This window comes from Corynebacterium jamesii (assembly GCF_046097395.1).
In the GTDB taxonomy this organism is placed as follows: domain Bacteria; phylum Actinomycetota; class Actinomycetes; order Mycobacteriales; family Mycobacteriaceae; genus Corynebacterium.
Window position 1 is genome coordinate 399,796 of record NZ_CP175789.1, and the last position, 57,671, is coordinate 457,466.

Below are 57,671 nucleotides of genomic sequence, written 5' to 3' on the forward strand. Positions count from 1 at the left end.
CGTCGTGAGAGTTTTCGGGAACCCAGCCGCGACCTTTGCAGGTTGGGCAGGCACGTAGTTCCACAACCCAGCCGGTCTCAGGATCCCACGCGTTTACCGCCCCGTTGCGTCCCCACCCTGAGCAGTCCTCGCACAGCATGGGGTAGGCGGTGTCGGTCCTGAAGATGTCTGGGGTTGCTGCGTCACGGACACGCGGGTGTTTCCAAGTCGTTTCGAGGTACGTCTGAACAATGTGTTCGTGGTCGTCGGTACTAAGAGCTTCATCTGGGTACTCGTAGGTAAAGTCAGGTTCGATACCAGCTGTGAAGTGCGCTGAGGTCACGGCGGGCTGCGGCTCAGTGGGAACAGCGAGCTCTGTGGGTTGGACGGCAACAGGTTCGAGACTCTCCACAGCTGATAGCTTTGATGAGCTGCTGTTCTCGTGGAAGAGTCCGCGCACCGACCATATATCCGCTGTGGTTGTCACTCCGCCGATGAGCCGTTCAAAGGTGCGGTTATCCGACATTCCTGCAACTGCCTGTATCAGCTTGAGCGGGACTCCGTCCTCAACATGCAGATTGATCCAGGTGATCCGCAAACGTGCCAAGGTTGGAGTCAGTCCCTCATCGGCTCCACGAGCAATCACGCTCGACGCAACACTTGACCGTTTCTTGCGAGCGGGATAAAGGACATTCTCGTCAAGCTCCGCCTCGGTCTCTGGACGTAGGTCAATGAGAGCTTGGTCAAAGCGGCGCAGGATGGGGACATCTCGGTCTGGTAAATGGATCACACAGCCGAGCTCGTCAACTGAGAGCTGCGTCCAGGTCAGCTCGTCCATCTCAGTGCCGCGCAGGCCCGCCCCGAAGCCCAACGCCACGACGATAGCCTTGTAGCGCGGCAACGGGGCTTTCTGCTTGTAGTTAGCCCGGTCGAGGACTGCTTGAATCTATTTCTCGGTGTAGGGCTTCTCGGCTGGAGACCTGGTAATGCTCGGAGTAACTTGGTGGGCATAGGGGTCGAGGACATGGTGCACGGCTACAACGGTTCGCCGTTCGGCGGCACGCAGACCCACCTGCCCAACGAGTTCTGCCATGCGGGTGTCGGCAAAGATAGAGTCCAACGGCTCATCTTGGTCAGCAGCGGGAACTACTTTGGTCACGGTATTGATGAACACGTACGGCTCACCGATCTTGGAGGGCTCCTGCTCGTGGACCGCTAACACAGCCTGTAAGACTCGGTCGCGGACGGAATCCCACGCCTTGTCAGAAAACTGTCTTAGGCTTGCGGACCTCGCCTCGTTCAAACCATGCCGGCCACTTAGACACTGTGGAGTCCTCCGTGAGAGCCGTGGAACCATGCGCGGATCGTCTCAGCTGAGTAGTCGCGTTCGGGACGAAAATGTTCGTAACGGCGCAGTGTGGAGGTGTCAGCCGCAAGACAGATGAGTTCGTCAGCAATGTCGGCGTTCATGAAGTGCTGAATCCACGTGACGCGCAGGCGGGCGGGTTTCGGGGCTAGACCTTTCGAGTGGTACATCGATGAGATGTTGGACGCGACGTTGCTTCGGTCTGCCTTGGCGCTGTCGGGGGCTAGGACATACTGCTCGGGGCGGAACTGATCTTTGCCGTGGACCAACGGCGTGTCGTAGCGTTGGCGCACCGGCAGGTCGCGACCTGTCACATCGAGCAGCATTACACCTGTCTCATCGACATAGACCTGTTCCCACGTCAGGTAAGAAGCTTCCTTGGCCCTCAGACTCGCACCGAGACACAGAAAGACCACCAGCTGCTTGTTCATTACGTTGGTCGCAGCATTCGCCGCGTAGTTCATCCATACCTCGATCTGCTCGATCTCTGCTGGTGTGTAAAGCTGCGGGGTGGAGTCAGGTTCGACAGGGTCGAGTGCGTGCGGTTCGACGTAGCTGGGATTGACGATGCGGGTCATGGTTCGCAGTCTAGAGCGGCGGCGTTGCGCGGTTCCCGGCGCGTAGGCGGAGATGAGGGAATCTGCGTAGGCGTTGATGATGTCCCAGTCGAGTACGTACTCCGTCTCCAACTCGTAGCCTTGCTCCTCCACAGCCCACGTCACGAGACAGGTAAGCACGAGGTTGTCCTGTGAGTCAGGGGACAAGTCGGGGTGGTAGAGCAGCTGGGCTACGAAGTTGGGGATAGGGGTGGTGGGCATTAAGAGTTACTTCTTCTTGCGACCAGTGACTTTGATCGGGTGAGCTTCGAGATACTTGTTGAATAGGAACAACTGCAACTCAGAATCATCAAGGTCATTGGACGTTCCGTATGCGGTGGCGACTGCCTTATCTAGCGTGGTGTGTGCCTCGAAGAGATCGGGATAGTAGCGCGAGTCACCAGGCTTGTACATAGCTTCGAGTGTCTTTCCACGCTGAGCCAACTTGGCTCGCTCATCAAGAACTCGCTGCGCTAGAGATGCGATCTCGTCTCGGGTCGTCTTGTCTGCGACGGGCAGCGGCATCGTGTTGTACACCGTGTCTGAACCAAACCTGTAATCCTGACGAATACGTCCGCCCGCAATGTCCAACCACAAGGTGCACATCCGCGATATAAGTAGTCCCAAAACATATCGATCGTCAGAGGGGATGAAGCTGACCGCGTCTCCGGGGATCATGCTGGAGTTCTTAATTAGATCGATCGGAATGTATCTCCTTAAATGTGACGTATGACGTGGGATGAGGATGTAGTCGGAGCTATCCACAAACGCACTTGCTTCACGTGGACGGTGCGCCGAGTCCTTGAGCTTAAATGCATCTCCCGACTCACTTTGTTTGCTGCGCCATTCTTCATTCTTTTCAATACGCTCACGCAAGAAGCGATGCGCTGCGACATCTGGAAGATCATTGTCATGAACCCAGATGATGTACGCGCGGGTGCCATTAATGAATTGCTTAGCCTGCGTAAATCTACGGATGAAAGGTTCAAGTCCGGGGTCACGAGCTAGCTCCGCGCCATAAGTCCCAGCATTAATTAGGAGGTTTCCATTGTCCGTAGGTTGGAAGCCTTTCGACATGCGCGGCATATCCTTAGGGGACTTTCTTGTGGCCTGAATGAATACATCGGGCGCGTCAAGCAGATAAGGATTGATATTCGATACGGTCTTGATTTCTGTCTCTTCGTCGTTTCGGTCGTGAATGTACAAGACTCGCTCGGTGCGTTGCTTATGCGCAAAGCCGATGATAACTACGTGCACCGATGCTACATTTCGTGTTTCATTTGCCCAGGTAAAAGCGCGGTGAGCGAAGTTGATTTTGATGCCTGAGTTGTACATTGGTTGCCACAATGCAGGTGCTTGTTGACCTTGGCAGATGGAGCTCGTAGACACGAAAGCGACTTCACACTTAGTCCCCTTGGTGTATTGAGCGGCTAGCAGGAACCAACACGCCACGTAATCGAGTTTGCTGCCATTTTTGCCGAAAATCCGGGTGCGTTCTTTCTTTTGTGCACTGGTGAGCGAGTCTCCAATAATGAACGGCGGATTGCCGATGATATAGCTGCAATCTTCTGCAGGGATGACAGACTCCCACGGAATCTCAAGAGCACTGCCTAGGTGAATGTCAGCGGAGTCTCTCAGCGGAAGATCATCAATGTTTCGCTTGACGATGATCGAGGTCTCTTGATTGGTTTGTAGCTCGGCAATCCACAACGCGGTCTGTGCAACCGCCACGGCGAAATCGTTGATCTCGATTCCGTGGAACTGACGGAGGCTGACCTTGACCGGAGACGCGTTAACGTCCTCGAAGCCGATGACATACTGGTTGTGATAGAGATGCGTCAACACAATGTTTTCAAGGCGGCGGAGACACAGATAGGTCTCGGTAAGGAAGTTGCCTGAACCACAGGCCGGATCGAAAAACGTCAGAGACGCGAGCTTGTCTTGGAAGCGCTCGAATGCATTTTTCTGGGCTCGTGCTCCTTTGCCGGCGTACTGACCCTGCATGTTCACGATGTCCTCAAGCTCCTGCTCTAAAACATCGAAGAAGAGCGGGTCAATGACGCGGTGAATATTCTCGGGGCTTGTGTAGTGCATGCCGCCGGACTTGCGTGTATCCGGGTTCAAAGTTGACTCGAAGACACCTCCGAAGATTGTGGGGCTAATTTTCGACCAATCTGTTTGACCCGAGGAGTCCACGATGAGGACCTCAAGGATTTCCTCCGTCAGTTGCGGGATAATGACCTCCTCGCGGAACAAGCCGCCGTTGACATACGGGAAACCAGAAAGCTCAGTGTCGTACTCGTCGCGTTCTGCAACGGGGGTGTCCAAGGTTTTGAATAGACGCATGAGGCCAAAGCGGGCATCAGCGGGTGACTTGTCTTTGAGGAACGAGTAGAAGGAATTCTTGTGGAACACCAGGGCATCTTCTGCAAACAAACAGAACACCAGACGCACCAGCAAGACATTGAGCTCATGCTGTGACTCAGGGGAGTCAGGGTTTGAGTATTGCTTGCGGAGTAGTGAGTACAGCTTGGCAATCGTCTCGCCGGCTGTCCATGAGACTTGAGTCTCGTAGCGTGTGAGCTCGGCGGTATCAGCGTCCAGGAACATGAGAGCCGAGAGATTATCGGCTAGGTCATCGACTTTGAACTCCTGGTAATTCTCAGCCGCGCGTGGTTCGTCCAGATCATAGATACGCATGACTTCAAAATTGGACGTGATGATGTAGCGGGGCCGCTTGTGCCCTGGAACCTCAGAGACATATGTGTATGCCTGCTCAAACGGGGTGACCTCTGAGCCTCGGTGGTTTTGCTTTGCGTCGAGAGATTTCCCTCGGCTCTTCATTTCCACAAACGTTCGTGCAGAGGGGATCACTGCGTCAATCCAGCCGCCGTACTCAGTGCCTTGTTCAAAGAGAGCTGCGGTCTCGGGGTTGTCGTGGTGGAACACACTGCGAAGTAGGTCAGTCCAGAATGACTGTGAATCGGACTTTTCCTGCCCTCGCTCTTTCCACCTTTCGGCGAACTTCTCGGCTTGAGACCGGCGTAGGGTCATGGAATCAGAGGACACAGATACTCCTTGAGTTATGGGGCTTGAATTAGCTTAACAGCGCCGGAATAGGTATTGATGTAAATCAAACCGGTGAACCAGTCGCCCTGGTGCTTCTCGCACCTACGATCAGTCACAGCTGCTGTTGCCGAACAAAAGAGGCCGTATGCCCGCTTAGAAGCGCCTCGTGGACTGGCCTAACACCGATCCTGCAGATGCGCGCAACGAGGTTCATCGCCACCTGCCCTTGTTGGCGAAGGATGTGTACATGGAGGCTGGTAAACAAGGCTCTGTTCGCTATGTGGCGGAGAGTTCGCAGGTCTCGCACGCGATGATTACCCGCTTCGTTCGCGGCGAGTCGATCCCCAGAGTCGATAAGATCATGGCGATTGAGCAATTCGTTGAGACGAGTGTGTGGCCGGTACGTGAGACCACAGCTACCCCCGTCGTGATTGCCTAGGGGATCCTGGACCCGGTAGTCCGGTAGGTCATCCCTACGGCCTCGAATCTGTCGAGAGAAAGGGTTGGCGAACGTGGCCCTCGAAACCTACCAACCGTTCACCATCTGCCATGAGCGCTGGGAAACGATTCGCGACTTCACAGTGAACCTAGGGCAGCAATACCGCGACCTCCACCCTGAGATTGCCTACAACCGCTACTTGCCCGTCCTAGCGCGGCTGGTTGATGTGATGTGCAACAGGGACGGCTATAAGCAAGACGTCGAGGTCGTGCTTTACGCTGAGATGATCGAGATGATGATCCGCGATGAGCTAGACGATCTTTCCGTTCATTCGTGGGGCGTGTACAAGACCACGCTGTGCAGGCTCGGCGAAGCGCTAAACTCGAGGCGGATGGGGCAGATGATTCACAAGAAGCACGTCCGCACGACCCCACAGCCGCCGTACACCCCCGCTGAGATCACCGACGTGCTCGACTGGTGTGTGGACACGGACGAGTTCATCAGCCGTGGGCGGCGCAAGATTGTGGGGCTTGGCCTAGGTGCAGGGCTGACGAGCAGGCAGATGAGTGGGCTGAAGTGGCCAAGTGCCGAGGTTGACGGGCGGGGCCTGCTCATCCACTTGCCCGACCCCACGATCCCCGTCACGGTTCGCTGGGTCCACCTACTCGACCTGGACAAGGCGGATCTGGATGAGTACGTCCTGCGCCCCAATGTGACGAGTCGAGAGGCTGATGATGTGACAGGCAGGACCGCACGCAACAAGGTTGAGTCAGGAATGCGGCCTGATATTCGCCGGCTCCAAGCGACATGGATCGTGGACTTGATGAACCGATATGTGCCCGATGCGTTTATCTGTCACGCGGCGGGGATTAAGTCGTTGAAGCGCTACGAGCCGTTCCGCCCAGATTTAGGGGATAACGATCTTGTGGCGGTGCGGGGGCTGTTTCATGGAGACGGACGTGGCGAGGGGCTGCGGGTGGTTTAGGGGGCGGGAGCGACGTTGTTCTCGGTCATCCAAGCTACGAACTCGTCATGGACTGCTTTGCGTATGCCTAGCAATATGTCGAGGTTAGAGTACGCAGAAGCAGTCTTTGTCGTATCTCGATAGTTGACGAAGGAGCGTGCAGCGTAGTCAGCTGCTGCTAACGCGTCTATGACGAAGCGAATCGTTCGGAGCTCTAACGGCAAAGGGTTTTGCATGACGTAATTGCTGTGCTTGTAGGCGGTCCAAGCATGCTGGTGCGTATATGCGCTTGTCTCCTTGTACATCCGGTAGCCGCCCAAGACTTTAAACGTTTCACGTACTAGCGCGGTATTGCCAGGGAAATTAAATTTCGTCCCACGGTGCCGGTCCGTGTGGACCATTGTTGCTTCTTTGAGTCGGGGGAATACACCTGGAACGAGGTCACGCTCCTTTTCATAATCAATTTTGTCTGTGACCGCTCGCATGGCCCAGAAGCATCGCTCGATCGGTTCAAACGCGTTGAGGTATGCGATCTGCGCACTGGTCTCGATTGCTGCACGAGTAATGGGGGCGATGGTCACGGGGCTGACGAAAGGACCATCGAGAAGGTTGTTGATCGTGTAGAGCCACCCGCCAACGAGGTCTGCAGACCCTCCGGTTATCTCTTCGGCGATGAGAGCGACGTTGTAATCCTCGGCTTGGAAATACTCGTTGATGTCTTGCTTTTCTTCCGCTGTGAGACTGAGGTTGGCCTGGCCTATCGTCTGCATATTCTGAGCTGTTTCTCGACACAGCCTCGCTAGTGTTGGAAACCAATGGTCAGGGAAGGGGCGAGAATAATTGGCGTGGGTTTGCATCATGTCGAATAGGATAGTTGGAGGGGCCGACTCCGAACTTGGGGGTTTATGGCTCAGAACCTCAACATTCCTGGTCTGACCTTCTAATCTCAGCCGTTGACACAGACCCCATCCCGCCAACTCGACGGAGCGGGGGTTCGCTGATCCTGCTCCCATCCAGCATACTCGTTCCTGTCCCTACGACGCAGGAGCTTGTATGTCCGCACCCTTATTTACTTCCGATGGGTTCTGGATCATCGGGGCCGAGACCAAAGCCGCAATCCCACAATCAGAGTTCCCGCCCAACATCGTGGCGATGATTGATCTGCTCACGGCTCGACGATACTGGCCTTACCTCCCTCACGTGGAGCTTGATGTGATGGAGCAACACCACCCAGGAGCCAAGGTACTTATCACTGACCTGAATCGCGCTTTGCATAACGAGTGGGACATGCTCGGCGGCTGGACGGGACTGTATGAATCTGGTCAAGCTCAGCGAATCGTAGCGCGGGTGACAGCCGAGGTCGAGGATCGAGAGCTGGCTCCTTTTTGCGGCGGCATCATCGAGGATCTGTTCCTGTGGGCCATGAATAATGAGCGCTCAGCGATGGAGGGGCGTGAAGTGCTCAAGGAATACCGGGTGCAGTCCCCAGAAGTCCTGTTGACGTTCCCGTATGACCCAGCTGGGCTTGCTGGCGGCGAACTGGAGTTGTGGCACTCGGAGCTTCGGCGGAACTATCTACACTGGCTGATTCAGAATGCTGCGGCAGTGGAACAGGAGGTGGATAGGTTGTTGGGGTGGCATGTGACGGGGTTCGCGGCGGTGAGGGAGGGGCTGAGATTCGTAAGCTCGACATGGTGCTGCAAAAATCAATCTCCATTTTCGTCGCTGTAGGATGGTACCTTAGACTCAAAGTTAAATTCGTCAAATGGAAAGGGGAGAAGCGCAATGTCTGAAATTTCAGCGTTTCAAGTCGCACGAGAAATCGTTCGACGGACTGACGGGCAAGAAGTGAACTCAGTGGCTTTGCAGAAACTCTGCTTCTTTTCTTTCAGTTGGTATGCATATCTTACCGGTCGCCGTTTGTATCCAGAGGCGACTTGGGCAATGCAAAGAGGCCCCGTCATCGGAGAACTCCTTACTGCTCACAGTGGGAAACTGGAAGTTTCCGTTGATTTGCTAGAAAAGTCGATTGATACATGGATGCTTCCCCGAGAGATTGAAGATTCATATGCCATTGAAGTGATAGGCAGTGTCTTTGACGCGTACTACAAGCACTTTGATCCTTGGACTTTAGAGAAGATTTCCCATCTAGAACCAACTTGGAAATCTGCTTGGGATCGAAGGAAAGGTAAACGCGCTGCCATGCCTGGAGATGCATTGCAGGACTACTATCTGACCCATGCACCTGCAACGGATGGTGTATTGGAAGACGGTACTTCTTTTGACCTTGAAATTGATTTGCCGCCGCGTCTTGTGACTGTCGCTGACTCAGAACTTTTAGACCCGTTGTTAGACGCTCCCGGAAAGGCCCACGAACCTTTCGTAGAAAGGCTGCTTGCGCTCAGATGAGCAATAGACTCGGTGATTTTAGCTGTGAACTCTTGGAAGACCAGTTTTCCTATGACCTGGAGAGATTTGCGAGTCGGGATCTGGGGATGAATGCCTGGTTAGCAGATCATGCTTTAGATTACGTGAATCACGGATATGCACGCGTTTGGGTATTAACGCCTACGAAGGGGGATATTGGTGTCGTGGCGGGATTCTTCGCGCTGAGTAACTTTGAGATTCTTCGCGGTGATGTCCCCAGAGGTCTCTTGCAAGAGGGCGGCGGGAAGACCCTGTCCCAGCGTATTCCGGCAACTTTATTGGGTAAGTTTGCTGTCGCAAGGGAGTTTGAAGGTTCTCGCGTTTCGGACATACTGATGCACTGGGTCAACACCAAAGTATTGGAGGCATCTAGGATTGCTGCCAGCAAGTTTCTGGTCGTAGAACTTCGTGGTAGTGACCAGACTCGCAGTTTCTTAGATAATTATTATCAAACACGCTTCGGGTTCAGTACGCTTGCAAGAGCCGAGGACGGTATATCGGATTCCTTAGCCCGATCGGTAGACGATATTGCTGCGGATCTTGAAAAAATTAGCGGCTCCTAGCGGTCACCTACGAGTTGGATCCACGAGAGTGGTGCAAGCTCCGAAATTCCGTGGTGCAGGCGTATTAGCAGGTCAGAGGTTCGGGCTGGTGGAGGGAGATTCGTGAAACTGCCAAAATTTTTTCAGCACGGCTTTCGAGTCGTGCTTTTTCTTTTTGCGGGTCGGTGGGCGGTAAAACTGTTTTCGCGCGGCAATCTTCTCCAAATTTTTGCCGATGGCTTCGTTAATCCGCAGTGGGTGTGATGGAATTAACGAATGACTTCTCAATCGAGTACGGAGGATTCTCCCACACCAGACGGAGCCTCCGCAGCAACCGCGCATTCTTCTAGCGCGCACCAGAACGAACGGACTTTCTTCGGCCACCCCTTCGGCCTAGCCAACCTCTCGGGCGTGGAGATGTGGGAGCGCTTCAGCTTCTACGGCCTTCAGGCTCTGCTGGCGTACTACCTGTACTACACGGTCGCTGACGGTGGCCTGGGGATGGAACAGTCCACCGCTCTTTCCATCGTCGGTGCCTACGGTGGCCTGGTGTACCTGACCGGCGTGGCGGGCGCCTGGGTGGCCGACCGCATCCTCTCCGCGGAGCGCACTCTGTTCTACTCCGCAGTGCTAGTGATGTTGGGCCACATCAGTTTGGCACTACTGCCGGGCTATGTCGGTGTGACCCTCGGCCTGGTGTTCATCGCCGTTGGCTCCGGTGCTCTCAAGACGACCTCCCAGGTGGTCCTCGGTTCTCTGTACTCGCACGATGATCCCCGTCGCGACGGCGGTTTCTCTATCTACTACATGGGCGTGAACATCGGTGGCCTGCTCGGCCCGCTGATCACCAACGCGCTGTGGGGCTGGAAGGGCTTCCACTGGGGCTTCGGTGTCGCCGCCGTGATGATGGCCATCGGCTTGATCCAGTACACCGCTCTGCGAAAGCAGACCATCCGCGATGCGGGCCACGATGTAGTGAACCCGCTGCCGCACAAGAAGTACCTCCCGGTCTTCCTCGGTGCTGTTGTAGCGGTGGCTACTTTCGTTCTGCTGTTCGTCACGGGCGTGCTGAAGGTAGCGCAGCTGTCCAACATTGCGGCTCTGCTCGCCGCGGTTATCGCCATTGTCCTGTGGATTCAGATGTACCGTTCCCCTCTGACCACGGATATTGAACGTTCCCGCCTCGTTGGTTTTGTCCCTATGTTCGTGGCATCCGTCGCGTTCTGGTCGCTGTTCCAGCAGCAGTTCACCGTGATTGCGCTGTACTCCGACGAGCGCCTGAACCGCAACCTGTTCGGCATCGAGGTTCCTCCGGGCATGGTGCAGTCCATCAACCCGCTGTTCATTATTTTGTTCGCCGCTGTGTTCGGCGCTTTGTGGACGAAGCTGGGGGACAAGCAGCCTTCCTACGCAGTGAAGTTCTCCATGGCCCTTGGCCTGATTGGCGTGGCGCTGCTGCTGTTCATCCCGTTTGCCGGTGGTGGCGCGAACTCCACGCCGATGTGGGTGATGGTGCTGATTCTGTTCCTGTTCACTATGGGCGAGCTGATGTTGAGCCCCGTGGGTAACTCCATGGCCACCCGTTTGGCGCCGAAGGCGTTCCCCACCCGTATGTTCGGCCTGTGGCAGCTATCTATCAGCCTGGGTACTGCTCTTTCGGGCAGCCTGGCGGGCTTCTACAACCCGGACGACGCCTCCGCGGAGCGCACCTACTTCCTGGCGATGTTCGCGGTCATGATTGCCCTCGGCGCGCTCATCTTCCTGGCACGGAAGTGGATCGTTAAGAAGTTCGTGGACGTCCACTAACTTCCAACTAGGTTTTCCCCCTCTCACCCCACGCGCACTAGCTCGTGGGGTGTTTTGTTGATGGGCTCTACGTTTTTGGACGCCACAATCACAATGTCTTCGATGCGTGCGCCCCACTTACCGGGGATGTAGATGCCGGGTTCGATGGAGAAGGCCATGCCCTCCTCAATCACAAAGTCGTTGCCAGCGATGATGAAGGGCTCCTCGTGGCAAGACAGTCCGATGCCGTGGCCCGTGCGGTGAATGTAGTACTCGCCGTAGCCGGCCTCGTCGATAATGTCGCGGACGACCTTGTCCACCTCGCCGGCGGTGACGCCCGGCTTGGCGAACTCCAGCCCGGCTTCCTGGGCGCGCTGCAGGACGTCATAAATCTGCTGCTGCTCGTCCGTGGGGTCGCCGACGACATAGGTGCGGGTGCAGTCGGAGTGGTAGCCGCTGGCCAGGGTGCCGCCGATGTCGACAACCACCACGTCGCCATCTTCGATGACGCGATCGGAATGGTCGTGGTGCGGGTCGGCGCCGTGTGGGCCGGAGCCGACGATGATGAAGTCCACTACCTCGTGCTCTTCGAGGATGAGGCTCTCCAGCTGCTTCGCAACGTCGTTCTCAGTCACGCCTGCGCGTAGCAGGTTCGGTACCTGGCGGTGGACTTCGTCGATGGCAGCACTGGCGCGGCGCAGCTCGGAAAGCTCTTCATCGTCCTTGCGGATGAACGCCTGGGCGAGCACCTGGGTGGCATTGACAGTGGAGATTCCGCGGGACTGCAGCTCCAGCAGGTGGTCGGCGGTCATAGCTGCACTGACTGCGTAGGAACCTTCAGAGATATGGCCGTAGGGGTCTTCGCCATCGTTCCACCCGATGATCTCGATGCCGAGCTTGCCGGCGACGGACTTCTTCAAGTCAGCGACATCCACGCCGGGGACGATGATGCGGGTGGCGTCATTAGTAAGAACCAGAGCCGTGAACCGCTCGTGGGTGCTGATCTTCGACGAGATCAGGTACTCCATGTCGGGGCCGGGTGTGGCGATGACGCCGTCCAGGCCGGCTTGCGCGGCGATATCGCGGACGGTGGCGAGGCGCTTGCTAAACGTTTCGACTGGGAAGAATTCACTCATGGCACCCAGGGTACGCGCCTGGGGTGAGTCTCTGAGCCTTCAACAGGGCTTCGCGAAGCTCGTCGTCGCAGGCGTAGACAAAGAGGCCATGAACACCTCGAGTCATCAGCACATATAACTGATTCCATAGGAGTGTATCTGAGAAAATTCCTTTGCCGGAGCCATCGCTCAACGTTCGCCTATTCGTTGCTGCTCGGAAGTAACTCTCATCTGGAGAAATTACAATCTGTCCATCTCGTAGCTTCACCGAGGGGCCAATGATCACTCCTACGTAATTCAGGTCGAAGCCCTGAATGGTGTATACCGAGCCAACTTCGTTAATCGTTTGAGGCTGTTCTGCCCAAGAAAGATTCTTTTTCTTCACCTTGGCATCAACCGTGATTTCTCTATTCCAAGGCATAGAGAAGTCACCTATGGTTACGCTCCATAAACCAGTACCATCGGGCTTCTTTTTAGAATGGTATGGCCAGTCGTAAGTTGCGACCATTCTGCTTAAGCCGCGATCGGTCTTGGATGCTTTTCTGACGATTGCATATCGCATATCCTTCACATCTGTGAAAAAGCGAACATGGTAACCCTCACGATCTCGATAATTGGTGTCTAGCGAGAGGTTAGAAATCGTACGGTTCTCGAAAAAGGATTTGAACCAGTTGAGAGTTTCCTGGGAGGCAGACATACGCATTTGATTCTTCAGAAGAATCTTTGAGTACCTATCTTCCGGGACAAGTTCGTGAGGTTCTTTCTCCCACCATTGATTAGCCTGCAGAACCTGACGTGCATCATAGACTGCGATGGTTACCTTTGCGCGTTCGATGATATCTAGTAGTTGGTGATCGCCTCGGTAGCTTTGCTTACCTTGAGTCCACAACAGGTGTGCTTCGTCGATCAGTGCCAGGTCAATCTTTTCGTCAGGAGAGTGTTGCTCGATAAACCTCGTCGGTTTTAAAACGGTTTCGTTGGCTTTCGAGTGGAGTCCTAGCTTTTCAGCAATTTGAGTGTAGACATTCACCTGTTCGTCGTGGTTAACAATCAGATAGCAATTTAGTTGGCGTTCCTCACCAGATTTGGTGATGACCGGGTTTTGCATAATGTCGTAGAAAAGACTACTAAGCAGCACGGTTTTTCCGGCTCCTGCCTCACCTTCGACCATGACAAGATTGCCACGAGAGCCTGTGTGAATCTTGTCGTAGAGAACCTCCATGATTTCACGCTTGGCCTTGATCTGTTCTTCGGTCAAGCTGTGGAAAGGAGAGGCCTTGTAAAGAGCGGAGTCGTAAATCTTCTCCAGTTCCGGAAACAAATTTTGATCAACAGTCTGTAGCTGTCCCCAAATTTCATGGAATACCTCGTCAAAGCGCTCTTTAGTGTAATAGTCCAGCTGGTCATTACTTCGCCGGTTCTCGAGCTTTTTTACAGATTCGACGCTCGAGAGCATCAGCATTAGACGATTCTCCACGTCGAGTGTCAATGATTTATTGAAAAGTTCATGCCCGAGAATGATGAGGCTACTATTTTTAGAATCCTTGAGCTTTGTCCAGTCAGCATCATCCTTGCGTGTATTTTTAAGATGCGACGTGGTGCGTTGGATAATATCTGTGGTTTCACCTACATATGCGGTATAAGGTTTCGCATGTGTCTTTTCTTCATTCTTGATGACATATACGACCGGAAAATTGTAAAGAAGGTCATCGTCGGTTTTGATCTTTTGATCTCGATAAGCTGCTAAATGGTCATTTTCTTCACGATAGGCCTTTAGCTGCTGAACGCCTGCCTCGCTGAAACGGATTTCTTGGTAGGTTGCTCCTGTTCCGGGCTGCTTTCGCATATTTTGCTCCTAACCCCGCACAACCTTCACGGTCACACCGCCGAAGACCGAAAGTCCACGGATCTTTAGCAGGGGAGCGTTCGCAGGCAGACTGCCGGGGTGGATCGCGCCGCTTTCCACGATCAGCTCTGAACCGCCGAAAATGCCCAGGTTGCCCATATCCACGCGCACGCCCTCCGGCACCACAACGTCCACACCACCAAAGGTGGAGTTCAGCCACAGCGTGGTTACGGGATCGCTAAATCTGCAGTGGCGGAGGTCGAAATCAGTCCCGCCGAACACAGTGAAGTTCCAGTGGTTCTTCGGCAACACCCCTGCAGACTTTTCTGTTCCACCGAAAATAGTCAGGCTGAAGCCTGTCTCGGTCCCCTCGCCAGTCACCATGTTCTGCGCCCGCGCAAGCACAAGCTCACGGTGGCGTTGAGCGTCCGAACTCTCGCCAGCTTCGGCGACGTCACCGGTCGCGCGGCGCTCAACCGCACCCGCCCCAAAGAGCAACGCTGCAGGCTCGTCCACCAAGTCATCCAGAAGATCCACCAACTCGCTACGCTGGATCGCAGCATGCGCCTGGCCGGAACGCTCGTCGAACTCCGAGATGCTCAGCTGCCCATTGGCCATCGCGTCGGACAGCGCCCCCACAGTGGCAGAACGTTCCTGGTCAGTGCAGCGCTTGTCCTTATAATCGCTCATAGATTCACCCTACGTCAGGAGGCTCCCATTCTCTCCCCATATCGCGTAAACCTGGACTGGCTCTGGGGCACCCCGCCCGGCAACGACGGCACGCCCGCCACGGTTCGCGCCGTTCTTTTTGGTGTGGACGCCCACACGTCAGCCGAAGCCTGGCTCCGTACCCTATCGGCGGACGAGGACGGTCGGCGTGGGGAGGGCGGCTGGGGCGCCGAGCTCGCCAACGCTGGCGCGGCGGATGAATCGGCGATGGTGGACATCACCTCCGCGGGCGAGGATGTCGCCGATGGCATCGAGGACGGCACGGAAAGCCTGTACAACTTCCTGGCCGCCCGTGCCGACGAGCTGGATTCCGAGCTGACGGTGGAGTGGCGGGAGCTGCCGCGTACCTAGCGCACGGCTAGTTGTCGTCTCTCTCTAGCGGGCCGAGCTCTGCTACCAGCACCTCCTGGGCAACTTTCATTGCCGACAGTGCCGCGGGTGCGCCGCAGTAGCCCGAGGCATGGATGATCGCCTCCGTGATCTCCGTGCGAGTCAGGCCGTTTTCCAACGCACCGCGGACGTGCCCGCGCAGCTCCTCAGTGGCACGTAATGCCACCAGCATGCCGATGTTCAGCAAGCTGCGGTCGCGGCGGGCCAGGCCGTCGCGCGTCCACACGGAACCCCAGACGGTTTCGGTGACATGCTTCTGCAGCGCCTCGCCATCAGAGCCCGCGTTACGTTCCAGGGCGGCATCGACGAAGGCATCACCCATGACCTCCCGGCGGACTTGAATGCCTGCGTCGTAGCGCTTGTCGTTTGTGGCCGGGTTTGTTCTTGCGGAATCGTCGCTGGTCATGGCGTCAGTTTCTCCTTTAATGTGCGGGCGAGCGTGTTGTACAAAAATTTTTTGCTGGCAGCCGATGGCTACTTTCGCAGTAGGTCCTCCAGCAGTCGGGCGGCTTCCTTGAGATCCGCGCCGAATTTCTCAGCCGGGTGTTCGCCCATGCGGGCGACGGGGCCAGAAATGGAAAGGGAGGCAATGACAGTGCGATTGTGTGCATCCGCTCCAAAGATGGGGACGGAGGCGGAAGCGAGGGAGGGATCGCGCTCGGCGGAGGATTCCGCAATGCCATCGGCAGCGATCTGCTCTAGGTCCTTGCGGGTGTAGGCGGCATGGGGGAGTACTTGGTTCTGGAATGCCTCCGGCGCATAGGCAACCAACAGCTTGGCTGCGGAGCCCGCGTTCAATGTCATGCGGTGACCAATCGGCACGGTATCGCGCAGACCGGTGGCGGGTTCGGCGTTGGCGATGCACACGCGTTCCATTCCGGAAAGGCGATATAGCTGCACGGACTCGCCAGTCTTTGCCATGAGGTCGGGGAGGATGAACTCTGCGGCGTCCTCCAAACGAGAAGAGGTAGACGGTGCCATCTCGGCCAAGGCTGGACCAGTGACCCACGCACCGTCCACCCCGCGCTCGATCAATCTGTGTTTCTCTAACGCGACGGCGATGCGATGCGCCGTGGCGCGCGGCAGGCCGGTGATGGCGCACAGGTCGGAAAGATTGCGAGGTTCTGCTGCGATGACCGATAGGATGAAGATCGCCCGGTCCAAAACTTGAATACCGCTAGTTGCGGGAATTTCCGTATTGTGTCCCATGATTTGATACTATACATTCCATCCAGTGGAACTGTATAGCGGACACAGAGGAGAGACCGTGACGAACCAACCCTTAACCCTCGCGGAAAAAGTCTGGCGCGACCACGTCGTCGAAGCCGGAGAAAATGGCGGCCCCGACCTGCTGTACATCGACCTGCACCTGGTACACGAGGTTACCTCCCCTCAGGCATTCGACGGCCTGCGACAGGCCGGGCGCAAAGTCCGCCGACCAGATCTGACCATCGCCACGGAGGACCACAACGTTCCCACCGTTGGCGTGAAGACAGGTCAACTGACCGAGATTCAGGAACCCACCAGCCGCCTGCAGGTCTCCACCCTGCGCGACAATGCCGAAGAGTTTGGCATCCGTCTGCACTCCATGGGCGACATTGAACAGGGCATCGTCCACACCGTCGGTCCGCAGCTGGGCCTGACCCAGCCCGGCATGACGGTGGTCTGCGGCGACTCGCACACCTCCACCCACGGCGCCTTCGGCTCCATCGCCATGGGCATCGGCACCAGCGAGGTCGAGCACGTGCTGGCCACCCAAACCCTGCCGCTGAAGCCTTTCAAGACCATGGCCATCGAGGTCTCCGGCGAACTGCAGCCAGGCGTGACCTCCAAGGACCTGATCCTGGCCATCATCGCCAAGATCGGCACCGGTGGCGGCCAGGGTCACATCATCGAATACCGCGGCGAGGCTATCGAAAAGCTGTCCATGGAAGCCCGCATGACCATGTGCAACATGTCCATCGAGGCCGGCGCCCGCGCCGGCATGATCGCCCCCGATCAGACCACCTTCGACTACCTCGAAGGCCGCCCGCACGCGCCGAAGGGCGAGGACTGGGACGCAGCCGTGGAGTACTGGAAGTCTCTGCGTACCGACGACGACGCGCAGTTCGATACCGTCGTCCACATCGACGGCTCCGCGCTGACTCCCTTTGTCACCTGGGGCACCAACCCCGGTCAGGGCTTGCCACTGGCGGAATCCATCCCACAGCTGGAGGACTTCACCAACGACAACGACCGCCTCGCCGCCGAGCGTGCCATGGAGTACATGGATCTCAAGCCCGGCACCCCGCTGCGCGACATCAAGATCGACACGGTCTTCCTGGGCTCCTGCACCAACTCCCGCATCGAAGACCTGCGCGCCGCCGCGGAAGTCATCAAAGGCCGCACAGTTGCCGACGGCACGCGCATGATCGTTGTGCCTTCCTCCACGCGAGTGAAGATGCAAGCAGAAGATGAAGGCCTCGACCAGATCTTTATCGACGCCGGGGCGGAATGGCGCACCGCAGGTTGTTCCATGTGCCTTGGAATGAACCCCGACCAACTCGCTCCCGGCGAGCGCTCGGCCTCCACGTCCAACCGAAACTTCGAAGGCCGCCAGGGTAAGGGCGGGCGCACGCACTTGGTCTCCCCACCAGTTGCTGCCGCCACCGCCGTGACGGGCCACCTCGCAGGCCCAGCGGATCTGTAAACCGACCACGACAACGCAGAGGAACACAAACACCATGGAAAAGTTCAACACTCACACTGGCGTGGCGGCCCCCCTGAACCGCTCGAACGTCGACACCGACCAGATCATCCCCGCCGTCTACCTGAAGCGCGTGACCCGCACCGGCTTCGAGGACGGCCTGTTCGCCGGCTGGCGCAAGGATCCAGAGTTTATTCTGAACCAGGAGCCCTACAAGAACGCCTCCATCCTGGTGGCAGGCCCCGACTTCGGCACTGGCTCCTCCCGCGAGCACGCCGTCTGGGCGCTGATGGATTACGGTTTCCGCGTGGTTCTTTCCTCCCGCTTCGCCGATATCTTCCGCGGTAACTCGGGCAAGGCGGGTCTGTTGGCCGCACAGATGGAGCAGTCCGACATTGAACTGATTTGGAAACTGCTGGAACAGCAGCCAGGGGCGGAAATTACCGTGAACTTGGAAGACCGCACCGTCACCCTCGGCACCCACACCTTCGGTTTCGACGTGGACGATTACACCCGCTGGCGCCTGATGGAAGGCCTGGACGACATCGGCCTGACCTTGCGCAACGAAGAGGCCATCGAGGCCTTCGAATCCCAGCGCGCCAGCTTCAAGCCGCGCACCCTGCCCGCCAGCTAGCGCTTACTTCACAGCCAACGGGCTGGCCAAGTAGTCCAGCCCCAGCAGCTTGTCCCCGGCGAAGTGCAGCACCCACGTGCTGGACTTCTTCACCCGCATATCCTCAATCTCCACGCCGTGCTCGCCTGCCACGCGGGCCAGCACACCCGGGATCACCGTCCCCTGACCAACAACCATCGACACAGGCGCGGTCGTGGCGGCGTGGAACGCATCCACCGCCGCATCTGAATCGGCAGCCCAACCGGCATCGCCCAGGTTGGCGTCCGAAATAACATCCAGCCCCAAATCCTCCGCAATAGGCGCAGCCGTGTGCTCACAACGCACCGGCACAGCAGAGGAAATCGCCTCCGGGCGGTAACCCGACAACCCGGAAACCAGCAGCTCCGCTTGACGGCGCCCCTTCTTGCCCAGGGGACGCAGATCATCGTCACCAGCCCACCCCTCACGCGCATGCGCCTTCGCATGGCGGACATACAGCACTCGACGATCGCAGCCCAACTGCAACAGACCCAAAGCCGCATCCACGACCTTCAGGTCCGCCTCATAGCTCAGCAGCTCCTTCGCCTCGGCGGGGGAAACCCAACGCAGCTCATCGGATTCATCATTGGCCTCGAACTCACCGGAAAGATGCTGGGCAGTCCAGTAATAAACTACCTTCGTGCGGGAACCCACAGGGTAGTGGACATAGCCCAACAGCCAGCCCAGGCGCACGCTAAAGCCGGTCTCCTCCCAGATCTCGCGCATGGCGGTACCCGGCAGATTCTCACCCGGATCAACCTTGCCCTTCGGCAGAGACCAGTCGTCGTAGCGGGGACGGTGAATGATTGCGATCTCCACGTCCGTGGACTCGGGGGCGGAAGGGGTGGAGTCTGCGGCGTCGCCAGAAAAGCGCCAAATAACCGCGCCGGCGGCGAAAGTAGGGCGAGCGAACTCTTCGCTGGGGCGGGATCCGATGCGGGTCACATGCCCCTGATCGTGCCGCGACATGGCCAGGGACGTAGAAAGATCGCCGGTTCCTGTGTGAGTGATCACTTTTAAAGGGATCCCTTTCGATAGACTATTGCCGACAATCGTATAACGAACCCAAAAATTATTTCGAACTGAAGCCACAGCAGACGGGAAGGCAACAAAGCGACATGGTGCAAGTAGCGGTGATGGGTGCGGGATCCTGGGGCACGACTGTTGCCAAGGTTTTTGCCGACGCCGGTAACGAGGTCCGTCTCTGGGCACGTCGCGACGAAGTCGCAGACGACGTGCGCAACAACCACCGCAACAGTGCCTACCTGGGGGACATTGCGCTGCCTGACTCGCTGACCGGCACGAGTGACCCCGCCGAGGCGCTCGACGGCGCGGAGATCGTGGTGCTGGGCGTGCCTTCACAGTCCCTGCGCGGGAACCTGCAGAAATGGAAAGAGCAGGATCTGATCGGCGCGGATGCCTCCCTGGTGAGCCTGGCCAAGGGCATCGAACACTCCAGCGGCCTGCGCATGAGCCAGCTGATCTCCGAGGTGGCGGACGTGCCCAGCGAACGCGTGGCCGTGCTGACAGGGCCGAACCTGGCACGCGAAGTGGCAGAGTGCCAGCCTGCGGCAACCGTAGTGGCGTGTTCCGACATGGATCGTGCGAAGCTGATCCAGGCCGCCGTGGCCGCCCCGTACTTCCGTCCGTACACCAACGCGGACGTCATCGGCTGCGAAATCGCCGGTACGTGCAAAAACGTCATCGCCCTGGCGGCGGGCATTGCCGCTGGCATGGGATTCGGCGATAACACCGCCGCCACCGTGATCACCCGCGGCCTGGCGGAGACCACCCGTTTAGCGCTGGAAGTCGGCGCCGACGCGCGCACGCTCAGCGGCCTGGCGGGCATGGGCGACTTGGTGGCCACGTGTACGTCTAAGCTCTCGCGCAACCGCAGCTTCGGCGAGCGCCTCGGCAAGGGCGAAAGCCTGGAAGAGGCCGCCAAGGCCACCAAGGGACAAGTTGCTGAAGGCGTGGTCAGCAGTCAGTCCGTGTTCGAGCTGGCGGGGAAAGTCGGCGTGGAAATGCCGATCACCGAAGCCGTGGTGGGAGTGTGCCACGAAGGCGCAGACGTGCAGCAGGTGATGATGGGGTTGCTCGGCCGCAGCCGGAAGGCCGAGTAAGCCACAGGTAGACTGGCAGTCGGGTCGAAGTGGCGGGGCGGTGGGAATGCGGCGTCAGAAAAACGGCTAAGGTAAAACACCGTGAGTAACCAAGCCAAGAAGCACGCACGTACCACTGTCGCCGTACTGTACGGAGGGCAATCGACTGAGCACTCCGTCTCCTGCATTAGCGCAGGCGCGGTGATCGACCACCTGGATCCGGAGATTTACGAGGTCGTGCCGGTGGGGATCACTGAGGCGGGCGCGTGGGTGCCGGGGACGACGGATACTACGCAGCTGCGCGCGGATGGGCGGGACATGCCGCGCGTGAAGGACGACGGTGTGCACGTGCAGCTGACTTTTGGTGGCTCGGCTGGCTCGGCTGCGGCGGGGGAGATGCGCTACGTGACCGGCCCGCAGGCTGGCGAGGTATTTGCGAACGTAGATGTGGTGTTCCCGGTACTGCACGGCCAGAATGGCGAAGACGGAACCGTGCAGGGCGTGCTGGATCTGGCGGGCGTGCGGTACGTCGGCAATGGCGTGCTAGCTTCCGCTGCGGGCATGGATAAGGACTTCACCAAGCGGCTGGCACGCGAAGCGGGGATTCCGGTGGGCGAGGAACTGATTCTATTCCAGCCCCGCGATCTGGCCGCTGAAGAAAAGCAGCGGCTCGGGCTGCCGGTGTTTGTGAAGCCGGCGCGCGGCGGGTCGAGCATCGGCATTTCCAAGGTGGATAGCTGGGAAGAACTAGATGCGGCTATTGACCTGGCCTTTTCCCATGACAACAAGGTGATTGTGGAGGCGATGATTCACGGAGCCGAGGTCGAGTGCGGTGTGCTGCAGTATGCGGATGGCTCGATCGTCTCGTCGGTTCCTGCCATGCTGAACGGCACCGAGGATGGCGCCGAAGGGTTCTATGGTTTTGACGCCAAGTATGTCGATTCGACCGTCTCCGCTACCATCCCGGCGCCGCTACCTGCGGACGTTGTGACGGAGGTGCGCAAACTGGCGATTCGCACGTTCAATGCGCTGGGGTGTGATGGCATCGCGCGCGTGGACTTCTTTGCCACGGAGAACGGGCCTGTGCTGAACGAAATCAACACCATGCCTGGATTTACGCCGATCTCGATGTATCCGAAGATGTTCGCGTCTGAGGGGATCAGCTTCGGCGACCTGGTCAGCGCGCTGATTGCCCGGGCGCTGGCTTAGGCCTGGGGAACCTTGTGGCGGGCTCCTTTTAACCTGCTCACGAGTCCCGAACGTCGCTAGATCGGGAATCTGTTACCGGTAATGGTTGTCCATAAAATAAAAGCCCAGGTCAGGGGTTTGCGGTTTGGTGGGCTACTTATCGGCGCGTGGGCACTTTCCCGTTTTAGCGACATTTCCCCTGGGGCACTCACTCCTGAGGGGCTGGTGTCGCTGCAGGGAAGGGGGTTAGCGCGACTGAGTAGAGCTTCCAGCCTTCTCCGTATTCTTCAGGGATGTAGAGATCGCACTCGAGACGGAAGAGATTACCTCGTTGCCAGCAGATTGCGGCATGGCTAGGCCGATGACCTGCTCGTGGCCCAGGGCAAACCAACGCCCCATGGTCGACCCGCGGGAAAGAGATGGATCAGAGAACCAGGGAACCTTGTTTACCTGGGTCAACTGTGCACCCGGGGCATAGGATTTAGGCATAGCCAGACCACAGCGAATCACCACAGGTTCTTGCTCCTCGGCGAGATAGGTAGCCGATCCGCTGGGAGCCTTCTCCAACACAGACCGGTCCAGTCCATCGGGAAGGAGATCAGGCTTCAGCAGGTCAGTACCCTGCTTGTCCTGGTCAGCGCTCTTTTCCGATCCTCCAGCGGATCTGTGGACCAGTCGCCAGTCGCCCAGTGCCTCCGGCAGAGATCCCAGGAACTTATGGCATGCAGGGGACTCGGTCGCGCCGCCGGAAGTGGGACCGCCGGCCTCGCGGGATCCGGAACCGCCAGCCACCGCAGCATCGGACAGTGGGTAGGGGGCGGGCTTTGCTGGAGAGTTGGCGTCATAAACAGAGGAAAGAGCAGACCCCACCGCACCGAGGGCATCGCCGACATCCGCCGACGCAGTCACCGCAACCGCAGGCGAACCGCCGACCGCGTACCACGTCCGCAGGTCAGACCCAGGAGTAGCATCCGAGACGACGGTCCAGCGCGTATCGCCTTCCGACACCACGGGCGACAACTCCGAGTACTGGTCGGGCACGTTCACTCCACAGCGCACAGAAAGCTCCGAACCCGAAGAATCGCGGTACGCCGCCGTGCCGTCCGGCCTAGGATCCCGCACCTCAACGGCACGGAAGCGATCCATTTCCTCCGGCAACCCAGCCACAAAATCGGCGCAGACCTGCGACGACGCCTCCGGCGCATCCACCGGGCCCAGCGCCACAGGCGCGTACACCTTCCGATCCACCGTGATCTTCGCAGCGGTGATCACCGCAATAATCAGCACCACGGCAAGCACCGTCGACAGAATGATCAGGTACCGCGGGGTGGAGACGGGGGAGGAGGCTTCGTCACTCATAGCGCACCATCTTAATTAGACTAAGCGCGGGAACCCAAGCATTGGAACCCAAGCATTGGAACCCAAGCATTGGAACCCAAGCATCACCGCAACCACGGAAAGGTTCGCATGCGTACTCAACTCACTGTCGCCGAGGCAGGCGAGGCCGCTACCATCGCGGCGATCCGCAACGCCGCGCCGAGTTCTCTTAATGGCGATGACGCCGCAGTGTTGGAGCCAACAGGCACCAATTCACGACACGTGTGCTCGACGGACATCCTCGTTCAGGGGCGGCACTTCACCTTCGACTACTCGACTCCGTGGGAGGTCGGGGTGAAAGCTGTGACACAGAACTTCGCGGACATTCAGGCGATGGGAGCACGCCCCACCGCGATCCTAATGGCGATCGCCACGCCAGGGGATTTGCCGCTGCAGACGGTGGCGGATATCGCGCGCGGCATCGACGAGGGGGCTTCGCCGTGGGCCGCGGAACTTGTCGGTGGAGACGTTGTGACCAGCAAGGATTTGGTGATCTCCATCACCGCCTTGGGTGAGATTTCCGGGCCTGCCGCGGCTCTGACTTTGGACGGCGCGGGCGTGGGGCAGCGGATTATCGCCAGTGGGCCAATCGGCTACAGCGCGGCGGGCCTGGCGATCCTGCGCCACTACGGCTCGCGCAAGGCGATCCCGGCAAACGATCCGATCCTCAACGAACTGGCAGATTGGCACTGTGCTCCGCGTCTGGAGCCAGGCCGCGGATCCGTCGCCCGCGCTACGGGTGCGAGCGCCATGACGGATAATTCCGATGGCTTGATCGTGGACCTGTGTGCCATCGCGGAGCGCTCCGGGGTGTGCCTGGACCTGGACGGGGCGGCGCTGGTACCCGATGAGAAGCTGCGGCATGCAGCTCAGATGACTGGCAAGAATCCTCTGGAGTGGATTTACACCGGCGGTGAGGACCATACTCTCCTTGGAACTACGGACGCCCGCATGCCCAGTGGCTACCGCCGCATCGGGACTGTTCGCAGCCTCTCGGATGAGGTTGGGGAGGACTCGCCTGGCGGGGTGGACTACGTGCTGGTCGACGGCGGCCGCCCGCCGTTTTCATCTGGCTGGCAGTCGGTGTAAGGAGCAGGCATGAATTCCGTACGAGAACAAGCGCACCAGCTGATCGAGCGCATCCACCCGGCGTGGTACCTGCCGGGGCTGCAGTCGGTGCTGGAGGGTGCGCTGGCTGAGGGGCAGCTGGTGGCCCAGCAGGTGCAGGCGGGACAACGAGCGCAGGTCCTGCCCGCGCCCGAAAAAATTTTGCGGGCTTTCGAGTCCGACCCTACCCAGGTGAAAGTGCTGATCGTTGGGCAGGATCCGTACCCCACGCCCGGACATTCCGTGGGGCTGGCGTTCTCTGCGGAGCTGCCCGCGGGCGAGCCACTGCCGAAGTCGCTGAAGAATATCTACACCGAGTACACAGACGACCTCGGCCTGCCAGCCCCCTCCAACGGGGATCTTTCCCCGTGGGCCGACCGTGGGGTGCTGCTGCTTAACCGCGTGCTCACTGTGCAGGCGGGCAATGCCGGTAGCCACCGCGGTCGCGGCTGGGAGGCCATCACCGAGGCCGCTGTCCGCCAGGTTGCCGCCAACCCGCACTTCGCCGCCATCCTGTGGGGCAAGCAGGCCCAGCAGCTCGCTCCGCTGATCGGCGCGGAGCGCTGCGTGATGTCCCCGCATCCCTCGCCGCTGTCCGCCTATCGAGGCTTCTTTGGTTCGCGTCCCTTCAGCAGGGCAAATGCGATCCTCCAGGCTTCCGGCGGCGCGCCCGTCGACTGGCGGCTCTAGCGACGATGGCCGGGTCCGTTCGCTTCTTTGTCGGATTGTGCGGCCTCGAGTTTTCCGAGGAGTTCTTCCAAGTTGGTCAACTCTCTATGGGTGAGTCCCTGGAAAAATGAGTCACGTCCTTGACGTAGGGCAGGCTGAACATCGTCCCACCACTGCTGGCCAGCGGGTGTCAAACAGAGGAGTCGTGATCTCGCATCGGCGGGGTTTGATCGAGCTTGAACCCACCCCACCGCCGTGAGCTTTTTGATTGTGGCGCCGATGTTTCGCGGGTCAACGGCTGTAACCATTGCTACGTCGTTTTGCGTTCGTTCGCCTTCCGCGATCGCCGCCATGGCTGTGAACTGCGCGGTGGTAATTCCCTGCTCTGTGAGGAGAGCTGCCCATGCTCTCTCGGCGCGGCGTCCAAGTGTGGCCAACAGGAAACTAGCGCCTTGGCGGTACTTGACTTTGCTCGAATTATTCATATTTTATGTATACATGACTTCGTTGAAAATCCCGACTGGACACAACACAGTAAATCCCTTCGCTATCGTCCCCGACTCCGTGAGCTTCATTCACTTCGTGGAAACAGTTTTCGATGGTCGAGAAGCAGCCCATGTTCGCACGCCGGATCGAGATGGTTCGATCATCCATGCGGAAGTTATGGTTGGAGATGCCACCATCATGCTGTGTGATCGAAAGCAGAATTGGCCGTTCACGCCAGCCCTCCTGCAGATCTACGTTCCTGACGCCCAGGCGTGCCTCGATAGGGCTGTAAAGGAAGGAGGCCGCGTCGTCACTCCAATTAGCGATTTCTACGGTGGCTATCGTCTCGCAAGACTTCTTGATCCGTGGCAAAACCTGTGGTGGCTCTACGAGCCGACGGCTCAACCGCTGAGCCAGGACGAGCGCGACAGTGACACTGAGTGGCACGATAACAAGCCGAGTACCGTCTACAGCACTCTCATGGAGACTATGTGCTCTCTGGGTGAACGTTAAGCAGGTCAACACAGCCTGGATTCGCGATGGATACGGCAGATCTACATCACTGGCACGGAAGTATCAACGCGCCACGATTCCGCAAACCGCCCTGCTGTCCGGCTGTTTCGCTAGGGTAGTGGGAGTGAAATCTAGGAAGGCAGAGGCGCAACCGGTGGCAGAAGCACAGCCGGTGAATCAGGCACCCGCCCAGCTCGACGCGCAGGTTGTCGCCCAGTGGGCGCGGCATTCCGCCAGCCAGTTGCGCGAGAACTGCCAGGCCATCAACGCCCTCAACGTCTTCCCGATCCCGGATTCCGATACCGGCTCGAACATGGCGCACACCATGGCCACCGCTGTCGCCGCAGTGGATGCCTTGGAAGGCGCCCCAAGCACCTCCGAGGTCACCATCGCTCTGGCTACCGGCGCGGTTCGCGGCGCGCGCGGCAACTCTGGCCTGGTGCTTAGCCAGATGCTCCGGGCATTGGCAGAAAATGCCTCCCAGGGGCCGATTGATGGCCTCGCAGTGGCCGATACGCTCTCGCAGTCCGTGGGGTTCGTCCGCACCGCAATTTCCACGCCCGTCGAGGGCACCGTCATCAGCGTGCTCGCGGCCGCCGCAGCCGCCGCCCACGACGGTGATCCCCAACTTGTCGGTGTCGCCACCCGCGCCCTGAGCGCCGCAGAGGAAGCCCTCGCAGAAACTCCCAACCAACTCGCCGTTCTGGCCGAGGCTGGGGTTGTTGACGCAGGTGGCCAAGGCCTTGTGGTGATCCTGCAGGCCCTTGTCGATGTACTTGACGGTGCCGGTTCTACTAGTGACGCCCTCACGCCTGACCACGCCCGAACCCAGCAAGAGGTCGAGGTGATGTTCTTCTTCGAGGGGAACCTGGATGCCCTGCGGGAACTCCTGGAGGCCTACGGCAACTCCGTCATCGTTGGCCCTTTGAGTCCGGAAGCCGGCACTGCGCACGTGCACACTGACCAGGCCGGGGAAGTGATTGAGAAGGCCTTTGGGCTGGGCGCCGTCACCGAGCTGCGCATCGAGGTGCTCCCCACAGCAGGGGAACCTGCCGCTTCGGGAACACAGAGCACACCAGCCCAGGCTCCCCGCCAGCACTCGACGGATAACCGCGCGCCATCCATCGTGGCTCTCACGCCCACCGGTGGGGTTGCACAGTTGTTTGAAGCTGCAGGTGCGGTGGCTGTGGCGTCACCAAACAGCACAACCTTGAAAGACGCGATGGGTCAGCTAGGCAACGGCCCGGTGGCAGTGCTGACCAACGGGCAGGACGTCGCGGCGCTGCAGGGCCTCGACGGCACGCGGGAAATCGACATTATAGACACGAAATCGCTGGTCGGCGGGTTGGCGGCGCTGGCGGTCAACGACCCTACCGTGGATTGGGATGACAACGTCGAAGAGATGATCGATGCGGTCGACGCGCAGCGCTACGCCAATTGTCCGCCCGAGAGCATGATTGAGACCCTGAGCGACATGCTGGCCGATGGCGGTGAACTAGTCACCCTGCTGTGGAGCCGCCCTGCCACCGACCAAGAAACCATCGACCACCTGAAAGCCACCTTCGCGGAGCTCTACCCGGACGTGCAGATCGACGATCACCGCATCGAGCTGCTGGGAAGCGACAGCGACCCGCGCCTGGTGCAGATCGGGGTGGAATAGCCCATGCTGGGGTGGCAGGATTCGCGTCCGCTTTCCGTGGCGATCACCAACGACCGCGCCAAACGGCTGGCGGATAAGCCGGGCATCAAAACCATCGCCGATGCAGTGCTGAACTTCCCCGTCACCTACGCGCGGCTCGGCTCTCCGCAGGGGCTGGACGAGCTGCGTGTGGGAGAGAAGTACACCTGTGCCGGAGAGATCCTCAGCGTGGGGGAGAAAGACAACCACTCCGGGCGTGGACCCAGAAAATTTTTGACGTTCACCTTCACCGACGGCGTGCGGAGCTTCCGCTCCGCGCTGTTCGGGAACGTGGCCTACCACCGGAAGCGAATCAAGCGGGGTTCGATGCTGCTCCTGCACGGCAAGCTCTCCGAGTTCAATGGCCAGTGGGAGCTGAAGAACCCCAGCTATGTCTCCATCCTCCCTGCGATGGATGCCGAATTCGGCATGTTTGGGCCGCTGAAGACCATCGTGGATGTCATGGGTTCCGAAACCGCTGCACAGGAGCTCTTGGCCAAGCCGTGGATGCCGGGCTACAAGCGTCGCCCCGGTACGTCCACCGCAGAGATGTTGGGGGTGATGGATCACGTGCTGCGGGTGATGGACGAACCCGGCGAATTCCTGCCGCTGCCACGCCGTAACCCCGGCGCGCCTGCCTGGCCCGTCGACGGAAAGGGGCGCCCGCTGATTAGCTTCGCGGATGCGCTCCGGCAGATTCACCAACCCAGTGAGGCCGGCCCCGCACCTGCCCGGAGAAGGTTGAAGTTCAACGAGGCGCTGGAACTGCAGCTGGTCATGGCTCTACGGCGCAATGACGCCACCAAGCGCACCGGCATGGCGCTCGCGCCGGGCGAGAACGTGAAAAAGCTGATTGCAGGGCTGCCATTTGACCTCAGTGCGGGACAGAAAATGGCGCTGGAGGATATCGGCTCCCGCCTTGGCGGAACCACCCCGGCAAACCTGCTACTGCACGGAGAGGTCGGTTCCGGCAAAACAATGGTGGCGCTGATCAGCATGCTGTGGGCGGTGGATTCCGGCTATCAGTGCGCCTTCGTTGCCCCGACGGAAATTCTGGCCGTGCAGCATGCCCGCAACCTGGTGAAGATGCTGGAGAACACCGATGTGCGAGTATCCGTGTTGGTTGGCTCCCAGAAGCAGGCCGATAAACAACGCACTTTGCTGGACCTGGTTTCGGGGCAAACGGACATTGTGGTCGGTACCCATGCGGTGATTCAGGACTCCGTGGAGTTTTATCGGCTTGGCATGGTCGTGGTGGATGAGCAACATCGCTTCGGCGTGCAGCAGCGCAACAAACTGCGGGAATCAGCGCCGGTGGATGCGACTCCACACATGATGGTGATGACCGCGACTCCGATTCCGCGGTCGGTGGGTATGACGATGTTCGGCGACCTGACTCCCATTACCTTGGTGGGCAAACCCGGCGGTCGGGGTGATATTGAAACCGTGGTGGTGCCTGCTGACAAAGCACGCTGGGTGCGTCGCGCCTGGGAGCGCATGGGGGAGGAGATCCAAGCCGGAGGACAGGCCTATGTAGTGGCACCCCGAATCGATGGTCCCACTGGCGTGGAAAAGTGGTGCGAGCGCATCGCTACGCAAGAGCTGCCTGGCTGCAGCGTGGCAATGCTGCACGGCAAAATGGACGCGGCCGACAAGGACGAGGTCATGCAGGACTTCGCTGCCGGGAAGATCGACGTTCTGGTTGCTACCACAGTCATTGAAGTCGGCGTGGACGTGCCCAATGCCTCCATGATGATGATTCTGGAGGCCGAGAACTTCGGCTTCTCCCAACTCCACCAGCTACGCGGGCGAATCGGCCGTGGACGGCGGGATTCGCTGTGCTTGCTGCACACCACCGCCGCACCGGATAGTCCTTCCTTCCATCGCCTGCAGGTGGTGGCCGACAGTAATGATGGATTCCGCCTTGCCGAAGAGGACCTCAAGATGCGCACCGAGGGGGATATCCTCGGCCAGGATCAGTCGGGACGCTCGGCGCGGAGGGCGCGTCTGCTAGACCTCAGCACCGACGGCGAGGTGATTGAGTCGGCCCGCGACTACGCCGAAGCGCTGGTGGCTTACGACGAACAATTAGCGCGCTCCTTGGTGGTGGACATCGAGATCGACGATCAGGACTTCATCGAAAGGAACTAGTCACCCCAATTGCTAGACTCTGGGGCATGGAAATCTGTGCCCCATTTGCGGGAGTCGTGCACTTCCTCGTCGCCGACGGTGATGCCGTCGCCACGGGTGATGTTTTGTGCACGGTGGAATCGCTAAAGCTGGAAGCGCCCGTCCTCGCGCCGGGGCCTGGCGTGGTGCGCAGAAGCAACTCGCAGGACTATGTGGATGTGCACGGCGGGGACGTCCTGTTAAGGGTTGAAGCGCCAGAAGACACAGCAGTAAGCAAATAGGCAGGTTGAACGCAAAGCAATGACACGCATCATCTCTGGAACGGCTCGCGGACGCAGCATCAAGGTTCCTCCGGCGGGCACGCGCCCCACCTCCGACCGCGCCCGCGAAGGCCTGTTTTCCTCCCTGCAGGTTCGCTTCGGCTTTGTTGATGAAGTAGTGCTGGATCTTTTCGCCGGTTCCGGTGCCCTGGGTTTGGAGGCTGCCAGCCGTGGAGCCAAGGAGGTCACGCTGGTGGATAGTAGCGCCGCGGCGATCAAGGTGATCAAGGACAATGCGCACGTCGTACCTGAGGCGAAGCTGCAGGTAGTGGAGGCGAAGGCGTCATCCTTCCTAGCCGCAGCACCGCGCAATCACTACACCATGGTGCTGGCCGACCCGCCCTACGAGCTCGCCGATGAGGCCGTCGCCGAGATGGTGGAAGCTCTCATTCCGGTTCTTACGAAGGACGCCGTGGTGGTGGTCGAACGCAATAGTGCCTCACCGGAGACCGCGTGGCCGGAGGGCTTTGAGCCGACGGGGCAGAAGTTGAAGAAGCGTACCTATGGCATCGCCCGCTTCGACATGGCGATTTGGCGGGGCGAGGGTTAGGTTAGGTGCCATGCGAGTAGTTTGCCCTGGATCTTTCGACCCCATCACGCTGGGCCACCTGGATATCTTCACCCGTGCTGCGGCCAACTGGGAAGAGGTCGTTGTTCTGGTGACATATAACCCGAACAAGAACGGCCTGTTTACCGCTGAAGAGCGTATCGAGCTGATCGAAAAATCGATCGCCGCTATCCCGAACGGCCCGCAGAACATCACTGTGGATACCTGGGACAAACTGCTGGTGGATTACCTAAAGGAAAACAATATTCAGGCGATGGTCAAGGGGCTGCGCAGCTCCCTGGATTACGAGTACGAGCTGCCGATGGCGCAGATGAACCAGCGCCTTTCTGGGGCGGAGACGTACTTTCTGCTGACCTCCCCGGAGTATGGGTATGTTTCGTCCACCTTGTGCAAGGAAGTGGCGAAGTACGGCGGTGATGTTTCCGGTCTGCTGCCCGAGCCGGTGGTTTCTGCGGTGGAGGAGAAGTTCCGCGGCTAACGCACGCAAAGCCGTGTCTAAACCTGTACTTGAGGTCAAGTGATGGCACAGTGGAGGCCATGTACAAGACATTCCAGGGTATGGATGACCTACAGCAAATGGTGGAGCAGGCCTATGGCGTGCCCATGACCTCTAACTGCATGGTTCCGCGCCGCGAGGTGCTGGACATTCTCGACGAAATGCGCAACGCAATCCCCATCGAAATGGATGATGCGCAGGACGTCCTCGACCACCGCGATGACATCATCGCCGACGCCCGCGACCAAGCCGATGCGACTATCGCCGACGCCAACTCCGAAGCTAATGCCATCGTCCAGGACTCCCAGGATCAGGCTGATCAGATTCTCAACGACGCCCAGACGCGCGCTACCAACACCGTCGCGCAGGCTGAGGATCAGGCAGACCGCCTTGTCAGCGATGCCCGTCGCGAGTATGACCAGGTAACCAGCCGTGCCGCCGACGAGGCCGAGCGCCTGGTCAGCGAAGGTAACGCCAGCTACCAACGCTCCGTCGACGAAGGCCTGGCCGAGCAGCGTCGCTTGGTTTCCGAGTCGGAAGTCGTGCGCAATGCACAGGCCGAAGCCAAGCGCATCATTGAATCCGCCCACGCGGACTCCGACCGCCTGCGCACCGAATGCGACCGCTACGTCGATTCCACCCTGGCAGACTTCGAGGAGACCCTCACCACCACACTGCGCACCGTCAATCGTGACCGCTCCGCCTTGCGCAAGGGCGCCGGCGCCTCCGGTTATCAGAACGAGGGCGACCCCCACGGTTACCGTCAACAGCTTTAGACGGGTAGAAATAGGGGTATGAGTAACCCCTTCGTTCTTGCAGTCGGCGACATCCCAACTGGACTCAGCGAGCCGGTCGACGCCCAGGGGGCGTCACCAGTACCGTGGGGCGGCAACATGCTGGGCGTAGCCGAGGGCGCGCCCGTCGAAGTTCATGGAACCCTGGCGAACTTGGGCGAGGCGATTATGGCCACCTTGCAGGTAAGCGGTGAAGCTACGGGCACGTGCTCCCGTTGCCTGCAGAAGCTTTCCACCACCCTGGAATATTCCATCAGCGATGTGTTCGGCCTGACCCCGGACTTCATCACCACTGACGACAGCTCCGATGATGAGGACGACGTCGACGAGCCGCTGCTAGTGCACGACAATGCCATCGATATCTCTCAGCTGGTGATCGACGAAGCTGGCTTAAATGCACCCTTTAGCCCTGTGTGCACGGACTTTGGCACCGAATGCCGCGAGGATACCCCGGCACCGGATGGCATCAGCGAGGAAGCTGAGGAAGAGGACCGTCCGGACCCGCGCTGGGCCGGGCTGGAAAAATTCAAGAACCTCTAAAACATCGGGTAAAGCATCGAGAAAGGCAATCTAAAACCACATGGCTCGTAAACGCCGACTAACCGGCGAAGCCGCCCTCAACGCCGCCTATGGCAAGTCCGACCACACCCCGCTGCTTGCAGCCTGGGGTGTAGATCTTCCGGATGACCTTTTGTGCCTGGCGCTGACGCACCGTTCCTTCGCCAATGAAAACGGTAACCTGCCCAACAATGAGCGCCTGGAATTCTTGGGCGATGCCGTGCTGGGCCTGGCCGTTGCGGAGCAGCTGTACCGCCAGTTCCCCGATCGCTCGGAATCCGACATCTCCAAGATGCGCTCCGGAGTGGTCAACATGTACGCCTTGGCCGGTGTAGCCCGCCGCCTGGGAATGGGTGAGTACATCCTGCTCGGACGCGGCGAAATGCTGACCGGAGGAAAGGACAAGCACTCCATTTTGGCGGACTCCGTAGAGTCCATGCTCGGCGCGATTTATCTGCACCACGGTTTTGAGACTGCTCGGGCCACAGTGCTGCGCCTGTTCTCCGAAATGATTACCGAGGCTCCCACCACTGGCCTAAACATGGACTGGAAGACCGTGCTGCTGGAGAAGCTCTCTGAACTGAAGCTGCCGCTGCCCACCTACGAGGTACGCGGCGAGGGGCCGGAGCACGATAAGACGTTCTACGCCACCGTCACCATTGGAGACCTGGTCACCCACGGCGAGGGGCACACCAAGAAGGTTGCCGAGCACGCTGCCGCCAAGCAGGCCGTACAGAAGCTCAACGAGCGTGCCTGAGCTACCCGAGGTAGAGGTCGTCCGCCGCGGCCTCGAAACGCACCTGGTCGGCCGTCGCTTCACCGACGTTGAGGTCTGTCACCCGCGCGCCGTTCGCTCCGGCGATCCATCGGAGCTTGTTTCTTTTCTTCGTGACGCCACCTGTACCGCCGTTCAACGCCGCGGAAAATTTTTGTGGATAGATTTTGGCCAAGATCTCCTCGTACAAGTGCACCTGGGTATGAGCGGCCAGATGCTTGTGGCCGAACCCGGCCAGGTGCAGTCTCCACATGTGCGCATTCGGGCCGGACTTTCTGACGGCCGCGAGCTATGTTTCGTGGACCAGCGAACCTTCGGCGAGTGGCGGCTGGAAAAGGCCGTGCCAGACTCGTGGGCAGAGGAGACCGAGGGGGCGTCAAAAAAATTTTTACCCCGCAATGTTCAGCACATTGCCGCAGATCCTTTGGAACCTGCGTTCGATGCCACGCTGGCAGTGGAACGGATGAAGGCCAAACGCGCGGCTATTAAGACGGTGTTGCTTAACCAAGAGGTCATCTCGGGAGTCGGCAATATCTACGCGGACGAGGCGCTCTTTCTGGCTGGAGTGCGGCCCCGACGCAGTGCCGCGCTGCTTAGCCGACCGACACTGCACCGCGTTCTCAATGCAGCAGCAGAAGTGATGGAACGTGCCCTTCAACAGGGTGGAACCAGCTTCGACTCGTTGTATGTGAACGTCAACGGTGCGTCCGGCTACTTCTCGCGCTCGCTGAACGTGTACGGGCGCGGAGGCGAAGCCTGCAAGAGGTGCGGGGAGCCGATCAAGCGGGTTGTTGTCGGTGGGCGTTCCACACACTATTGTGCGGCATGTCAGACCTAGGGGACTGACATAACTTAGAACTTCCTGAACTGCGGTGATGGGTGAAAAAATAGGCGCGTGCATTTATTTTTGGCACTCGTTTCAGGTAAATTTCTCGCCATGGAAACAATTGAAAATTTCGTGGCGAATACGCTCAACGAAAATGTGTGGAAGATCATCCCCGTCTTCCTCCTCGCAGCCGGCGCGTACTTCGGCATCCGCACTCTGGTAGTGCAAATCCGCATGGTTCCGGACATGTTCCGCTCAGTCAAGGAACCTGCGGTGGGCAAGAGTGGAGAGAACATCTCTGCTTTCCAGGCATTCAGTATCTCTGCGGCGTCTCGCGTGGGTACAGGCAATGTGGTGGGTGTGGCCATCGCGATTACCCTCGGCGGACCGGGTGCAGTGTTCTGGATGTGGATAGTCGCCCTGGTCGGCGGCGCAACCGCTTTTGTTGAGGCCACTTTGGCTCAGCTGTGGAAGTCCCGCGACAAGGAGGGGTATGTCGGTGGCCCGGCGTACTACATGACGAAGGGACTGGGAGCGAAGCCGCTGGCGCTGATCTTCGGCATCGCCATCACCATCACCTACGGCTTTGTGTACAACGCGGTGCAGACCAACTCCATCGCAGAGGCCGCGGGCTCCTCGCTGCACTCCCTGAACCCCAATATTGCGCCCGATGCCACTTGGCTGAAGCTCGCTACGGGCCTGCTGGTGGCCGCTCTGACCGCGCTGGTGATCTTCGGTGGTGTGAAGCGTATCGCCAACGCCACCCAGGTGATCGTTCCGCTGATGGCGACCGCTTACATTCTGCTGGGTGTGGTGGTGCTGTCCATGAATATCACTGAGGTTCCGGGCATGTTCGGAACGATCGTCGAGCACGCGTTGGGCATTAAGGAGATCGCTGGTGCCACCCTGGGCGCGGCCTTCATGAACGGCATGCGTCGTGGCCTGTTTTCCAACGAGGCTGGTCAGGGTTCCGCCCCGAATGCAGCCGCCACCGCAGCGGTATCGCACCCGGTCAAGCAAGGCCTGGTGCAGACCCTGGGCGTATATTTCGACACTCTGGTGGTTTGTACCATCACGGCCTTCATCATTCTGCTGTCCAACCCGGCCTATGGCGAGGGCGTGCAGACGGCCAACTTGACCCAGAGTGCACTGTCCGCCGAGGTAGGCGAGTGGGGTACCCACTTCATCACGATCATTCTGTTCTTCCTGGCGTTTTCATCTGTGCTGGGCAACTACTACCTTGCCCAGGCCAACGTGGAGTACTTCACCAAGTCCAAGGCGAAGCTGAATACCTTCCGTGTACTTGTTGTCCTCTGTGTCTTCGGCGGTGCCATCGGCACGGTGCCGCTGGTCTGGTCCCTGGCCGACACCTTCGCAGCCACGATGGTTCTGATCAACCTCTGCGCAATCGTTCCGCTGGGTGGTGTGGCCATCAAGCTGCTGCGGGACTTCTCCCAGCAGAAGGCCGCGGGCATGGATCCGATCTTCCACCGCGACAGCCTGCCGGAGCTTAAGAACGTCGAGTGCTGGGATGGCACGGACCCGGAGTGCCAGCGCGCCGAGGCTCATAACGGAGCAACCGCCTAGCGCTCTGATAGCATCAAGCAATGCACTTAAAGTCGTTGACGCTCAAAGGATTCAAGTCCTTCGCGTCCGCGACGACCCTGAAACTAGAGCCAGGCATTTGCGCTGTGGTGGGGCCAAATGGCTCCGGAAAATCCAATGTCGTGGATGCCTTGGCATGGGTCATGGGGGAGCAGGGGGCGAAGACCCTGCGCGGCGGGAAAATGGAAGACGTCATCTTCGCCGGAACGGGGGACCGCAAGCCACTGGGGCGCGCGGAAGTCACACTGACCATCGACAACTCTGATGGCAAACTACCCATCGAGTACTCCGAGGTTTCCATCACCCGTCGCATGTTCCGCGACGGGGCCTCGGAGTACGAGATCAACGGAGCTAAAGCCCGTTTGATGGACATCCAGGAGCTACTCAGCGATTCCGGCATCGGCCGCGAAATGCACGTGATCGTCGGACAAGGCCGACTATCGCAGATCCTGGAATCCCGCCCCGAAGAACGCCGTGCCTTCATCGAGGAGGCCGCGGGTGTGCTGAAGCATCGGCGTCGAAAAGAAAAGGCGCAGCGCAAGCTCGTTAACATGCAGGCCAACCTCGACCGCCTGCACGACCTGACCGATGAGCTGCGCAAACAGCTCGGGCCACTCGCGCGGCAGGCAGAAGCTGCGCAGAAGGCGTCTGCGGTACAGGCCACCATCCGCAGTACACGCGTGCAGCTGGCCGCGCACAACGTCAAGCAGCTATCAGAGGAGCTCAACGATTCCACGCGCCGCAGTGAGCTACTGGCCGAACAGCGCGCCGAACTGCAGGCGGAGCTGGAGGAACACAGCGAGACTCTGGCCGTCACCGAGGAAGAACTACGCACGGCCCTGGAGGAAGCCGAGGCGGCGAAAAACCTCTGGTACCGGCTGTCCGCGGTGCAGGAGAAGAACTCCGCCACCCTGCGTATCGCCACCGACCGTGCGGATCAGGCTCAGGTCGCCGAATGGTCGGGCCCCGACCCGCAAGAGCTGCTGGAACGCGCCGAGCGCGCCGCCGAGGAGCAGGCCGAGCTGGAAGAGAACGTGGAGATCGCGGCCGAAAAGCTGGAAACCATCGCCGAACAGGTCGCCGAGGCAGAGGAAGCCGCCCGCGCCGCCGAACAGGAACACTTCGCCCAGGTGCGCGCCATCGCTGACCGGCGCGAGGGCGTGGTGCGTCTGCTGGCCCAGCACGAGGCCGCCGCCACCCAGCGCGACAACGCCGCCGCGGAGGTCGAGCGCCTGCAAGAAAATGCTGCCGAGCAGCAGGAAACCCTCGACGGCCTGATGGAGGACATCACCGAGGCGGAGGAAGCCCTGCGCGAGACCGAGGCCTCCGGCGGCGACCTGGAGGAAACCCGCACCCAGGCCGACCGCGAAGCCGCCGGTGCGGAGGAGCGCGCCGAGCAATTACGCGCGGAGCAGCTGCAGCTGGAGCGCGACATCGCCACCGCCGAAGCCACCATTGCCGCCTGGCAGGACCGCCTGACACCCACCGACGGCGCTGCAGTGGTTGTCCGCGCCGCCGACAAGGAGGGCATCGCCACCCGCCGCCTGGCCGAGCAGCTGCACATTCACGACGGATGGGGTGCCGCCGCGGCCGCCGTTTTGGGCGATGCGGCGAGCTCGGGAATTGTTGCCCCTCTTTCTGACGCCCTCATCTCCGCCCTCACCGATGCCCGCGAAGGCCGCGCGGTGCTGCTGGCCCCGGGAGCCCCGGAGGGGGATACGAGCGCGACGTTCCGCCTGGATACGGACGTCTCCGCAGGCAAGTGGCTACTGGATCTGATGGACGTACCCGCAGACCTGCTGCGCCCCCTGACTGCCTTGCTGGTGGACGTGGTGGCCGTGGGCAGTGCCGCGGAAGCCCGGAAGGTCGTGGCCGCGGACCCGCGCCTGCGCGCGGTGACGAAGGCAGGCTCCGTCTACGGCGCCGGGTGGGTCGCCAGCGGCTCCGGCGGGACAACCCCTGTCGAGTTGGCGGATAAAATTGCGGCGGAGACAGAGGGCGTCACAAAGAAAAAGAAGGAACTAGGCGACCTGCAGGCCGCACTATCCGGTGCGCTTGACGCGGCCAGCGACCTGCGTACCGCCGCGGCTGCGGCGCGGGCGGCGGAACAGGAGCATCGGGCACTGCGTGATGCGGCGGCCAAGCGCCTGAGCGCACTGCAGAAGCAGGGCGAGGCCGCACAGCGCCAGCTGGAGCGCAGCACCGCAGAACAACAATCCGCCGAACAGCGCCTGGCGAAGGCCACCGAGGAACTCGACGAGCTCGCCGACCGCGTGGCGCGCGTGGACGATGAGGAGCACACGACCGAGCCTTCCTCGGCCGAGCGAGATGCCGCCGCTCTGCACCTTTCGCAGGTCAAGGCCATGGAGATGGAGGCCCGCCTGGCACAGCGCACCGCTGAGGAGCGCGCGCAATCCACCCGCGGACGGGCAGAGAACCTGCGCCGACAGGCCCGCGCAGAGGAGGCCGCGCGCAAGCACCACCAACAGCAACAAGCCCGCCGAGCAGCCGCCCGCGAGATGGCCACCTGCGTGCGCGAACAGGCCCAGCGCATCGCCGAACGCATCGCCGACGCGCTGGCTACCGCCGAAGCCAACCGCTCGCACACCGAGCAGGCGCACAAGCAGTGGCAGTCCACGATGGCACAGCAGCGCGATAAGGTCTCCGCCCTGACTGCGCACCTGGGGCGCATGAACGACAACGCGCACTCCGCCGAGCTGGCGCGCACCCAGGCGCAGGTCAAGATCGAGCAGGCCGTGGCTGGGGCGATGGAGCAGCTAGGGCTCACCGCTGAGCAGCTGCTGGCCGAGGAACTGCCGGAGGACTTCGACGCGGCCGCCACCAAGGCCGAACTGAAGAAGGCCGAGAAGGCGCTGAACTCCCTGGGCAAGGTGAACCCGCTGGCGCTGGAGGAGTTCAAGGCGCTGGAGGAGCGTTACAACTTCCTGGCCCAGCAGCTGGACGACGTCGAGCGTGCCCGCAACGATCTGCACGAGGTGATCGCGGATGTGGATGCCACGATCCTGCAGCTATTCACCGAGGCCTGGCAGGATGTCGAGGTTGCCTTCCCGCAGGTCTTCAGCACCCTGTTCCCGGGTGGCGCGGGCCGGCTGGTGCTCACCGACCCGGATGACATGCTGACCACCGGCATTGAAGTCGAGGCCCGCCCGCCGGGCAAGAAGGTCAAGCGCCTATCGCTGCTATCCGGTGGCGAGAAGTCCCTGACCGCGTTGGCGATGCTGGTGGCTATCTTCAAGGCCCGCCCGAGCCCGTTCTACGTGATGGACGAGGTCGAGGCCGCGCTGGATGACGTGAACCTGCGGCGCCTGCTCGCCCTGTTCGAGGAGCTGCGGAAGGATTCCCAGCTGATCGTTATTACCCACCAGAAGCCCACCATGGATGTAGCGAATGTGCTGTATGGTGTGACGATGCGCGGCGACGGCGTGACCAGGGTGATTTCGCAGAGGATGGCTCCCGAGAACAGCGCCTGACCGGTGACGTAGGATAGTCGCGTGAGTTCCAGCGAGAAGATCCCAGCCAGCGCAGCACCAACCACCAGCCCGATCTCCGACATGCAGGATTCGCTCCTGCCGTGGGCCTCGTCCACCGAGGCGGCACTGGCCGGAAAGCTGGCCGACGTGGAACTTTTCGTAGAGCTAGACATCGACGGCGACGAACTGGAGCGCACCAGCCGCTTCTTCGGCACCTTCATCGCCCGCCAAGTCGCCGCCGGTTCCACAGAGGAGGCCCTGCTGCAGGCCTGCCCCGCGCTGACGATCGCTACGTTGCTCTCCCGCGCCGCGCGGTTTAACGAGGTCTCGGAACTGCCAGCCGAGTACTGGTACGGCCTTGGTCTGGAACCGACGCCCACACGTACCCAGCTGATCGAGGGGCGCTTTGGGGAACTACTTTCCGCCGCTGGGCTGGATCCCATGGATGCGGTATCTGGCGGGCCGGACGGGGAGCTCGGGCGCCTGTTTGCCCACGTGGGGATCGCCTCGGACTGGGTGCCGGAGCTGATCGAGCTGGTGGATAACCGCCGGGCGGACAGTGAAGCCAGTGAGGACAGTGGGGAGGGAGCCGAGGCTGCCCATATCGCGCGGGCAGTCGTGGCCGAGCTAGCCGATGAACCGCGCCAGGTCGGCCCGCTGTGTGCCACTCTGCCGGAGGCGGCGGTAAAGTTGATCGCCCCGATCGTGGAGATCGTCTCCCATGCCGCCGCGCACCCGGACTCCTGGGAGTACACGCTTCCCGCCGTGGAGCTGCCCGCACTCATCCTGGAGGATGTGATTGAAGAGCTGCGGGAAAGGCCGGTGGGCACGCAGGATCGGCGTCACAGCGTAGGCGTGGCACACCGCGAAGACCAGCCGCGCCTGCAGCTAGACACGCTGCGCCAGCGCGTGGTTCTGCGCCTGCCCTCGCAGCCCCTGGAGAGCGAGGGGAAGGTGCACACCGAGGTGCGTTGGCGCCTGGATTTCGACGGCGAACCCGCGGCCTTCCGCACCATGCACGCGGACAACGCAGGTCGGCCCGTGACCGAGATCCTGGACATTCCTGTGCGCCAGCCGCTGCGCAAGGTCAGCGTGCGCAACGCCAACGACGGCCAGCACTGGCAGCTGCCGCTGGTGGATACCGAGGATCCGGTGCTGGTTTTCACTATCCGCGGCACGGACCTAACCGACCGAGTTTCCCTGCACCACGAGCAGGTGTACGTGGTGGTTCCCGCCGAGACTTCCGCCGTGGATCCGGTGACCGGGGGGGACATCCCGGTGCTGGACGAACAGCCGATGAAGAGCTGGAACGGCTGGGTCATCCGCCTGCTGGACCTCAGCGAATCTTTGAGCCTGCACATCGCCAAGCCGGGTGAGCGCAGCCCGTCCATGGCCGGAGTGCGTGCCGTAGATCCGCGTCAGCGCGCCCAGTTCGTGGAGCCCGATGACGTGGTGGGCGGCGTGGAGACCACCTCGGGCAAGGTGATCCATTCCCAGAGCCTGCAGGTGGAATTCCCGCCGACGATTTCCGGCGCGGACGAGATCTGGTACCTGTCCGTCTCCGCCTATGCTGGCCCCGGGGAGACCGGCGAGGCCGTCTCCGACGAGGAACCGCTAGAGGTGCCCGCCGAGGGCGGCGTGTTCGATGTCTTCGACCCCGAGGCGTGGGATAGCCCGTGGGTGGGCGAGTACCTGGTGCGCCTACGCGGCCCCCGCAACGAATCCTTCCGCCACGAATACGCACTGGTAGAGGGACTATCCCTGGAGATGGAATTCGGCGGGCCCAGCACCCAAACGCGCCTGCCGATGGCTGGGGGCCTAAGCCCCGTGACGGTGCGCCTGCTGCCGGGGGAGAAGCCCTTCGAGAAGATCCCGCCGCAAAAGCTCGGGCCCACCGACCGCTTCAGCACCACCGTCGTGCAGACCGACGCGGGCGACGCACTGCCCATCATCGTCAAGCCCTCCCGCCTGCGCTACCAGCTGACGATGCAGGGGGAGGACCCGATGTGGCGCACCGACCCCATCGAAGTCTCCGCCCGTTCCATCGACACGCAGACCCGCTTCCGCGTACGCCCCGGCTTCCGCCCCGGCATGGGCTCCAAGGCGGAGAACCTGGCGCTGATGGACGACGCCCGCGTGGTGATCCGCAACCACCACGGCTCGCCCGTGCGCACCCTCAAACTGGAAACGATAGACGAGGTCACCTGGTTCGTGGACCTCGCCAGCGCCGCCGGGTCCCTGGCCACACTGACCTCCGGAGCAATCGAGCTGGAGTTCGTGGAGGACCGCCGCGTAAGCGTACGCCTGGCCCGCATCGTGCCCGGGTTCGACTACACAGCCTCCGTCGACGGGGACGCCCTGTTCATCCACGGCGGGGGCGAATCCGAAGAGACGCCGGTACAGTTCGGCGCGCCGGGCGCCGGCGCGTGGGTCTGGCCCATCACCGCGCCCTGGCAGGCCGCATACTTCGTGGAGCTGCAAGCTACGCCCAGTGCTGCAGGCACCCTAGATCAGGGCACTCTAGCCCAGGGCACACTGCCCGCCGAGCTCGTGGGCGCTGGCCCCTTGAGCGTGCAGCTGTTCGGCCGCGACCGCTTCAACTACCTGCGGGCTCCCGTCGCCGCCGGCCAACACGCCGCCGTCGCACAGGCCGAGGGCTACTTCGGGGCCAATAAGGAAGACGCCGACACCGACCCGTGGGTGCAGCTGGCCGCCTTCCTGGCAGGCGAATCCGAAGAGCTCCCCAGCGATACCGCCACGCTTTCCACCCTCTGGGACGTACAGGCCGGCTGGCTGCGCGGACGCTTCGACGTGCTGGACAACCTGCGCACCGCGCTGACGAACAACCCGCGGGAATCCGTCCACGCCATGTCGCAGTCCCTGGTTCCCGCCGCCGACCGCCCCGCGCAGTTCATCCTCTCCGGCCTGGTGCACTCCACCCTGGTAGGGGAAGAATCCGAACGCTCGAATACCCCGTGGATCGCAGCACTCGAGATCCTGGGGGACATGTCGCTGGTTGACCCCGAAGGGGCGTCAGAAGAAAAGGAACAAGACAAGCGTCTGCGACAGGAGCTCAAGAAGATCGCCGGGCAGCCCGCCGTGCAGACGGTCGATACTGGCCGCGACGTATCCCTGGATACCGCGTGCATTGACAGCACCACCGTGCAGATCGCGCACATGGACCCCGCACAGCAGAAGGCCGTGCTGGACATGTTCTTCGGCAAGGCCGGGGTGGTGCCGGGCGCGCTGAGCGAGGAGAACAGTCGCCTCATCGCCGTGTTCGAGACCTTTAACAAGCGCGCCGAACTCTCCGAACTGCTGGGCGACCCGGAGCTGATGAAAACCGCCGTCACGCTGCTGCGCAAGGTGAAGGCCGCCAACCGGCAGCTGTACCTGTCTGCACGCGTGCGTTTCGACCGCCTGGAAGGCGTGGATACCGACACTCCGGAAAACCGCTGGGCGCTGGCGCCCGTGATCTCCATGGTGTTCGCCTTGGCCACCCGCATGTACGCACATAAGAAGATGTCCAGCCTGGGCAAACTGCTCAGCGCCTACCCGGGATGGGCGGCCATGGCGCGGCTGGTGCCGGACCTCGTGACCGGAGACATCGTCATGGCAGATGCCATGGTCCGCGGCGTGTTCGGGCCGACTGTCTGACGGTGAGTCGGCATTAGCTACGAAGTTCTGATTCACTGGAAGCTATGAATAGTGTTTTGATGTGGGTCCTCATTGGACTTTTGGTTCTCGTCATTGTCGTGGCGATTCTCGTTGTTCTGGGGCTGCGCCGGAACAAGGCGAAGCAGGTTTCCTTCGAGAAGAAGGAGGAGATCGAGCAGAAGAAGCCCAGCAGTGGCGATTACAAGGCTCAGGGCGGGTTTAACTTCACCGCCGGTGGTGGCGCCGGAGCTGGTGCCGCCACTGCCGAAAAGCAGCCAGAACTGCGCCCTGACCAGGAGCTGAAGAAGCCGAAGGGAACCCCGAAGGCAACCCCAGAGGCAACCCCGGAGCCAGAAGCGACCCCCGAGCCTAAGGCGACCCCGGAACCGGAGCCGACCCCGGAACCAGAGGCTGCCCCCGAGCCGGAAGCAACCCCCGAGCCCGAGCCAACTCCCGAACCAGAGGCTCCGAAGGCCGCCCCGGCCCCGGCGCCCACGCCCAAGCCAGAGCCGGTGGAGGAGCCGGAACCTGTCGCTGAGCCCGAGCCTGAACCGGAGGTTGAGCCGGAACCCGAACCCGAGCCGACGCCCGAGCCGGAAGTTGAGCCCGAGCCGGAACCCGAACCAGAACCAGCTCCCGCGGAACAGCGCGAGGAGATCGCGCCCGTCCAGGGCCGCCTTGGCAAGCTGCGCGGCCGCATGTCCAAGTCCCAGAATGTCATCGGCCGTGGCGTGCTCGGCATCCTCAGCGCCGGCGACCTCGACGAGGACGCATGGGAGGAGATCGAAGACACCCTCCTCATGGCCGACCTGGGTACCCCAACCACGATGAAGGTCGTCGACGACCTGCGCGAGCGCATCGCCATCAATGGCGTTTCCAGCGAGGAGGAAGCCCGCGGCATGCTCCGCGAGGCGCTGATCGACGCCTGCAAGCCGGACATGGACCGCTCCATCAAGGCCATGCCCTACGAGGGCAAGCCAGCCGTGATCATGGTGGTGGGCGTCAACGGAACCGGCAAGACCACCACCACCGGCAAGCTCTCCCGCGTGCTCATCGGCATGGGCCACAAGGTTCTGCTCGGCGCGGCGGATACGTTCCGTGCGGCTGCGGCTGACCAGCTGGAGACGTGGGGGCGTCGAGTGGGGGCAGAAACGGTACGCGGCGCAGAGGGCGCAGACCCAGCCTCCGTTGCTTTCGACGCAGTGGCTAAGGGCATCGACTCCGGCGTGGACGTCGTCCTGGTCGATACCGCCGGCCGCCTGCACACCAGTGTGGGCCTGATGGACCAGCTGGGCAAGGTCAAGCGCGTGGTGGAGAAGAAGGCGAAGGTCGACGAGGTGCTGCTGGTGCTGGACGCGACCGTGGGCCAGAACGGCCTCATGCAGGCGCGCACGTTCCGCGAGGTCGTGGACATTTCCGGCGTGGTGCTCACCAAGCTCGACGGCACCGCAAAGGGCGGCATCGTCTTCCAGGTGCAGGAAGAACTCGGCGTGCCGGTGAAGATGGTGGGCCTCGGCGAGGGCGCGGACGACCTGGCCCCGTTCGAGGTCGAAAGCTTCGTCGATGCACTGCTGGGGTAGAAAATAAGCCCCTTCGGACAGCAAAAATTAAAAAATTTACGTAAATAGCCCCGTATGCGTGCAGCGTACGGGGTTATTCGCGTTGTCCGGCTAAAAAGTCGGTGATCTGCGTCTCAGAAAATTTCTTCTTTCCTGAATGCGAGTTTTCAGCATTTTATTCTTTGCAGCACAAGTGCTGAGGCTCACAGATATGGATGTGAAAAATGACCCCAGATCAACTTGTACTGACCTCCGGAAATTCGGCTTGGATGCTCATCAGCGCGTCGCTGGTTCTGGCTCTGATCGTTGGTAAGCGCGCGGGCTTCCCCTCCAAGGTGGGCCGCCCGCACAACCTGCCGATGGTGATGCTCGGTGCCGCACTGCTGTGGTTCGGTTGGTACGGCTTCAACGGCGGCTCCGCCTTCGCTGCCGACGGCATGGCTGGTCTGGCCTGGATCAACACCACGGTCGCTGCCGCGGCCGCGATGCTCGGCTGGATGCTCTGTGAAACTATTCGCGACCGCGCCGCTACCTCCCTGGGCATCGCCTCTGGCGCCGTGGCAGGTCTGGTGACGATCACCCCGGCGGCTGGAACGTTGACGCCCCTAACTTCCATCGTCATTGGATTCATAGGTGGCGTCATCGCCTGCATGGCAATCGGTCTCAAGTACCGTTTCGGCTACGATGACTCCCTTGATGTCGTGGGTGTGCACCTGGCTGCAGGGCTGTGGGGCACGGTGGGCCTGGCGCTGCTGTCGAAGGACAACGGTGTGTTTACCGGCGCCGAGTTCGCGGCGGACTTTGTGCCGAAGGTAAAGCTAGAGATCGTGGCGGCAGACGCCTCGGTGGATAGCATCGTCGACGCGATTGTCGGCGCCGCCTGCACAGGAAAGATTGGCGATGGCAAGATCTGGATCACTCCGGTGGACGAGGTGATCCGCGTGCGCACCGGCGAGCGCGGAGAGGATGCGCTATAAAACGGCGCTGTAAAACACCGTAAAACACCGGTGAAATGTGACTGTCGTGTAGGCCACTGGCTAAGCTAGGGGAGTTATAAGCCAACCCCCGATACCTACAAGGGAGCACTAAATAGTGTTTGAGTCTTTGTCAGACCGCCTGCAATCTGCCATGAAGGGCCTTCGTGGCAAGGGCAAGCTGTCCGAGGCTGATATTAATGCCACCGCGCGCGAGATCCGTCTTGCGCTCTTGGAGGCAGACGTGTCCCTCCCGGTGGTGCGCGCCTTTATTAAGCGCATCAAGGAGCGCGCCGCCGGGGCAGAGGTATCCGAGGCGCTGAACCCGGCACAGCAGGTCATCAAGATCGTCAACGAGGAGCTCAAGGAAATCCTCGGTGGCGAGACCCGCCGGCTGAATCTGGCTAAGCACCCGCCGACAGTCATTATGCTAGCCGGTCTGCAGGGTGCCGGTAAGACCACCCTGGCCGGCAAGCTGGCCCTGCACCTGGCCAAGCAGGGCCATACTCCCATGTTGGTGGCCTGTGACCTGCAGCGCCCGGGTGCGGTGCAGCAGCTGCAGATCGTCGGTGAGCGCGCCGGCGTGAAGACTTTCGCCCCGGATCCGGGCACCAGCCTGGATTCCCACGATCACGAGATGGGCACCAGTCACGGGGATCCCGTCGACGTCGCGCAGCGCGGTATCGAGGAGGCTTACCGCAGCCAGCACGACATCGTCATTATCGATACCGCGGGTCGCTTGGGCATCGACGAGGAGCTCATGCGCCAGGCGCGCAACATTCGCGATGCGGTGGAGCCCGACGAGGTGCTCTTTGTTATTGACGCCATGATCGGCCAGGATGCCGTTACTACGGCCGAGGCATTCCGCGATGGCGTGGACTTCACGGGTGTCGTCCTGACGAAGCTGGATGGTGACGCCCGCGGTGGTGCCGCGCTATCGATCCGTGAGGTCACCGGTAAGCCGATCCTGTTCGCCTCCACCGGCGAGAAGCAGGAGGACTTCGACGTCTTCCACCCGGATCGCATGGCCAACCGCATCCTCGGCATGGGTGACGTGCTCACCCTGATCGAGCAGGCCGAGCAGGTTCTGGACGCCGAAAAGGCCGAAGACTCCGCCATGCGCATGGCCTCCGGCGATCTGACGCTGGAGGACTTCCTCGAGCAGATGCTGATGATCCGCAAGATGGGTCCCTTGGGCAACATCCTGAAGATGATGCCCGGTGGCTCCCAGATGTCGAAGATGGCCGACATGGTGGATGAAAAGGAACTGGACCGCATCCAGGCCATCATCCGCGGTATGACCCCGGCTGAGCGCCAGGACCCGAAGATCCTGAACGCCTCCCGCCGTAAGCGCATCGCCAACGGTTCTGGCGTGAGCGTTTCCGACGTGAATAAGCTGGTGGACCGCTTCTTCGAGGCCAAGAAGATGATGGGCAAGATGGCTGGCCAGTTCGGCATGGGCGGACGCTCTGCAACGAAGAAGCAGAAGAACCACCGCAAGGGCAAGAAGGGCAAGAACGCCAAGAAGCGTAAGAACATGCGTAAAGGCATGGGCGGTGGAATGCCTGGAATGCCGGGAATGCCAGGCATGGGTGGCGGCATGCCCAGTATGAAGGATCTGGAAAAGATGCAGGAGCAGCTGCCCCCAGGCTTCGAGGGGATCGATCTGTCGAAGATGAACTTCCCCAAGAAGTAGCGGTTCATTCGCCCGGTGGGATAACGCCTAAGTCGGTAACTTGGGCTACATGGAATTTGAGCTTCATTTCATCCGGCCCACTTCGCGCATCGTCAACAACCACGAAGTTCAGGCGGCGTTGTTGCAGGACGCGGATCTCGAGGAGCTGCGACGCACGCCGGATCCAGCAATGGAGCACTTTGCCCAGGATTTGGGGGACATCCTGGAAGCAGACTTCCCAGCCCGCCGGGTGATCAGCGCCACCGTAGATACCGAACATCCATTCGCGGTACATGACATTCGACTCGCAGCGGTTAAGCACCGCGTAAATGCCTATGTGGGTACCAGAGATCTTCTCGTCGACGCCAGCGGTATCAACGGCGCAATTGCCCCAGAGTTTTATCTGACGAACTCCCTGGGCACGGTGTGGACTCAGATCAGCGAGCACACCGTGGATCGCGCGTTCGCAGATGCGTTGCGTGCCAGCACCACCGACGGGGTATGGGTGAGAGTCACCAGTTATGAGCCCCGCCCCGATGAATTCGGGCATTCGATGCGTTTTCACCTACTGGAAAACGGCGAGATCACAGTGATATGGGCAAAAACCAGCAATGAGCTTGTTGATGTGCAATGGCGTCAGGCTGGCGGGTATGAGGACGCACGCGCGATGCTCCTCGCCTTTGCGGATCGCTGCCCGACCATTCTCCACCATTACTGGTCGGTTTCTTCGCAGCGTTTGGGGAGTGTGCTGAGAGCGGAACTATGTATTGCGACATGCGACCTTAACCAGCGCATGCAGTACAGACTGCGACGGCTCGGGGCATTTCGCGAACTTCCTCCAGGTGTTCCGCTACGCCTGTACGACCAGGTTGAAGGTGCTCTGGAGCTGGGTAGAGATCAGGAAGGGCAGTGGCGTGCTGCCTTGAAGCGATCGCCTTACGAAGGGGTTGAAAAAAATTTTGAAAGCCCCGATACCTTGCTGGAGATCGCGGAGGCCTATACCTGCAAGGAGAGAGGGAAGGTTCTCGACTACTTCCCGGAGACCGCCGAGATCCCTGCGCCGCTGGCGCATACCGTGAGCGCCGTGGTGCTTCCGGAGCGCGACGAGCCGTGGATCAACTCCTCAGTCTGTAGAATCCATGACTTTGCGATGAGCCGTAACTTTGTAGCGGTCGGCTCTGTGGAAAGTTTTTTGCAGAAGATAAAACTGGACTTCGCTTCGTGGTTCGATGTTATCGACCCACACAATGCAGAGCGCGGGCAGATTAAAATCAAGATCCCGCGAAAGGAATCCAACCGTGCCTTCGACCTGCTAACTGCAGTGGCGATGCGGCACGGCGTTTCTTTGGTTGTTGACAACAGTGAGGTGCTGTTTAATCCGTCTGGTCGGCGCCGAGAAGGGCAGTGGCGCAGCACAGCAGAACTTTTTGAGTCCGGCCAGTGCCGAAATCGGTGGGAAGTCGCCACGCCTCAGGTGCTATTGGAAGCGATGGTGCTGAACTATTCTAACTGGCAACTCCGGCTAACCTACACGTCCGAGGATCACCCCAGGTGTCGACAGATTCTCATCGTCGAACCGAACAGCCAGGAGCACGACCGCTTCACCATCACGGCCTACGAATCCGGCAGTTTCTTCCATGAGCAATGGCGGAGCCGGTCAACACGGGAAGCTACGTCGCTGTCGCAAGGACAAACCCTCGACCTTATCCAGCAGGTAGCCTACGAACCGCTACAGCTTGACGAGTTTATTCACTGGGACTCTAGTCTTGGATATTCGTTCGGCCCCGAGGAGCTGCCGTTCAAGATCAGCACCCACACTCGGAAGTCCACCTCCTTGGACGACCGCCTGTTCAAAAAGGCACTAAAGGAGTTTGCGTCCGAAGAAGCTGGCGGCTGGATTGAGATAACGGACGTGCGCACCCCCGGAGATTTCCTCCGGATCGAACCTGCCGACAACCCCGGGTGGGTCATTACCAAATGGGGATACAACCGCGGCGGAACCGAACGTGGCAACGTATACGCCAGCGATATGGACGCGGCCACCGAGATCTACCAGTCATTCGTCGGCGACAACTGGACTTCGCTGGATAGAAGGCGAATCAAGGTAGAGCCGAAGAGGGCGCACACCCCGTTGTACGTTTCCTTCCCTAAAACTCAGACACACACAAGCCACCACGAGCTTGTCCACGAGTTTTATGCCGAAAAGCATCCGGATCTGGACGTTCCGCCTCCAAGGATGGAGGACGTATGCAGGGATCTCGAAGGCTTTTTGAAGCAGAAGTATGTGCCACAGCAACGGGTGAAGATCCTCGTAGATCCAGTCGATACGAAACGGATTCGGGGCATCTGTCAGATCGCAATGAAGCACCATGCTCTCGTCTTCGATGACAATAGAGGCCTACTCGCGAACGGCGTCGGCTCCGATATGCAGGTTGGCAATGGAGCCAGATTGACGAACTCACTCGGAAGTTTTTGGCGTGAAGTCTCCGGCAGAACCTTGGACCTAGCCTTTGAGGATGCTCTGCGCCCCCGTCATCCGACCGACGTATGGCTGAAGGTGGGGATCGGACGGAACTTTATCCGGCCAAGCGACACATTGTCCTCCACACTTGAAGAGGATGGCAGCTGGCTGATGACGTGGCAGTTTGCGGAGCCTGCGCTCGGCGTCCATAAAAAGAACCTCGAGTTTCGTGCCAGTAGCTACGAAGAAGCACGAGAGTTGCTGCTCGCGTTCGCGGATCGTAGCCCATACCTTGAGCATCTCCCGTGGCAAGAGAGTGAAGCAAAGGCCACGTCAGAGAATGTAACTCTGGTGCAGCGAGCGGCGATGCCACTGCGCAGGTTTGAGGCGGTGCTCGAACTGCCGCGGGGGACCATGATGCCGCTGCAGGACAAGAATGGTGAGCGCCTACTATTTGGCCAGACTCGCATGGGCCAATGGCTCGCTACCTTGAGCCGAGACAACGGGTTTGTTGCGACCCGCACATTCACCAGCGGCCAGGGGGTAGTGGAGTTTGCCCGCTGGTACGTAGCTGCTGACGTGGCCGAAGTTAATAATGTCTTCAAGGCTTTTATTCCATCGCTGGAAGAGCGTTGGGCACCCCGAGGGATGGCGGAGGTGAGCTTCCTGATGCTGCCGCAGCGCGCCGAACCGTGGGCGGATACGACCGTTGTGCACTTCCAGCACTGGCTTGCGCAGAACAACCACGCCGCCTCTGAACAAATGCGTGGCTTTGTCGGAGCTTTGCTGGAAGCGCGTTCGGCTGGTTTGCAGTTCACGAGTTCGGCTGGTGGCGCTGTCGAAGCTCAGGCTCTAACGAGCGTATTGGTGGATCGCGGCGGGCTTTTAGATACATTGACGCAGATATCTAGCATCGCGTTGGCTTCCGGTATTTCCATGGTGGTGAACGGAAACCACGTGCTACTGAACTTTGCATGGACTGCCACAGACTCGTCGAATATCTGCCTCATGATGAAGGGAACCGATAGCTTCACTAGTAAAACTTGGATGCAGCCGACCAGTGCCGCTTTTGCGCAAGCTATACAGAGAATCGCCGACGATGAAAAGGTAGTTGTGTGCAACCGTATTCACACGGGACCTGGTGTGGCAGACGAAGACTTCCAAGAGTTTCTGATGGTTATCGAAAACGATAAGCGAGGCTACTGCCTATCGTACGAATTGCCCGGTGGGATGAAGAATGATGCGCATGATTTGTCGGATGGGCAGGTCAGCGATGCTTTCGACACCTTCGTCCAGGATCCGACACGACTTCTCGGCTCGGTGAGCTGGGACAGTTTTGGTCAATCGCAGATGCTAACGGCGGAATTGGAGCGTTTCGAGATGCAGTCGAACCTTTTTGAACCCGTTCCGCTGGGGGCTGACAATCTGCACGAACTGCAGGCCGTGAAGCTGCCGGCGACCGGAGACTTCATCCAGGTGCTCGACTCGCAGGTTGAGGGCGATTACATCCGCGTCTACAACGACAGCGGTAGGTTCCGTACCGGCTTCCTCGTCAGTTGGGGGCACGACTTTGGGCAGATCGAAAATTATCAGCGCAAGACCAAGCACCTCGACGAGGCGCTGAAGCTTGTCGAGCACTACGTTGCGGGAGATCGTCGTGAGTTTGCCGGGCTCGGTTGGAAGCGGCGGGCGGTGAAGGGGCACTAGAGCTGGATTTGGTTAACGCATGTACCCGCCACTACACTTATCCAGGTTGTCTGTGTAACACCGTTCCCGACTACGGTCGGCCGGTGGTCACGCGCAGCAAAAATACCAAGGGTTGAACCGGCCCTGCCAGAAATTTTTTCCAAGAAATTTTTTGCGGGGTGTCTGAACTGCCCAGTGACCAACTAGAAGAAAAGGAGCCAACACATGGCCGTCAAGATTAAGCTGCAGCGCCTGGGTAAGATCCGTACCCCGGAGTACCGCGTCGTCGTTCAGGATTCCCGCACCAAGCGTTCCGGCAAGGTTATCGAGAACCTGGGTATCTACCAGCCGACCCAGGAGCCGTCCCTGATTCAGATCGATTCCGAGCGTGCACAGTACTGGCTGGGTGTCGGTGCTCAGCCGACCGAGCCGGTTTTGGCTCTGCTGAAGATCACCGGTGACTGGCAGAAGCACAAGGGCATCGAGGGCGCCGAGGGCACCCTGAAGGTGGCCGAGGAGAAGAAGTCCAAGCTGGACCTGTTCAACGAGGCTCTGGCTGAGGCTGCCGATGGCCCGACCGCTGAGGCCATCACCGAGAAGAAGCGCAAGGCCAAGGAAGAGGCAGAGGCTAAGGCCGCTGCTGAGGCCGCCGCTGCTGAAGAGGCTGCTGCCAAGGAAGCTGAAGAGGCCGAGAAGGCTGAGGCTGCTGACTCCGAGGGCGAGGCTGAGGCTGAGTCTGCAGAGTAGTTTGCAGAGTTCCTCTGCACTATCTGCTAGCTAACCTCAGGTGGGCACACCGCTCACCTGGGGTTTTTGCATGTCTGAACGCGACCTCACTGCCCCCATATGCACACGGTGAAAGTGTTGTCGATCGTAGGTAGTAAAGTTAGTAGCTGTCATCACAGAAGCGGCTAAAGTCGAATCTGAACCTATACAAGAGGGCAAAGAGGCAGTCTCTATGAACGTCGAAGAAACCGTCAACGGTTACTACCAGCAGATCATTCAGCGCAACGCCGGGGAACCAGAATTTCACCAGGCTGTTGCCGAGGTGCTGGACAGCCTGACCTACGTGCTGAAGAAGGACGATCACTACGCTGACTACGCTCTGATCGAGCGCATGTGCGAGCCTGAGCGTCAGGTTATCTTCCGCGTTCCGTGGATTACCGACGAGGGCGAGGTTCGCGTCAACCGCGGCTTCCGCGTGCAGTTTAACTCCGTGCTCGGCCCGTACAAGGGTGGCCTGCGATTCCACCCGTCCGTCAACCTGGGCATCATTAAGTTCCTGGGCTTCGAGCAGATCTTCAAGAACTCCCTCACCGGCCTGCCGATCGGCGGCGGTAAGGGCGGCTCCGACTTCGACCCGAAGGGTAAGTCGAACCGCGAGATCATGTCTTTCTGCCAGTCCTTCATGACGGAGCTGCACACCCACATTGGCGAAGAGGTCGACGTTCCCGCCGGCGACATCGGCGTGGGCGGCCGCGAGATCGGTTTCCTGTTCGGCCAGTACCGCCGGATGACGAACCGCCACGAGTCCGGTGTACTTACCGGCAAGGGGCTGACGTGGGGCGGCTCCCTGGTGCGCACCGAGGCCACGGGCTACGGCACCGTGTATTTCACGCAGGAGATGATGGGCGCCCACGGCGACCGCTTCGATGGCGCGAAGGTCATTGTCTCTGGCTCCGGTAACGTCGCTATTTACGCAGCTCAGAAGGCGCAAGAGCTCGGCGCCACTGTCGTGGCTATGTCCGATTCCTCCGGATATGTCTTCACCCCGGAAGGCGTGGACATCGAGCTTTTGAAGGACATTAAGGAGGTTCGCCGCGCCCGTCTGTCCGACTACGCCAAGGAAACCGACGGTGTGACTTACCACGCGGGCGGAAACATCTGGGAGGTCGAGGCCGACGTGGCTTTGCCGTGCGCTACCCAGAATGAGCTGGACGGCGAGGCCGCGGTCAAGCTGGCCGACAACGGCTGCCGCTATGTTGCCGAGGGCGCGAACATGCCCTGCACCCCGGAGGCTATTGAGACCTTCCGCAAGCGCAAGATCTTCTTCGCTCCGGGCAAGGCGGCCAATGCTGGTGGCGTGGCTACCTCCGCCCTGGAGATGCAGCAGAACGCCTCGCGCGATTCCTGGACCTTCGACTACACGGACAAGCGCCTGCGCGATATCATGCGTGGCATCTTCAAGTCCTGCGACGTTACGGCGAAGGAATACGACAAGGAAGACGACTACATCATCGGCGCCAACATTGCCGGATTCCGCAAGGTGGCCGATGCAATGCTGGCACAGGGTGTTATCTAGCCTATGGAGTTGCAGATCGGCCGGGTGATTAAGCCCCACGGTGTGCGCGGAGAGGTTGTTGTAGACCCGACCACGGACACCCCCGACCAGCGCTACGCTGCCGGTCAGGTGCTGAAGGGCAAGCAGGCGGGCAAGGAACTCACCTTAACCGTCCGCTCTTTCCGCCCGCACCAGGGGCGCCTCCTCGTTACTTTCGAAGAGATCGCCGACCGCACTGCAGCTGAATCCTTGCGTGGCGTGCGTTTCTTCGCCGCCCCCGTGCATGACGCGGACGACGATGGCTTCTACGACCACGAACTCGAAGGCCTCACCGCCTACCTATTGGCGCCCGGCACGGATGCTGAGGGCGACGAGATCGAGCTCGGCGATCTGGTCGGTGAGGTGGTAGCCGTCGAGCGCACCCCGGCAGGGCAGTTGCTCGTTATTCTTATCGACGCCGAATCCCAGCTGCCGACCGCCGGAAAGGAAGTACTCGTACCCTTCCGCCACGAGATTGTCCCGGTGGTGGATCTCGAAGAAGAAGTGCTGGTACTTACCCCGCCCGAGGGGCTTTTGGAGCTGAGCTAAATTTGCGCCTGGATGTAGTAACGATCTTCCCCGAGTATCTGGAGCCGCTGCGCCATGCCCTGCTGGGCAAGGCCATCGAGCAGGGGATTCTGAGCGTTGGGGTGCACAACTTGCGCGACTGGACCAATGACGTACACCAGTCGGTGGATTCCACCCCCTGCGGAGGCGGCCCAGGAATGGTGATGAAGCCCGAGGTCTGGGGGCCGGCCCTCGACGACGTCGCGGCTGGTACGGGCCCGGCGGCCACTGCCACGGATCTTGAAAGTTCCGCCGAACACAAGCGCAACCTGCTGCCCGCAGTCGCCGCGGGGAAGGCTGAGGTGGCGGGGGCGGAAACGGGTGGCGTCCAGAAACCGCTGTTAATCGTGCCCACACCGGCAGGGCGACCGTTCACCCAAGAAATGGCCGAGCATTGGAGCAGGGAAAACCACGTGGTGTTCGCCTGCGGTCGTTACGAGGGTATCGATCAACGTGTGGTTGACGACGCGCAGAACCGCTACCGGGTAGAGGAAGTCAGCATTGGCGACTACGTGTTGATCGGCGGTGAGGTCGCCGTGCTGGTGATGGCCGAGGCGATGGTGCGACTGATCCCTGGAGTGCTGGGCAACCAGGCGAGCCATCAGGAGGATTCCTTCCAGGACGGGCTGCTCGAAGGCCCTAGCTACACGCGCCCCCGGCAGTGGCGCGGTCTGGACGTGCCCGAGGTGCTGTTTAGCGGCAACCATGCCAAGATCGCCCAATGGCGGCGCGAACAATCCCTTGCTAGAACCAAAAAAATACGCCCTGACCTGCTGGATAACGTGGAGTTATCCAAGGCAGATCGGGCGTATCTGGAAAAGCTAGAGCCCTAGATATCAGAGCCCTAGCCATCAGAGCCCTAGCCCCTTAGTGGTCAGCGCCCGGGATAGCGTTGACGTGATCGCGGATCTCTTCGCCCTCCGCGTACAGCGGCATGTCCTGCTTAGCGTGGTAGAACGGGATATCGATCGGATCCAGCGGCTTCTCGCCCTTGATCAGGTCGGCGGCCTTTTCGGCCAGCATGACGACCGGGGCGTAGATGTTGCCGTTGGTGATGATCGGCATGACGGAAGCGTCGGCGATGTACAGTCCCTCAACACCGTGGACCTGCATGGTCTCCGGGTCGACAACCGCCATCTCGTCATCTGCCGGACCCATCTTGGCGGTGCAGGACGGGTGCAAAGCGGTCTCGGCATCGTTGCGGACCCACTCCAGGATGTCTTCATCGGACTCGACGTGGGTGCCGGGGGAGATCTCGCCGTCGGTGAATTCCTTCATCGCCGGAGTGTCCAGCAGTTGGCGGGACGTGCGCACGGCCTCGACCCACTCGCGACGGTCCTGGTCGGTGGCCAGGTAGTTGAACAGGATCTCCGGCTTCTCCTTCGGGTCGTTGGACTTGATGTGCACGTGACCCTTGGTGTCGGAGTACATCGGGCCGACGTGGAACTGGAAGCCGTGCTCGCCCTCCGGCTGGGAACCGTCGTAACGGATCGCCATCGGCAGGAAGTGGAACATCAGGTTCGGGTAATCCTCGTTCTCGTTGGAACGGGCAAAGCCGCCGGCCTCGAAGTGGGAGGAAGCAACCGGGCCACGGCGGGTCAGCAGCCACTGCAGGCCGATGAACGGGCGGTTGATCATCTTGTAGTACGGCTGGGAGCTCACCGGCTGGGTGCAGTTGTATTGCACGTAGACCTCGAGGTGGTCCTGCAGGTTGTTGCCCACACCTGGCAGGTGCTTCTTGACTTCGACGCCTGCCTTTTCCAGGACCTCGCGGTCACCGATGCCGGACAGCTCCAGGAGCTGCGGGGTGTTGAAGGCGCCGCCGCAGAGGATGACCTTGTCCGCGAATACGCGGTGGGTCTGACCCTTCCACTGGTACTCCACGCCCACAGCCTTGCCGTTGTCGAGGATGACCTGCGTGGTGAATGCGCGGGTGCGCACGTCCAAGTTCTTACGATCCTTCACCGGGTGCAGGTAAGCACGGGCGGCAGACAGGCGCTTGCCCTCGAAGATATTGCGGTCGAAGGGGGCAAAGCCCTCCTGGCGGTAACCGTTGACGTCGTTGGTCAGGTTGTAGCCAGCTTCCTGGACGGACTTGAAGAACGCCTGGAACAGCGGGCTGGTGGCCGGGCCGCGGGTCAGCTTTAGCGGGCCGTTGTGGCCGCGGCGCGGGTCGTTGGCGTCTGCGCCCAGGGCAGTTTCCATCTTGTTGAAGTAGGGCAGCACGTGGTTCCAGCCCCAGTTGGCCATGCCCGGCAGCTTGCCCCACTTTTCGTAGTCCATGGGGTTACCACGCTGGAAGATCATGCCGTTGATGGAGGAGGAGCCACCCAGCACCTTGCCGCGGGCGTGGTAGATGCGGCGACCGTTCATCTCCGGCTCCGGCTCGGACTCGTATTCCCAGTCGTAGTGCTTGTCACCGATAGGGAAGGAGAATGCGGCCGGCATGTGTATGAACAGATCCCACAGGGAATCCGGGCGGCCGGCTTCCAGGACCATGACGTCCTTGGTGGAGTCTTCGGAAAGTCGGTTGGCCAATACGGAACCTGCGGAACCGCCACCGACGATGACGATATCGCGACGGCGATCCTCGACTACCTGGCCTTCGGTGTCGTTCTTCTTACCTGGAATCAGCTTGTCGATGAAGCTCATCTATTCACTTGCCTCCTAGTTAAATGACTGAACAAATACCAGTATGCCAGTTTCTTTATGCATTCGCTAGGTAGCAGGTGGAGGGCATGATTAAACAACCTCGCTAGTGAGGTTGAATTAACACCTATATGAGGGGGATCGCTAGCTTCTTAGAAATACCTGTGTAGTCTAGAAAATTGTATTTCTTAGAAAATGAACTCCCTTTGGCGGGGACGTACTCGAGGAGAATTACATGACCAGTTCCGACAATGACCACGGGTCTGTGGTGCCAGGGAGCGCCCGGAAAGCGACGCAGACCCCAAACCGCAACAACACCAACCACAGCAACACCGACCACAGCAACACCGCAACCCGCGTGATCGTTGGCTCTTATGATGTTAACGACCGTGGCAGCTATTCGCCGGGTGAAGTGACAGCCCCTAAGCCCAACTGGCCTGTGTTTGTCATCTCCGCACTGGGCATCCTGGCCGTTGCTCTCTATGCTTTCTTCGGCCGTGAGCAAGCAGAAGAAACCCTGGCATCCGTCACCGGATGGATCTCTACCAACCTCGGCTGGTTCTACATCGTCACCGCCACGGTCGCCGTGATCTTCGTCCTGGTAGTCGCGTTCTCCAAATCCGGCAACATCCGTCTGGGGCCGGATCACTCTCGGCCACAGTTCCGCCTGTTCTCCTGGTCGGCCATGCTCTTCGCCGCCGGCATCGGCGTGGATCTGATGTTCTTCGCCGTTGCGGAACCCGTCACCCAGTACATGGCTCCACCGGTAGGGGACGCGCAGACCCGCGAGGCCGCTGAGCAGGCCGTTGTGTGGGCCCTGTTCCACTACGGCATTACCGGTTGGGCTCTCTATGC

47 protein-coding genes and 2 pseudogenes (2 of these 49 only partly in view) are annotated in these 57,671 nt (G+C 60.3%); 35 read left to right on the top strand and 14 right to left on the bottom strand.

The annotated features are described in order from the left end of the window. From ACKFRT_RS01825 to ACKFRT_RS01840, 4 genes are all read right to left on the bottom strand, one after another. Nucleotides 1–856: the 5' portion of a hypothetical protein gene (locus ACKFRT_RS01825; protein ID WP_408925536.1), read on the bottom strand. The gene continues 80 nt to the left of window position 1, outside the view; the window shows 856 of its 936 coding nt (coding positions 1–856); its start codon is at nt 854–856; its stop codon lies beyond the left edge, outside the window. Between the two features lie 69 nt (nt 857–925). Next, nucleotides 926–1,201 (bottom strand): hypothetical protein, encoded by a 276-nt coding sequence (locus ACKFRT_RS01830; protein ID WP_408925537.1) that lies wholly within the window; start codon nt 1,199–1,201, stop codon nt 926–928. Nucleotides 1,202–1,296: 95 nt separating this feature from the next. Beyond that, nucleotides 1,297–2,163: a hypothetical protein gene (locus ACKFRT_RS01835; protein ID WP_408925538.1), complete on the bottom strand. Its 867-nt coding sequence runs from the start codon at nt 2,161–2,163 to the stop codon at nt 1,297–1,299. 6 nt (nt 2,164–2,169) lie between these two features. Further along, nucleotides 2,170–5,010, bottom strand: coding sequence for a DNA methyltransferase (locus ACKFRT_RS01840; RefSeq protein ID WP_408925539.1), 2,841 nt, complete (start codon nt 5,008–5,010; stop codon nt 2,170–2,172). Between the two features lie 166 nt (nt 5,011–5,176). Between ACKFRT_RS01840 and ACKFRT_RS01845 the strand changes: the two genes are divergently transcribed. Continuing rightward, entirely contained in the window at nt 5,177–5,449 is a 273-nt protein-coding gene (locus ACKFRT_RS01845) for a helix-turn-helix domain-containing protein (protein WP_408925540.1), read from the top strand. Between the two features lie 73 nt (nt 5,450–5,522). Further along, the gene (locus ACKFRT_RS01850) at nt 5,523–6,434 is read left to right on the top strand and encodes a hypothetical protein (protein ID WP_408925541.1); all 912 of its coding nucleotides are present in this window, start codon (nt 5,523–5,525) and stop codon (nt 6,432–6,434) included. Here the strand turns inward: ACKFRT_RS01850 and ACKFRT_RS01855 are convergent. Next, nucleotides 6,431–7,273: a hypothetical protein gene (locus ACKFRT_RS01855; RefSeq protein ID WP_408925542.1), complete on the bottom strand. Its 843-nt coding sequence runs from the start codon at nt 7,271–7,273 to the stop codon at nt 6,431–6,433. The two genes, ACKFRT_RS01850 and ACKFRT_RS01855, sit on opposite strands and share 4 nt — an antisense overlap. Nucleotides 7,274–7,466: 193 nt before the next feature. On the opposite strand from ACKFRT_RS01855, the gene ACKFRT_RS01860 reads away from it, so the two are divergent. The 4 genes from ACKFRT_RS01860 to ACKFRT_RS01875 all read left to right on the top strand — a co-directional run bounded on the left by ACKFRT_RS01860 (nt 7,467) and on the right by ACKFRT_RS01875 (nt 11,188). Next, a complete protein-coding gene (locus ACKFRT_RS01860; protein WP_408925543.1) occupies nt 7,467–8,144 on the top strand; it encodes a hypothetical protein in 678 nt (225 codons plus the stop codon). Nucleotides 8,145–8,198: 54 nt separating this feature from the next. Beyond that, entirely contained in the window at nt 8,199–8,822 is a 624-nt protein-coding gene (locus tag ACKFRT_RS01865) for a Panacea domain-containing protein (RefSeq protein WP_408925544.1), read from the top strand. Beyond that, the gene (locus tag ACKFRT_RS01870; RefSeq protein ID WP_408925545.1) at nt 8,819–9,403 is read left to right on the top strand and encodes a hypothetical protein; all 585 of its coding nucleotides are present in this window, start codon (nt 8,819–8,821) and stop codon (nt 9,401–9,403) included. The genes ACKFRT_RS01865 and ACKFRT_RS01870 overlap by 4 nt, the downstream gene beginning before the upstream one ends. Nucleotides 9,404–9,658: 255 nt before the next feature. Next, a complete protein-coding gene (locus ACKFRT_RS01875) occupies nt 9,659–11,188 on the top strand; it encodes a peptide MFS transporter (RefSeq protein ID WP_408925546.1) in 1,530 nt (509 codons plus the stop codon). Between the two features lie 23 nt (nt 11,189–11,211). Here the strand turns inward: ACKFRT_RS01875 and ACKFRT_RS01880 are convergent, their stop codons facing one another. From ACKFRT_RS01880 to ACKFRT_RS01890, 3 genes are read right to left on the bottom strand one after another with little or no spacing between them, the layout of a single operon-like run. Then, nucleotides 11,212–12,303, bottom strand: a complete 1,092-nt coding sequence (locus ACKFRT_RS01880; protein WP_408925547.1) for a M24 family metallopeptidase — start codon at nt 12,301–12,303, stop codon at nt 11,212–11,214. Next, the gene (locus ACKFRT_RS01885; RefSeq protein WP_408925548.1) at nt 12,296–14,128 is read right to left on the bottom strand and encodes a DUF2075 domain-containing protein; all 1,833 of its coding nucleotides are present in this window, start codon (nt 14,126–14,128) and stop codon (nt 12,296–12,298) included. Before ACKFRT_RS01885 ends, ACKFRT_RS01880 begins: the two co-directional genes overlap by 8 nt. A gap of 9 nt (nt 14,129–14,137) precedes the next feature. Further along, nucleotides 14,138–14,818 (bottom strand): DUF1707 domain-containing protein, encoded by a 681-nt coding sequence (locus ACKFRT_RS01890; protein WP_408925549.1) that lies wholly within the window; start codon nt 14,816–14,818, stop codon nt 14,138–14,140. A gap of 123 nt (nt 14,819–14,941) precedes the next feature. Here ACKFRT_RS01890 and ACKFRT_RS01895 point away from each other — a divergent pair, with 123 nt between their 5' ends. Further along, nucleotides 14,942–15,208 (top strand): hypothetical protein, encoded by a 267-nt coding sequence (locus ACKFRT_RS01895; protein ID WP_408925550.1) that lies wholly within the window; start codon nt 14,942–14,944, stop codon nt 15,206–15,208. Nucleotides 15,209–15,215: 7 nt separating this feature from the next. Here the strand turns inward: ACKFRT_RS01895 and ACKFRT_RS01900 are convergent, their stop codons facing one another. After that, nucleotides 15,216–15,653 carry a carboxymuconolactone decarboxylase family protein gene (locus ACKFRT_RS01900; RefSeq protein ID WP_408925551.1) on the bottom strand — a complete coding sequence of 146 codons (438 nt, stop codon included), beginning with the start codon at nt 15,651–15,653 and terminating at the stop codon, nt 15,216–15,218. A 68-nt stretch (nt 15,654–15,721) separates the two neighbouring features. Beyond that, nucleotides 15,722–16,456: an IclR family transcriptional regulator gene (locus ACKFRT_RS01905; RefSeq protein WP_408925552.1), complete on the bottom strand. Its 735-nt coding sequence runs from the start codon at nt 16,454–16,456 to the stop codon at nt 15,722–15,724. A gap of 58 nt (nt 16,457–16,514) precedes the next feature. On the opposite strand from ACKFRT_RS01905, the gene leuC reads away from it, so the two are divergent. Together leuC and leuD are read left to right on the top strand one after the other, a co-directional pair. Further along, complete coding sequence (gene leuC / locus ACKFRT_RS01910; protein ID WP_408925553.1) at nt 16,515–17,936, top strand: 3-isopropylmalate dehydratase large subunit; 1,422 nt, start codon at nt 16,515–16,517, stop codon at nt 17,934–17,936. 34 nt (nt 17,937–17,970) lie between these two features. Beyond that, nucleotides 17,971–18,567 (top strand): 3-isopropylmalate dehydratase small subunit, encoded by a 597-nt coding sequence (leuD, locus tag ACKFRT_RS01915; RefSeq protein WP_408925554.1) that lies wholly within the window; start codon nt 17,971–17,973, stop codon nt 18,565–18,567. Between the two features lie 3 nt (nt 18,568–18,570). On the opposite strand, the gene ACKFRT_RS01920 is transcribed toward leuD, so the two are convergent. Further along, nucleotides 18,571–19,554 (bottom strand): NUDIX hydrolase, encoded by a 984-nt coding sequence (locus ACKFRT_RS01920; RefSeq protein WP_408926119.1) that lies wholly within the window; start codon nt 19,552–19,554, stop codon nt 18,571–18,573. Nucleotides 19,555–19,703: 149 nt separating this feature from the next. On the opposite strand from ACKFRT_RS01920, the gene ACKFRT_RS01925 reads away from it, so the two are divergent. Then, complete coding sequence (locus ACKFRT_RS01925) at nt 19,704–20,708, top strand: NAD(P)H-dependent glycerol-3-phosphate dehydrogenase (protein WP_408925555.1); 1,005 nt, start codon at nt 19,704–19,706, stop codon at nt 20,706–20,708. A gap of 81 nt (nt 20,709–20,789) precedes the next feature. Then, nucleotides 20,790–21,896 carry a D-alanine--D-alanine ligase family protein gene (locus ACKFRT_RS01930; protein WP_408925556.1) on the top strand — a complete coding sequence of 369 codons (1,107 nt, stop codon included), beginning with the start codon at nt 20,790–20,792 and terminating at the stop codon, nt 21,894–21,896. 225 nt (nt 21,897–22,121) lie between these two features. On the opposite strand, the gene ACKFRT_RS01935 is transcribed toward ACKFRT_RS01930, so the two are convergent. Continuing rightward, a complete protein-coding gene (locus tag ACKFRT_RS01935; RefSeq protein ID WP_408925557.1) occupies nt 22,122–23,234 on the bottom strand; it encodes a DUF3515 domain-containing protein in 1,113 nt (370 codons plus the stop codon). A 108-nt stretch (nt 23,235–23,342) separates the two neighbouring features. Here ACKFRT_RS01935 and ACKFRT_RS01940 point away from each other — a divergent pair, with 108 nt between their 5' ends. Further along, nucleotides 23,343–24,341, top strand: a complete 999-nt coding sequence (locus tag ACKFRT_RS01940) for a thiamine-phosphate kinase (protein ID WP_408925558.1) — start codon at nt 23,343–23,345, stop codon at nt 24,339–24,341. A gap of 9 nt (nt 24,342–24,350) precedes the next feature. Then, nucleotides 24,351–25,049: a uracil-DNA glycosylase gene (locus ACKFRT_RS01945; protein WP_408925559.1), complete on the top strand. Its 699-nt coding sequence runs from the start codon at nt 24,351–24,353 to the stop codon at nt 25,047–25,049. Here the strand turns inward: ACKFRT_RS01945 and ACKFRT_RS01950 are convergent. After that, entirely contained in the window at nt 25,046–25,513 is a 468-nt protein-coding gene (locus tag ACKFRT_RS01950) for a MarR family winged helix-turn-helix transcriptional regulator (RefSeq protein ID WP_408925560.1), read from the bottom strand. The genes ACKFRT_RS01945 and ACKFRT_RS01950 overlap by 4 nt on opposite strands. Before the next feature lie 13 nt (nt 25,514–25,526). Between ACKFRT_RS01950 and ACKFRT_RS01955 the strand changes: the two genes are divergently transcribed. The 21 genes and pseudogenes from ACKFRT_RS01955 to trmD all read left to right on the top strand — a co-directional run bounded on the left by ACKFRT_RS01955 (nt 25,527) and on the right by trmD (nt 55,000). Next, nucleotides 25,527–26,027 carry a VOC family protein gene (locus ACKFRT_RS01955; protein WP_408925561.1) on the top strand — a complete coding sequence of 167 codons (501 nt, stop codon included), beginning with the start codon at nt 25,527–25,529 and terminating at the stop codon, nt 26,025–26,027. 124 nt (nt 26,028–26,151) lie between these two features. Next, nucleotides 26,152–27,687 carry a DAK2 domain-containing protein gene (locus ACKFRT_RS01960; protein ID WP_408925562.1) on the top strand — a complete coding sequence of 512 codons (1,536 nt, stop codon included), beginning with the start codon at nt 26,152–26,154 and terminating at the stop codon, nt 27,685–27,687. 3 nt (nt 27,688–27,690) lie between these two features. Further along, nucleotides 27,691–29,856: an ATP-dependent DNA helicase RecG gene (locus ACKFRT_RS01965; protein ID WP_408925563.1), complete on the top strand. Its 2,166-nt coding sequence runs from the start codon at nt 27,691–27,693 to the stop codon at nt 29,854–29,856. A 26-nt stretch (nt 29,857–29,882) separates the two neighbouring features. Beyond that, nucleotides 29,883–30,116: an acetyl-CoA carboxylase biotin carboxyl carrier protein subunit gene (locus ACKFRT_RS01970; protein WP_293789967.1), complete on the top strand. Its 234-nt coding sequence runs from the start codon at nt 29,883–29,885 to the stop codon at nt 30,114–30,116. A 19-nt stretch (nt 30,117–30,135) separates the two neighbouring features. Continuing rightward, on the top strand, nt 30,136–30,705 hold the full coding sequence (locus ACKFRT_RS01975; RefSeq protein ID WP_293789969.1) for an RsmD family RNA methyltransferase: 570 nt from the start codon (nt 30,136–30,138) through the stop codon (nt 30,703–30,705). Between the two features lie 10 nt (nt 30,706–30,715). Continuing rightward, nucleotides 30,716–31,201: a pantetheine-phosphate adenylyltransferase gene (gene coaD / locus ACKFRT_RS01980; RefSeq protein WP_293789971.1), complete on the top strand. Its 486-nt coding sequence runs from the start codon at nt 30,716–30,718 to the stop codon at nt 31,199–31,201. A gap of 59 nt (nt 31,202–31,260) precedes the next feature. Next, nucleotides 31,261–31,995 carry a DivIVA domain-containing protein gene (locus ACKFRT_RS01985; protein WP_408925564.1) on the top strand — a complete coding sequence of 245 codons (735 nt, stop codon included), beginning with the start codon at nt 31,261–31,263 and terminating at the stop codon, nt 31,993–31,995. Nucleotides 31,996–32,013: 18 nt separating this feature from the next. Continuing rightward, nucleotides 32,014–32,553, top strand: coding sequence for a DUF177 domain-containing protein (locus ACKFRT_RS01990; RefSeq protein ID WP_293789975.1), 540 nt, complete (start codon nt 32,014–32,016; stop codon nt 32,551–32,553). 40 nt (nt 32,554–32,593) lie between these two features. Then, on the top strand, nt 32,594–33,328 hold the full coding sequence (gene rnc / locus ACKFRT_RS01995) for a ribonuclease III (protein ID WP_408925565.1): 735 nt from the start codon (nt 32,594–32,596) through the stop codon (nt 33,326–33,328). Next, nucleotides 33,321–34,184, top strand: a complete 864-nt coding sequence (gene mutM / locus ACKFRT_RS02000) for a bifunctional DNA-formamidopyrimidine glycosylase/DNA-(apurinic or apyrimidinic site) lyase (protein WP_408925566.1) — start codon at nt 33,321–33,323, stop codon at nt 34,182–34,184. Before rnc ends, mutM begins: the two co-directional genes overlap by 8 nt. A gap of 99 nt (nt 34,185–34,283) precedes the next feature. Further along, nucleotides 34,284–35,759, top strand: coding sequence for an alanine/glycine:cation symporter family protein (locus tag ACKFRT_RS02005; protein WP_408925567.1), 1,476 nt, complete (start codon nt 34,284–34,286; stop codon nt 35,757–35,759). A gap of 20 nt (nt 35,760–35,779) precedes the next feature. Next, a complete protein-coding gene (gene smc, locus ACKFRT_RS02010) occupies nt 35,780–39,268 on the top strand; it encodes a chromosome segregation protein SMC (protein WP_408925568.1) in 3,489 nt (1,162 codons plus the stop codon). A gap of 21 nt (nt 39,269–39,289) precedes the next feature. Then, nucleotides 39,290–42,925: a hypothetical protein gene (locus ACKFRT_RS02015; protein ID WP_408925569.1), complete on the top strand. Its 3,636-nt coding sequence runs from the start codon at nt 39,290–39,292 to the stop codon at nt 42,923–42,925. A 44-nt stretch (nt 42,926–42,969) separates the two neighbouring features. Next, entirely contained in the window at nt 42,970–44,505 is a 1,536-nt protein-coding gene (ftsY, locus tag ACKFRT_RS02020; RefSeq protein ID WP_049050439.1) for a signal recognition particle-docking protein FtsY, read from the top strand. 257 nt (nt 44,506–44,762) lie between these two features. After that, nucleotides 44,763–45,383 (top strand): annotated as a pseudogene (locus tag ACKFRT_RS02025) (ammonium transporter); the annotation flags it as partial. Between the two features lie 193 nt (nt 45,384–45,576). Continuing rightward, nucleotides 45,577–47,154 carry a signal recognition particle protein gene (ffh, locus tag ACKFRT_RS02030; protein WP_408925570.1) on the top strand — a complete coding sequence of 526 codons (1,578 nt, stop codon included), beginning with the start codon at nt 45,577–45,579 and terminating at the stop codon, nt 47,152–47,154. A gap of 49 nt (nt 47,155–47,203) precedes the next feature. Beyond that, entirely contained in the window at nt 47,204–51,301 is a 4,098-nt protein-coding gene (locus tag ACKFRT_RS02035; RefSeq protein ID WP_408925571.1) for a hypothetical protein, read from the top strand. A gap of 204 nt (nt 51,302–51,505) precedes the next feature. Further along, entirely contained in the window at nt 51,506–52,027 is a 522-nt protein-coding gene (gene rpsP, locus ACKFRT_RS02040; RefSeq protein WP_296214105.1) for a 30S ribosomal protein S16, read from the top strand. Between the two features lie 211 nt (nt 52,028–52,238). After that, entirely contained in the window at nt 52,239–53,582 is a 1,344-nt protein-coding gene (gene gdhA / locus ACKFRT_RS02045) for an NADP-specific glutamate dehydrogenase (RefSeq protein ID WP_296214101.1), read from the top strand. A gap of 3 nt (nt 53,583–53,585) precedes the next feature. Continuing rightward, a complete protein-coding gene (rimM, locus tag ACKFRT_RS02050; protein ID WP_408925572.1) occupies nt 53,586–54,149 on the top strand; it encodes a ribosome maturation factor RimM in 564 nt (187 codons plus the stop codon). A 2-nt stretch (nt 54,150–54,151) separates the two neighbouring features. Beyond that, nucleotides 54,152–55,000, top strand: coding sequence for a tRNA (guanosine(37)-N1)-methyltransferase TrmD (gene trmD, locus ACKFRT_RS02055; protein WP_408925573.1), 849 nt, complete (start codon nt 54,152–54,154; stop codon nt 54,998–55,000). 34 nt (nt 55,001–55,034) lie between these two features. On the opposite strand, the gene betA is transcribed toward trmD, so the two are convergent. Further along, the gene (gene betA / locus ACKFRT_RS02060; RefSeq protein ID WP_296214091.1) at nt 55,035–56,819 is read right to left on the bottom strand and encodes a choline dehydrogenase; all 1,785 of its coding nucleotides are present in this window, start codon (nt 56,817–56,819) and stop codon (nt 55,035–55,037) included. 232 nt (nt 56,820–57,051) lie between these two features. Between betA and betT the strand changes: the two are divergent. Then, nucleotides 57,052–57,671, top strand: a pseudogene (gene betT / locus ACKFRT_RS02065) (choline BCCT transporter BetT); it runs 1,614 nt beyond the window's last position.

Bases quoted from the DNA above. Each gene is read 5' to 3' on its own strand.
- rimM (WP_408925572.1), top strand. From the start codon at position 53,586: ATGGAGTTGCAGATCGGCCGGGTGATTAAGCCCCACGGTGTGCGCGGA.
- ACKFRT_RS01925 (WP_408925555.1), top strand. From the start codon at position 19,704: ATGGTGCAAGTAGCGGTGATGGGTGCGGGATCCTGGGGCACGACTGTT.
- ACKFRT_RS02035 (WP_408925571.1), top strand. From the start codon at position 47,204: ATGGAATTTGAGCTTCATTTCATCCGGCCCACTTCGCGCATCGTCAAC.
- ACKFRT_RS01865 (WP_408925544.1), top strand. From the start codon at position 8,199: ATGTCTGAAATTTCAGCGTTTCAAGTCGCACGAGAAATCGTTCGACGG.
- leuD (WP_408925554.1), top strand. From the start codon at position 17,971: ATGGAAAAGTTCAACACTCACACTGGCGTGGCGGCCCCCCTGAACCGC.
- ACKFRT_RS01920 (WP_408926119.1), bottom strand. From the start codon at position 19,554: ATGTCGCGGCACGATCAGGGGCATGTGACCCGCATCGGATCCCGCCCC.
- smc (WP_408925568.1), top strand. From the start codon at position 35,780: ATGCACTTAAAGTCGTTGACGCTCAAAGGATTCAAGTCCTTCGCGTCC.
- ACKFRT_RS01945 (WP_408925559.1), top strand. From the start codon at position 24,351: ATGAATTCCGTACGAGAACAAGCGCACCAGCTGATCGAGCGCATCCAC.
- ACKFRT_RS01935 (WP_408925557.1), bottom strand. From the start codon at position 23,234: ATGAGTGACGAAGCCTCCTCCCCCGTCTCCACCCCGCGGTACCTGATC.
- gdhA (WP_296214101.1), top strand. From the start codon at position 52,239: ATGAACGTCGAAGAAACCGTCAACGGTTACTACCAGCAGATCATTCAG.
- ACKFRT_RS01855 (WP_408925542.1), bottom strand. From the start codon at position 7,273: ATGATGCAAACCCACGCCAATTATTCTCGCCCCTTCCCTGACCATTGG.
- betA (WP_296214091.1), bottom strand. From the start codon at position 56,819: ATGAGCTTCATCGACAAGCTGATTCCAGGTAAGAAGAACGACACCGAA.
- coaD (WP_293789971.1), top strand. From the start codon at position 30,716: ATGCGAGTAGTTTGCCCTGGATCTTTCGACCCCATCACGCTGGGCCAC.
- ACKFRT_RS01990 (WP_293789975.1), top strand. From the start codon at position 32,014: ATGAGTAACCCCTTCGTTCTTGCAGTCGGCGACATCCCAACTGGACTC.
- ACKFRT_RS01860 (WP_408925543.1), top strand. From the start codon at position 7,467: ATGTCCGCACCCTTATTTACTTCCGATGGGTTCTGGATCATCGGGGCC.
- rpsP (WP_296214105.1), top strand. From the start codon at position 51,506: ATGGCCGTCAAGATTAAGCTGCAGCGCCTGGGTAAGATCCGTACCCCG.
- ACKFRT_RS01955 (WP_408925561.1), top strand. From the start codon at position 25,527: ATGACTTCGTTGAAAATCCCGACTGGACACAACACAGTAAATCCCTTC.
- ACKFRT_RS01975 (WP_293789969.1), top strand. From the start codon at position 30,136: ATGACACGCATCATCTCTGGAACGGCTCGCGGACGCAGCATCAAGGTT.
- rnc (WP_408925565.1), top strand. From the start codon at position 32,594: ATGGCTCGTAAACGCCGACTAACCGGCGAAGCCGCCCTCAACGCCGCC.
- ACKFRT_RS01875 (WP_408925546.1), top strand. From the start codon at position 9,659: ATGACTTCTCAATCGAGTACGGAGGATTCTCCCACACCAGACGGAGCC.
- ACKFRT_RS01985 (WP_408925564.1), top strand. From the start codon at position 31,261: ATGTACAAGACATTCCAGGGTATGGATGACCTACAGCAAATGGTGGAG.
- ACKFRT_RS01880 (WP_408925547.1), bottom strand. From the start codon at position 12,303: ATGAGTGAATTCTTCCCAGTCGAAACGTTTAGCAAGCGCCTCGCCACC.
- ACKFRT_RS01965 (WP_408925563.1), top strand. From the start codon at position 27,691: ATGCTGGGGTGGCAGGATTCGCGTCCGCTTTCCGTGGCGATCACCAAC.
- ACKFRT_RS01885 (WP_408925548.1), bottom strand. From the start codon at position 14,128: ATGCGAAAGCAGCCCGGAACAGGAGCAACCTACCAAGAAATCCGTTTC.
- ACKFRT_RS01870 (WP_408925545.1), top strand. From the start codon at position 8,819: ATGAGCAATAGACTCGGTGATTTTAGCTGTGAACTCTTGGAAGACCAG.
- ACKFRT_RS01970 (WP_293789967.1), top strand. From the start codon at position 29,883: ATGGAAATCTGTGCCCCATTTGCGGGAGTCGTGCACTTCCTCGTCGCC.
- ACKFRT_RS01890 (WP_408925549.1), bottom strand. From the start codon at position 14,818: ATGAGCGATTATAAGGACAAGCGCTGCACTGACCAGGAACGTTCTGCC.
- ACKFRT_RS01905 (WP_408925552.1), bottom strand. From the start codon at position 16,456: ATGGGACACAATACGGAAATTCCCGCAACTAGCGGTATTCAAGTTTTG.
- ftsY (WP_049050439.1), top strand. From the start codon at position 42,970: ATGAATAGTGTTTTGATGTGGGTCCTCATTGGACTTTTGGTTCTCGTC.
- ACKFRT_RS01950 (WP_408925560.1), bottom strand. From the start codon at position 25,513: ATGAATAATTCGAGCAAAGTCAAGTACCGCCAAGGCGCTAGTTTCCTG.
- ACKFRT_RS01835 (WP_408925538.1), bottom strand. From the start codon at position 2,163: ATGCCCACCACCCCTATCCCCAACTTCGTAGCCCAGCTGCTCTACCAC.
- ACKFRT_RS01940 (WP_408925558.1), top strand. From the start codon at position 23,343: ATGCGTACTCAACTCACTGTCGCCGAGGCAGGCGAGGCCGCTACCATC.
- ACKFRT_RS01900 (WP_408925551.1), bottom strand. From the start codon at position 15,653: ATGACCAGCGACGATTCCGCAAGAACAAACCCGGCCACAAACGACAAG.
- ACKFRT_RS02005 (WP_408925567.1), top strand. From the start codon at position 34,284: ATGGAAACAATTGAAAATTTCGTGGCGAATACGCTCAACGAAAATGTG.